The organism is Falsibacillus albus (assembly GCF_003668575.1).
Lineage (GTDB): Bacteria > Bacillota > Bacilli > Bacillales > DSM-25281 > Falsibacillus > Falsibacillus albus.
On sequence record NZ_RCVZ01000009.1, the window covers coordinates 114,727 to 170,886 of the forward strand.

General features: G+C 42.4%; 64 protein-coding genes and 1 other annotated feature (2 of these 65 cut by a window edge). Of the genes, 40 read left to right on the plus strand and 24 right to left on the minus strand.

All coding sequences use genetic code 11. The annotated features are described in order from the left end of the window. A protein-coding gene (locus D9X91_RS13635) for a serine hydrolase domain-containing protein (RefSeq protein WP_233569793.1) crosses the window boundary here: on the plus strand, positions 1-61 show its 3' portion. It extends 971 nt beyond the left edge of the window; only the last 61 of its 1,032 coding nucleotides appear in the window; its start codon lies off the left edge, out of view; it ends in the stop codon at positions 59-61. 127 nt (positions 62-188) lie between these two features. Here the strand turns inward: D9X91_RS13635 and mraY are convergent, their stop codons facing one another. After that, entirely contained in the window at positions 189-1,145 is a 957-nt protein-coding gene (mraY, locus tag D9X91_RS13640) for a phospho-N-acetylmuramoyl-pentapeptide-transferase (protein WP_121681190.1), read from the minus strand. A 271-nt stretch (positions 1,146-1,416) separates the two neighbouring features. Here mraY and D9X91_RS13645 point away from each other — a divergent pair, with 271 nt between their 5' ends. Both D9X91_RS13645 and D9X91_RS13650 read left to right on the plus strand, forming a co-directional pair. Beyond that, a complete protein-coding gene (locus D9X91_RS13645; RefSeq protein ID WP_199738112.1) occupies positions 1,417-2,112 on the plus strand; it encodes a GNAT family N-acetyltransferase in 696 nt (231 codons plus the stop codon). A gap of 28 nt (positions 2,113-2,140) precedes the next feature. After that, on the plus strand, positions 2,141-2,578 hold the full coding sequence (locus tag D9X91_RS13650) for a VOC family protein (protein WP_121681191.1): 438 nt from the start codon (positions 2,141-2,143) through the stop codon (positions 2,576-2,578). 52 nt (positions 2,579-2,630) lie between these two features. Here D9X91_RS13650 and D9X91_RS13655 read toward each other — a convergent pair whose 3' ends face one another. Then, the gene (locus D9X91_RS13655) at positions 2,631-3,884 is read right to left on the minus strand and encodes a dicarboxylate/amino acid:cation symporter (protein ID WP_121681192.1); all 1,254 of its coding nucleotides are present in this window, start codon (positions 3,882-3,884) and stop codon (positions 2,631-2,633) included. 577 nt (positions 3,885-4,461) lie between these two features. On the opposite strand from D9X91_RS13655, the gene aspA reads away from it, so the two are divergent. The 4 genes from aspA to D9X91_RS13680 all read left to right on the plus strand — a co-directional run bounded on the left by aspA (position 4,462) and on the right by D9X91_RS13680 (position 8,200). Beyond that, positions 4,462-5,892: an aspartate ammonia-lyase gene (aspA, locus tag D9X91_RS13665; RefSeq protein WP_121681194.1), complete on the plus strand. Its 1,431-nt coding sequence runs from the start codon at positions 4,462-4,464 to the stop codon at positions 5,890-5,892. A 295-nt stretch (positions 5,893-6,187) separates the two neighbouring features. Then, positions 6,188-6,748, plus strand: a complete 561-nt coding sequence (lepB, locus tag D9X91_RS13670; RefSeq protein ID WP_121681195.1) for a signal peptidase I — start codon at positions 6,188-6,190, stop codon at positions 6,746-6,748. 375 nt (positions 6,749-7,123) lie between these two features. Further along, positions 7,124-7,684: an AAA family ATPase gene (locus tag D9X91_RS13675; protein WP_121681196.1), complete on the plus strand. Its 561-nt coding sequence runs from the start codon at positions 7,124-7,126 to the stop codon at positions 7,682-7,684. Between the two features lie 21 nt (positions 7,685-7,705). Then, on the plus strand, positions 7,706-8,200 hold the full coding sequence (locus D9X91_RS13680) for a phosphoribosylanthranilate isomerase (protein WP_121681197.1): 495 nt from the start codon (positions 7,706-7,708) through the stop codon (positions 8,198-8,200). Between the two features lie 129 nt (positions 8,201-8,329). Here D9X91_RS13680 and D9X91_RS13685 read toward each other — a convergent pair whose 3' ends face one another. The 3 genes from D9X91_RS13685 to D9X91_RS13695 are packed head-to-tail and all read right to left on the minus strand — an operon-like array spanning position 8,330 to position 9,363. Beyond that, positions 8,330-8,599 (minus strand): hypothetical protein, encoded by a 270-nt coding sequence (locus D9X91_RS13685; protein ID WP_121681198.1) that lies wholly within the window; start codon positions 8,597-8,599, stop codon positions 8,330-8,332. Between the two features lie 3 nt (positions 8,600-8,602). Continuing rightward, on the minus strand, positions 8,603-8,992 hold the full coding sequence (locus D9X91_RS13690) for an SHOCT-like domain-containing protein (protein WP_121681199.1): 390 nt from the start codon (positions 8,990-8,992) through the stop codon (positions 8,603-8,605). Continuing rightward, positions 8,992-9,363 (minus strand): DUF2089 domain-containing protein, encoded by a 372-nt coding sequence (locus D9X91_RS13695; RefSeq protein WP_121681200.1) that lies wholly within the window; start codon positions 9,361-9,363, stop codon positions 8,992-8,994. Before D9X91_RS13695 ends, D9X91_RS13690 begins: the two co-directional genes overlap by 1 nt. 199 nt (positions 9,364-9,562) lie before the next feature. After that, positions 9,563-9,809 (plus strand) — a binding site (T-box leader). Between the two features lie 174 nt (positions 9,810-9,983). On the opposite strand from D9X91_RS13695, the gene D9X91_RS13700 reads away from it, so the two are divergent. After that, entirely contained in the window at positions 9,984-11,225 is a 1,242-nt protein-coding gene (locus tag D9X91_RS13700; RefSeq protein WP_121681280.1) for an MFS transporter, read from the plus strand. Positions 11,226-11,511: 286 nt separating this feature from the next. Here the strand turns inward: D9X91_RS13700 and D9X91_RS13705 are convergent, their stop codons facing one another. The 4 genes from D9X91_RS13705 to D9X91_RS13720 all read right to left on the minus strand — a co-directional run bounded on the left by D9X91_RS13705 (position 11,512) and on the right by D9X91_RS13720 (position 13,762). Continuing rightward, positions 11,512-12,033, minus strand: coding sequence for an ECF transporter S component (locus D9X91_RS13705; RefSeq protein WP_121681201.1), 522 nt, complete (start codon positions 12,031-12,033; stop codon positions 11,512-11,514). 308 nt (positions 12,034-12,341) lie between these two features. Then, the gene (locus D9X91_RS13710; protein WP_121681202.1) at positions 12,342-12,764 is read right to left on the minus strand and encodes a VOC family protein; all 423 of its coding nucleotides are present in this window, start codon (positions 12,762-12,764) and stop codon (positions 12,342-12,344) included. A 53-nt stretch (positions 12,765-12,817) separates the two neighbouring features. Then, positions 12,818-13,306 (minus strand): GNAT family N-acetyltransferase, encoded by a 489-nt coding sequence (locus D9X91_RS13715; RefSeq protein WP_233569794.1) that lies wholly within the window; start codon positions 13,304-13,306, stop codon positions 12,818-12,820. Between the two features lie 9 nt (positions 13,307-13,315). After that, on the minus strand, positions 13,316-13,762 hold the full coding sequence (locus D9X91_RS13720) for a DinB family protein (RefSeq protein WP_121681204.1): 447 nt from the start codon (positions 13,760-13,762) through the stop codon (positions 13,316-13,318). Between the two features lie 172 nt (positions 13,763-13,934). Here D9X91_RS13720 and D9X91_RS13725 point away from each other — a divergent pair, with 172 nt between their 5' ends. Beyond that, complete coding sequence (locus tag D9X91_RS13725; RefSeq protein ID WP_121681205.1) at positions 13,935-14,330, plus strand: VOC family protein; 396 nt, start codon at positions 13,935-13,937, stop codon at positions 14,328-14,330. A 184-nt stretch (positions 14,331-14,514) separates the two neighbouring features. Continuing rightward, a complete protein-coding gene (locus D9X91_RS13730; RefSeq protein WP_121681206.1) occupies positions 14,515-15,477 on the plus strand; it encodes an MraY family glycosyltransferase in 963 nt (320 codons plus the stop codon). 81 nt (positions 15,478-15,558) lie between these two features. Here D9X91_RS13730 and D9X91_RS13735 read toward each other — a convergent pair whose 3' ends face one another. Next, a complete protein-coding gene (locus D9X91_RS13735; protein WP_121681207.1) occupies positions 15,559-15,921 on the minus strand; it encodes a helix-turn-helix domain-containing protein in 363 nt (120 codons plus the stop codon). A gap of 209 nt (positions 15,922-16,130) precedes the next feature. On the opposite strand from D9X91_RS13735, the gene D9X91_RS13740 reads away from it, so the two are divergent. Further along, a complete protein-coding gene (locus D9X91_RS13740) occupies positions 16,131-16,736 on the plus strand; it encodes a cupin domain-containing protein (protein WP_121681208.1) in 606 nt (201 codons plus the stop codon). A 159-nt stretch (positions 16,737-16,895) separates the two neighbouring features. Here D9X91_RS13740 and D9X91_RS13745 read toward each other — a convergent pair whose 3' ends face one another. Then, positions 16,896-17,540, minus strand: a complete 645-nt coding sequence (locus D9X91_RS13745; RefSeq protein ID WP_121681209.1) for an alpha/beta family hydrolase — start codon at positions 17,538-17,540, stop codon at positions 16,896-16,898. A 190-nt stretch (positions 17,541-17,730) separates the two neighbouring features. Further along, on the minus strand, positions 17,731-19,155 hold the full coding sequence (locus D9X91_RS13750; RefSeq protein WP_233569795.1) for a YfcC family protein: 1,425 nt from the start codon (positions 19,153-19,155) through the stop codon (positions 17,731-17,733). Between the two features lie 154 nt (positions 19,156-19,309). On the opposite strand from D9X91_RS13750, the gene D9X91_RS13755 reads away from it, so the two are divergent. From D9X91_RS13755 to D9X91_RS13790, 8 genes are all read left to right on the plus strand, one after another. Further along, entirely contained in the window at positions 19,310-20,131 is an 822-nt protein-coding gene (locus D9X91_RS13755; RefSeq protein WP_121681210.1) for a MurR/RpiR family transcriptional regulator, read from the plus strand. A 227-nt stretch (positions 20,132-20,358) separates the two neighbouring features. After that, the gene (locus tag D9X91_RS13760) at positions 20,359-21,501 is read left to right on the plus strand and encodes a M20 peptidase aminoacylase family protein (protein ID WP_121681211.1); all 1,143 of its coding nucleotides are present in this window, start codon (positions 20,359-20,361) and stop codon (positions 21,499-21,501) included. Positions 21,502-21,531: 30 nt separating this feature from the next. Then, complete coding sequence (locus D9X91_RS13765; protein ID WP_121681212.1) at positions 21,532-22,734, plus strand: macrolide family glycosyltransferase; 1,203 nt, start codon at positions 21,532-21,534, stop codon at positions 22,732-22,734. Positions 22,735-22,892: 158 nt separating this feature from the next. Beyond that, positions 22,893-23,459 carry a hypothetical protein gene (locus D9X91_RS13770; RefSeq protein ID WP_121681213.1) on the plus strand — a complete coding sequence of 189 codons (567 nt, stop codon included), beginning with the start codon at positions 22,893-22,895 and terminating at the stop codon, positions 23,457-23,459. Between the two features lie 86 nt (positions 23,460-23,545). Next, positions 23,546-23,809 carry a DUF4190 domain-containing protein gene (locus D9X91_RS13775; RefSeq protein WP_121681214.1) on the plus strand — a complete coding sequence of 88 codons (264 nt, stop codon included), beginning with the start codon at positions 23,546-23,548 and terminating at the stop codon, positions 23,807-23,809. Positions 23,810-23,832: 23 nt separating this feature from the next. Next, positions 23,833-24,003 (plus strand): hypothetical protein, encoded by a 171-nt coding sequence (locus D9X91_RS22525; RefSeq protein WP_158598321.1) that lies wholly within the window; start codon positions 23,833-23,835, stop codon positions 24,001-24,003. A gap of 477 nt (positions 24,004-24,480) precedes the next feature. After that, complete coding sequence (locus tag D9X91_RS13785; protein ID WP_121681216.1) at positions 24,481-25,284, plus strand: N-acyl homoserine lactonase family protein; 804 nt, start codon at positions 24,481-24,483, stop codon at positions 25,282-25,284. A 14-nt stretch (positions 25,285-25,298) separates the two neighbouring features. Continuing rightward, positions 25,299-25,775 carry a MarR family winged helix-turn-helix transcriptional regulator gene (locus tag D9X91_RS13790; protein ID WP_121681217.1) on the plus strand — a complete coding sequence of 159 codons (477 nt, stop codon included), beginning with the start codon at positions 25,299-25,301 and terminating at the stop codon, positions 25,773-25,775. A gap of 104 nt (positions 25,776-25,879) precedes the next feature. Here the strand turns inward: D9X91_RS13790 and D9X91_RS13795 are convergent, their stop codons facing one another. Then, positions 25,880-26,185, minus strand: a complete 306-nt coding sequence (locus D9X91_RS13795; RefSeq protein WP_121681218.1) for a hypothetical protein — start codon at positions 26,183-26,185, stop codon at positions 25,880-25,882. 226 nt (positions 26,186-26,411) lie between these two features. On the opposite strand from D9X91_RS13795, the gene D9X91_RS13800 reads away from it, so the two are divergent. From D9X91_RS13800 to D9X91_RS13810, 3 genes are all read left to right on the plus strand, one after another. Beyond that, positions 26,412-26,828 (plus strand): MerR family transcriptional regulator, encoded by a 417-nt coding sequence (locus tag D9X91_RS13800; RefSeq protein ID WP_233569800.1) that lies wholly within the window; start codon positions 26,412-26,414, stop codon positions 26,826-26,828. Continuing rightward, entirely contained in the window at positions 26,825-27,742 is a 918-nt protein-coding gene (locus D9X91_RS13805; protein ID WP_121681220.1) for a DMT family transporter, read from the plus strand. The genes D9X91_RS13800 and D9X91_RS13805 overlap by 4 nt, the downstream gene beginning before the upstream one ends. Before the next feature lie 204 nt (positions 27,743-27,946). After that, positions 27,947-29,188, plus strand: a complete 1,242-nt coding sequence (locus D9X91_RS13810) for an ATP-binding protein (RefSeq protein WP_121681221.1) — start codon at positions 27,947-27,949, stop codon at positions 29,186-29,188. 338 nt (positions 29,189-29,526) lie between these two features. On the opposite strand, the gene D9X91_RS13815 is transcribed toward D9X91_RS13810, so the two are convergent. Continuing rightward, a complete protein-coding gene (locus D9X91_RS13815; RefSeq protein WP_121681222.1) occupies positions 29,527-29,907 on the minus strand; it encodes a hypothetical protein in 381 nt (126 codons plus the stop codon). Positions 29,908-29,948: 41 nt separating this feature from the next. After that, complete coding sequence (locus D9X91_RS13820) at positions 29,949-30,536, minus strand: histidine phosphatase family protein (protein ID WP_121681223.1); 588 nt, start codon at positions 30,534-30,536, stop codon at positions 29,949-29,951. A 264-nt stretch (positions 30,537-30,800) separates the two neighbouring features. Between D9X91_RS13820 and D9X91_RS13825 the strand changes: the two genes are divergently transcribed. Beyond that, positions 30,801-32,204, plus strand: coding sequence for an amino acid permease (locus tag D9X91_RS13825; RefSeq protein WP_121681224.1), 1,404 nt, complete (start codon positions 30,801-30,803; stop codon positions 32,202-32,204). Between the two features lie 214 nt (positions 32,205-32,418). On the opposite strand, the gene D9X91_RS13830 is transcribed toward D9X91_RS13825, so the two are convergent. After that, positions 32,419-33,132: a dienelactone hydrolase family protein gene (locus D9X91_RS13830; RefSeq protein WP_233569796.1), complete on the minus strand. Its 714-nt coding sequence runs from the start codon at positions 33,130-33,132 to the stop codon at positions 32,419-32,421. 147 nt (positions 33,133-33,279) lie between these two features. On the opposite strand from D9X91_RS13830, the gene D9X91_RS13835 reads away from it, so the two are divergent. Together D9X91_RS13835 and D9X91_RS13840 are read left to right on the plus strand one after the other, a co-directional pair. Beyond that, the gene (locus tag D9X91_RS13835) at positions 33,280-34,413 is read left to right on the plus strand and encodes a YibE/F family protein (RefSeq protein WP_233569797.1); all 1,134 of its coding nucleotides are present in this window, start codon (positions 33,280-33,282) and stop codon (positions 34,411-34,413) included. Then, a complete protein-coding gene (locus tag D9X91_RS13840) occupies positions 34,410-35,171 on the plus strand; it encodes a YibE/F family protein (protein ID WP_121681225.1) in 762 nt (253 codons plus the stop codon). The genes D9X91_RS13835 and D9X91_RS13840 overlap by 4 nt, the downstream gene beginning before the upstream one ends. A gap of 49 nt (positions 35,172-35,220) precedes the next feature. On the opposite strand, the gene D9X91_RS13845 is transcribed toward D9X91_RS13840, so the two are convergent. After that, the gene (locus tag D9X91_RS13845; protein WP_121681226.1) at positions 35,221-35,748 is read right to left on the minus strand and encodes a DinB family protein; all 528 of its coding nucleotides are present in this window, start codon (positions 35,746-35,748) and stop codon (positions 35,221-35,223) included. Positions 35,749-36,315: 567 nt separating this feature from the next. Between D9X91_RS13845 and D9X91_RS13850 the strand changes: the two genes are divergently transcribed. Both D9X91_RS13850 and D9X91_RS13860 read left to right on the plus strand, forming a co-directional pair. Beyond that, positions 36,316-37,080, plus strand: coding sequence for an aminoglycoside phosphotransferase family protein (locus D9X91_RS13850; RefSeq protein WP_121681227.1), 765 nt, complete (start codon positions 36,316-36,318; stop codon positions 37,078-37,080). Between the two features lie 557 nt (positions 37,081-37,637). Continuing rightward, the gene (locus tag D9X91_RS13860) at positions 37,638-38,309 is read left to right on the plus strand and encodes an HAD hydrolase-like protein (protein ID WP_121681229.1); all 672 of its coding nucleotides are present in this window, start codon (positions 37,638-37,640) and stop codon (positions 38,307-38,309) included. Positions 38,310-38,350: 41 nt separating this feature from the next. On the opposite strand, the gene D9X91_RS13865 is transcribed toward D9X91_RS13860, so the two are convergent. Further along, entirely contained in the window at positions 38,351-38,602 is a 252-nt protein-coding gene (locus D9X91_RS13865) for a hypothetical protein (RefSeq protein ID WP_121681230.1), read from the minus strand. Positions 38,603-38,695: 93 nt separating this feature from the next. On the opposite strand from D9X91_RS13865, the gene D9X91_RS13870 reads away from it, so the two are divergent. Both D9X91_RS13870 and D9X91_RS13875 read left to right on the plus strand, forming a co-directional pair. Continuing rightward, entirely contained in the window at positions 38,696-39,235 is a 540-nt protein-coding gene (locus tag D9X91_RS13870) for a GNAT family N-acetyltransferase (RefSeq protein ID WP_121681231.1), read from the plus strand. A gap of 88 nt (positions 39,236-39,323) precedes the next feature. After that, positions 39,324-39,872 carry a hypothetical protein gene (locus D9X91_RS13875; protein WP_121681232.1) on the plus strand — a complete coding sequence of 183 codons (549 nt, stop codon included), beginning with the start codon at positions 39,324-39,326 and terminating at the stop codon, positions 39,870-39,872. A 67-nt stretch (positions 39,873-39,939) separates the two neighbouring features. Here D9X91_RS13875 and D9X91_RS13880 read toward each other — a convergent pair whose 3' ends face one another. Then, positions 39,940-40,656, minus strand: coding sequence for a CPBP family intramembrane glutamic endopeptidase (locus D9X91_RS13880; RefSeq protein ID WP_121681233.1), 717 nt, complete (start codon positions 40,654-40,656; stop codon positions 39,940-39,942). 305 nt (positions 40,657-40,961) lie between these two features. Between D9X91_RS13880 and D9X91_RS13885 the strand changes: the two genes are divergently transcribed. From D9X91_RS13885 to D9X91_RS13895, 3 genes are all read left to right on the plus strand, one after another. Beyond that, a complete protein-coding gene (locus tag D9X91_RS13885) occupies positions 40,962-41,873 on the plus strand; it encodes a hypothetical protein (protein ID WP_121681234.1) in 912 nt (303 codons plus the stop codon). 512 nt (positions 41,874-42,385) lie between these two features. Further along, entirely contained in the window at positions 42,386-42,556 is a 171-nt protein-coding gene (locus tag D9X91_RS22530) for a hypothetical protein (protein ID WP_158598322.1), read from the plus strand. 16 nt (positions 42,557-42,572) lie between these two features. Beyond that, a complete protein-coding gene (locus D9X91_RS13895) occupies positions 42,573-43,064 on the plus strand; it encodes a hypothetical protein (RefSeq protein ID WP_121681236.1) in 492 nt (163 codons plus the stop codon). A gap of 23 nt (positions 43,065-43,087) precedes the next feature. Here D9X91_RS13895 and D9X91_RS13900 read toward each other — a convergent pair whose 3' ends face one another. Continuing rightward, positions 43,088-43,630 (minus strand): GNAT family N-acetyltransferase, encoded by a 543-nt coding sequence (locus D9X91_RS13900; RefSeq protein WP_121681237.1) that lies wholly within the window; start codon positions 43,628-43,630, stop codon positions 43,088-43,090. Between the two features lie 145 nt (positions 43,631-43,775). Here D9X91_RS13900 and D9X91_RS13905 point away from each other — a divergent pair, with 145 nt between their 5' ends. From D9X91_RS13905 to D9X91_RS13915, 3 genes are all read left to right on the plus strand, one after another. Then, positions 43,776-44,237 carry a GyrI-like domain-containing protein gene (locus tag D9X91_RS13905; RefSeq protein WP_121681238.1) on the plus strand — a complete coding sequence of 154 codons (462 nt, stop codon included), beginning with the start codon at positions 43,776-43,778 and terminating at the stop codon, positions 44,235-44,237. Positions 44,238-44,541: 304 nt separating this feature from the next. Then, entirely contained in the window at positions 44,542-45,261 is a 720-nt protein-coding gene (locus D9X91_RS13910; RefSeq protein WP_121681239.1) for a YwaF family protein, read from the plus strand. Between the two features lie 88 nt (positions 45,262-45,349). After that, on the plus strand, positions 45,350-46,129 hold the full coding sequence (locus tag D9X91_RS13915; protein ID WP_158598323.1) for an alpha/beta hydrolase family protein: 780 nt from the start codon (positions 45,350-45,352) through the stop codon (positions 46,127-46,129). Between the two features lie 253 nt (positions 46,130-46,382). Here D9X91_RS13915 and D9X91_RS13920 read toward each other — a convergent pair whose 3' ends face one another. Continuing rightward, positions 46,383-46,484: a YjcZ family sporulation protein gene (locus D9X91_RS13920; protein ID WP_121681241.1), complete on the minus strand. Its 102-nt coding sequence runs from the start codon at positions 46,482-46,484 to the stop codon at positions 46,383-46,385. 169 nt (positions 46,485-46,653) lie between these two features. Beyond that, the gene (locus D9X91_RS13925) at positions 46,654-47,301 is read right to left on the minus strand and encodes a 2OG-Fe(II) oxygenase (RefSeq protein ID WP_121681242.1); all 648 of its coding nucleotides are present in this window, start codon (positions 47,299-47,301) and stop codon (positions 46,654-46,656) included. 276 nt (positions 47,302-47,577) lie between these two features. Here D9X91_RS13925 and D9X91_RS13930 point away from each other — a divergent pair, with 276 nt between their 5' ends. The 3 genes from D9X91_RS13930 (at position 47,578) to D9X91_RS13940 (ending at position 50,935) form a co-directional block, all read left to right on the plus strand. Continuing rightward, a complete protein-coding gene (locus D9X91_RS13930; protein ID WP_121681243.1) occupies positions 47,578-49,767 on the plus strand; it encodes a hypothetical protein in 2,190 nt (729 codons plus the stop codon). A 69-nt stretch (positions 49,768-49,836) separates the two neighbouring features. Then, positions 49,837-50,547 (plus strand): SDR family NAD(P)-dependent oxidoreductase, encoded by a 711-nt coding sequence (locus D9X91_RS13935; protein ID WP_121681244.1) that lies wholly within the window; start codon positions 49,837-49,839, stop codon positions 50,545-50,547. Between the two features lie 22 nt (positions 50,548-50,569). After that, positions 50,570-50,935 (plus strand): MerR family transcriptional regulator, encoded by a 366-nt coding sequence (locus D9X91_RS13940; RefSeq protein ID WP_121681284.1) that lies wholly within the window; start codon positions 50,570-50,572, stop codon positions 50,933-50,935. A 429-nt stretch (positions 50,936-51,364) separates the two neighbouring features. On the opposite strand, the gene D9X91_RS13945 is transcribed toward D9X91_RS13940, so the two are convergent. Beyond that, positions 51,365-52,975 (minus strand): glycoside hydrolase family 43 protein, encoded by a 1,611-nt coding sequence (locus D9X91_RS13945; RefSeq protein ID WP_121681245.1) that lies wholly within the window; start codon positions 52,973-52,975, stop codon positions 51,365-51,367. Between the two features lie 39 nt (positions 52,976-53,014). Further along, positions 53,015-54,202: an ROK family transcriptional regulator gene (locus tag D9X91_RS13950; protein WP_121681246.1), complete on the minus strand. Its 1,188-nt coding sequence runs from the start codon at positions 54,200-54,202 to the stop codon at positions 53,015-53,017. A gap of 156 nt (positions 54,203-54,358) precedes the next feature. On the opposite strand from D9X91_RS13950, the gene D9X91_RS13955 reads away from it, so the two are divergent. Then, complete coding sequence (locus D9X91_RS13955; RefSeq protein ID WP_121681247.1) at positions 54,359-55,660, plus strand: extracellular solute-binding protein; 1,302 nt, start codon at positions 54,359-54,361, stop codon at positions 55,658-55,660. Between the two features lie 79 nt (positions 55,661-55,739). Next, positions 55,740-56,160: the 5' portion of a carbohydrate ABC transporter permease gene (locus D9X91_RS13960; RefSeq protein WP_121681248.1), read on the plus strand. 458 nt of this gene lie beyond the right edge of the window; 421 of the gene's 879 nt are visible here — the first part of the coding sequence; it begins with the start codon at positions 55,740-55,742; its stop codon lies beyond the right edge, outside the window.

A 56,160-nucleotide genomic window follows, 5' to 3' on the forward strand; every position in this document is an offset into this window, starting at 1 on the left:
TTCAGGCGTTCATCAATTGGAAGGAATCATAGGAGAGGTTTATCGCTCCTTTACCTCTTGATACCATTGATTGACTGTTGAAAATGTAAATGAGGAGCATCGATATATGAACCCAAAAGCTGGATTTAATAATGCGTGGGACGGAACAAATCCCTCTGCCCCGCCATAATGCATAGCCTCGTCACTTTTTAAGGAGTAAGAAACAATTTCCAATAAGCCAAACAGATAATAACACAAAACCAAGAAATAAATCCAAACACCGCGACAATTGTAGTTTCGGACCACCCATATTTTAAGCCAAAGTGATAATGGATGGGAGTCATTCTAAAAATACGCTTATGAGTAAGTTTAAATGACGCGACTTGTAAAATAACCGAAAGTTGTTCAGCAAAATAGATAAAGAACAAAATGGGAATTAAAATTTCAACTTTTTCAATGACAGCAAGAAATGAAAGCGATCCCCCGATAGCTAATGAACCAGTATCCCCCATAAAAGCTTTGGCAGGATATATATTATAAATGAGAAATCCGAGTAAACATCCCATCATAATCAAGCAAAAAAGCTGCACCTCTGGTCTGTCTGAAACCACAAAAAAGAAAAAGTATGTAGGGATTGCAACCACGCCTAAAAGACCGTCTAAACCATCCGTGAAATTGATGGCATTTGCAGAACCTACGACAAATAACGTGATGACAATGACATATACCACCATTGGAAGATTCAACGAAATATGTTTATAAATATTAATGCTGGTATCCACGCCGATATTGTTGATCACAAAATAAAGCAAAGTACTGGTAAAAATAAATTGAAATAAAAGTTTGGTTTTCCCCGATACCCCTCCTGGATCTTGACGAGAAGCTTTCCAAAAATCATCCAAAAATCCAACAAAACTAAAAAGAATATAGGTAACAGACAAGAAATACATGATTGGTGTAGGTGAGTAAAGATTAGATACGATAATTCCTACAAAAAGAATAAGTCCAAACATTAACGGAGTGCCTTTTTTTAACTGATGATCGGACGGAAGTTCTTTTCTGATCGGTTGAATGAGCCTAAGTTTTCTCAAAACAGCAATTAAAAGTGGAGATAAAGCCGCAACAACTAGAAAAGCAATGAATGCTGGGATTATTTGATCACGCACTATTCTTTACTCCTTTTCCTCATTATTATCTATAATCAGTTCTAGAAAACTCATTAATTTCCTCTATTCCATTCAGCCTAAGGACTATCATGTATAAAAATAAGATTTGATTTTTCCGGAGGCGCTGTAAATTTTTATCGCGCTTTTTTGCTGAATAAAATTATTAAGTTATTAAAATGATTGGTATTAAGTTAAATGGCAGGATTGTTTAAAAGAGTAGAGAAATAATTAAAAATAGTGAAGTTGTTCTTTTATGTGGGACGGGCGATGCGTGTTCAAAAATCCAAATGAGGAGCATCGATATATGTATAAAAAAGAGGTGTTGAATAATGAAAGCCTGGCTATGCCAACCACAAACGACCGAATTTCAATCGTACCAGCCAACGAAGCTTCGTGGGAGGACTTGGAAGCGGTTCTCGGACCTGCCAGGTGTCATGGGGCAAAATGCTATTGTCAGCGGTTTAAAATCCCGAACTCACAGTGGAAACTAACAGATGATGATGAACGTGCCTTCCAGCTGCGGATCCAGACGGATTGCGAAAATCCGGAATCCAACTTTACCAGCGGACTTGTCGCTTATCTTGATCATGATCCAGTCGGCTGGTGTGCGGTGGAACCGAGAATCGCATTCAAAAAGCTCATGAACAGCCCGGTTGTATGGCCAGGGCGGGATGAAAACAAGAACGACACTAGCGTTTGGTCCATCACGTGCTTCATTGTTCGCAAGGGCTTTCGTCGGCGCGGCATCACCTACGCTTTAACGCGGGCTGCCGTGGAATTTGCCAGGAAAAAAGGTGCCCTAGCCATTGAGGGATATCCAATGATCACGGTACCCGAAAAAGATATTCCATGGGGTGAACTTCATGTCGGTGCTTACAACGCGTTCATTGCAGCGGGTTTCCGTGAAGTTACCAGACCAACAAAAAGAAGAGTCGTCATGCGTATCGAACTTCAGTCGGAAGGCTAGAAAAATAAGAACATAGGAGATGTCGGATATGAAGATCAAAAGGATAGATCATGTGGGAATCATCGTAAAAGATCTTTCGGCAGCTAAAGATTTTTTTCTTGAGCTTGGACTCGAAGTGCTGGGGGAAGCAGAAGTACAAGGGGAGTGGGTGGAGCGGATAATTGGGCTTGATGACGTTAGAGAGACGATTGTCATGTTAGGGATGCCGTGCGGCGAGGCAACTTTGGAACTGGTGAAGTTTCATACTCCGTTAGATGAAAAAGAGATACAGCCAACATTTGCAAATACGCTGGGCAGCCAGCATATAGCATTCACTGTAGAAGACATTGAAGCCGTTGTTGCCAAATTAGAAAAGAAAGGCGCAGAACTTTTTGGAGAGATAATAAACTACAAAAACCTCTATAAATTATGCTACGTGCGCGGACCTGAAGGGGTAATGATTGAGTTGGCGGAGAAGATGGGCTAAATATTGGGGAATAAAAGGGGCATCCAAAACTCTCGGAATGCCCTTTTGTTGGTTATACCAATTTCTCTTCCCTTAACGCTTCTTTTCTTTCCCGATTTTTCTCGGATTGATCGACGACAGCTGCTCCTACAACGTCGCCGATGACATTGGAAGCTGTTCCTGCCATGCCGATGATGGCGTCGACCCCTGCAATGAGCGCGACGATTTCGAGCGGAAGGTTGAACATCGTCAATACGGCAGACAACGTGACGAGTCCTGCTGCCGGAATGCCAGCTGTTCCGATGGATAGGAGCGTCCCGACCAGGATGATCGTCACGAAATCCAATGGTGAAAAGTGGGCACCGGACACATTGGCAGCGAAAACGATGGAGGCTCCCATCCGCAATGCCCCGCCATCCGAGTTGAACACAGCGCCAAGCGGCAGGCTGAAGTTGACGATTTTCTCCGAAATGCCTGCTTTTTTCGCACCATCAATGGCAACCGGAAGCGTCGCAATACTGCTGGACGTAAAGAATGCCGTCGTATACGCTTCTTTCGTATTGGCGAAGAACTTCCTGACCGAGATATTAAACAGCTTAAGGCTACCGCTGTATACAACCACCCAAAGGATCACGATGCCGAGATAAAATACGGATGTAAATTTGAATAAAGATTTAAACGTATCCCATCCCTGCGTTCCGAAAGATGCTGCCGCAATCGCAAAGATCCCAATCGGTGCATACAGCAGGATGCCCTGAAGGATGCGGAAGAACAGTTCGTTGGCCGCATCAAAGAAGTCATGAAGCAAACCACCGTATTTCTGCATCTTTTCTTCCGATGAAAAACGCATACCAGAAATCGTAAATCCGATGACGATTGCCAGAAACAAGATCGCCATTAAATTCCCGGCAGAAAAAGCCGTGACGATATTATCCGGCACAATGCTCAATATAATGTTGGAGAACGATGGACTTTCAGGCTTGCCCACTGCTGCATTCGGCAGCGAAAGCGACTCCCCAGGATTGATCCAGAGTGCAAGGCCAAGCCCGATCAACACCGCGGCAGCCGTCGTCGTCCCGTAATAAAGGATCAGCTTGCCGCCCGTTCTCCCTAGCTGCTTCGGATTCATCTGATTCACCGCCAGCACCACCGTCAAGAACACCACCGGAGTTGCTATTAAATTCAGCAGCTTGATCAACAAGGTCCCAAGAGGCTTCAACACCTCAGCCCCATGCCCAAACATCACCCCAACGGCGATCCCAAGCACGAACCCAATCGTCATCTTCAAGATGAACGAAGAATTCTTGTATTTCTTCCATATAAACACGTAGTTCCCACCTCATTATCATTTGAATAACTATCGTAAAAGTTCCGATTCATTATAGCTTATCGGAGGTGGGGGGACAAATGATTGGGATTGTAACTGATACTCGGGACAAAAACTGTCCCTTTTTCTCCAAAAAGTATCGAATAACCATTGATAATTCCCTCTAGCAGGATTATAGTGTATACGGATGGATTTTCGAACCCATATTCAGACTGTATTTTGAAGTTGATCTACTATAATCTCCATCCGTTTTTTAATAGGTTATTTCAAAAATTTGCTGATTTTAATAGATTTATATTTTTATTGTTGATTGGAGCGGAAGGTGCGAGACTCCAGCGGGAAATAGCGGGACAGGTGAGACCCCGCAGCGCAGCGAGGAAAGGTAAGGCGGATGTTCGATTAACTTCGGCACGTCCTGTGCCAACATCGAACGACCTCACTTCGTGTGAGGCCCCTCGGAAAGCGAGCATCCTTCCGCGGAAATCAACCGTACGCAATACCAGCAAATATTTCACGAAAAAAACCTTCAAAAATGAACAAGCATCAGATTCTTTTTAAATAAAGGAGAATAACAGATATGTTACTTACACCAAACCAATTTCGAGTCGAAAAGGATTTTTTAGGGTCCAAGGAAGTCCCTTCGGATGCCTATTACGGAGTTCAAACCCTTCGTGCGGTTGAAAACTTCCCGATCACTGGATACCGCATAGATTCAGAATTGATCAAAGCTATGGCAATGGTGAAGAAAGCAGCTGCAATGGCGAATATGGAAGTTAAGAGCCTTTACTCCGGAATTGGAGACGCCATTGTCCAGGCGGCGGATGAAATGATAGAAGGAAAATGGCACGACCAAATCATTGTCGATCCGATTCAAGGTGGAGCCGGCACATCGATCAACATGAACGTAAATGAGGTTTTGGCCAATCGTGCACTTGAAATCATGGGCAAGGAAAAAGGACAATATAACTTTGTCAGCCCGAACAGCCACGTAAATATGTCGCAATCGACGAATGATTCTTTCCCGACTGCCATGCATATCGCGGTCATCAATCTATCAGAAAAATTAATCGCGACGATGGAGCACATGCATGAAGTGTTTCAAGAAAAAGCGAACGAATTCAGCCATGTCATTAAAATGGGACGCACCCATTTGCAGGATGCCGTGCCGATCAGGCTTGGGCAGGAATTTGAAGCTTACAGCCGTGTGATTGCTAGGGACATTAAGCGAATCAAGCAATCCAGGCAGCACCTATATGAACTGAACATGGGCGCAACCGCTGTGGGGACGGGATTGAATGCGTATCCTCGTTATATCGAATTAGTCGTTCCATATCTGGCTGAAATCAGCGGGCTTCCTTTTGAAGGTGCGGAACATCTCGTCGATGCCACGCAGAATACGGATGCCTATACGGAAGTCTCCAGCTCATTGAAAATCTGTATGATCAATATGTCCAAGATCGCGAACGACCTGCGGTTAATGGCGTCCGGTCCGAGAGCGGGCTTAGGGGAAATCACCCTGCCAGCCAGACAGCCGGGATCTTCCATCATGCCGGGGAAAGTAAACCCTGTTCTGCCTGAATTGATTAACCAAGTGTCATTCCAAGTCATCGGAAATGACCAGACGATCTCACTCGCATCAGAAGCAGGACAGCTTGAATTGAACGTCATGGAACCTGTCTTGATCTTTAATCTTTTGCAATCCATCAGCATCATGAACAACGCTTTTACGACTTTTACCGAGCATTGTGTAAAAGGAATTAAAGCGAACGAAGACAGGCTGAAGGAATATGTGGAGAAAAGTGTCGGCATCATCACGGCCGTCAATCCTCATATCGGCTATGAAGTAGCTTCCCGAATTGCGAGAGAAGCCATCTTAAGCGGTTCACCGATTCGCGATTTGTGCTTGAAATATGATGTTCTGTCGGAAGAAGAACTGAATTTGATCCTGGATCCATACGAAATGACACATCCAGGCATCGCAGGCGCTGCTTTGCTGGAAAGAAATTAATAGCTAAGTAGTTGAAATAAATTAGAAATCGGGTATGAAATCGTAAAGGTTGCATGCCTGATTTTTTTGTTGCGGAAAAAAAGATTTATAGCTTAGTAGAGCTTCTGTAAATGGGTTATGACAAAAAACTAAGACCCCTTATGATCCAAATGGAGTATCTTTTCATTTTCCATTTATCCCTAAATGCTGCTTATGTTATAGTAATAATAGAAAAAAATGGAATTATTTTTAAGTGCTGCCTTTAATAGATGAAAGCTTACATATATAAAACTAAATAAACAGCGAGGTCATAAAAATGGAACGAAGCAAGTTAAAAGAAGAATTAATCAGTTGGTTGAAAGCCGTTGTGCTAGCCATTCTTGTGGTCTTTATCGCAAAGACATTTCTCGTTGCCAATTACGTCGTCGATGGAAGCTCCATGTACCCGACGTTAAAGAACGAGGACCGATTAATGGTGAATAAAATCGGCTACAAGCTATCCGACATTAAACATGGAGATATCATTGTTTTCCATGCGACTCCAACAGATGATTATATTAAACGGGTCATCGGCCTCCCTGGAGACACCATCGTCTATAAAAACGATGAGCTTTATCGAAATGGAAAGAAAGTAACTGAACCCTATTTAGACCCGGAGAAAAAAGAATTAGAAAGCGGTAATTTAACGTATGATTTCACATTGGAACAAGATACAGGGAAAACAAAAGTCCCCGCAGGAGAATTGTGGGTGATGGGCGACAACAGGAGAAATAGCGTAGACAGCAGACGATTTGGATTCATAAAGCAAAGTGACGTTGTCGGCAAGTTGGATGTCCGCTATTATCCATTCGGCAAGTTTGAGTGGTTCGGGTTATAGAATAATAAGTAATTCAGATTTAGAATCAGCACCGAGTGCGGACGCTCGATTAATGACTAAAGGATGTTTTCTCGAAAATTGTTGTTGTTAATAGTTTTTATGATGAAAATTCATTATAAGGTGTTGATTGAAGCGGAAGGTGCGAGACTCCGGAGGGATCAGCGGGCAGGGTGAGACCCCGCAACGAAGTGAGGAGAAATAGAAGAGGATGTTCGATTAAGTTCGGCACATCGTGTGCCAACATCGAACGACCTCACTTCGTGTGAGGCCCTCGGAAAGCGAGCATCCTGCAGCGGAAATCAAACTTGCGCAATCTTTAATGAATAGCAAATAAGTTCACGGAAAGAGCCTTTCTAAAAGCTAAGGAGAGAGAGTATGAATTTTGTTCTTGTATTCGGACCGCAAGCGGTTGGGAAAATGACTGTAGGACAAGAATTGGCTAAAATGACAGATTTGAAACTTTTCCATAATCATATGACGATTGATTTAGTTAGTCATTTCTTTGATTACGGCACCAAAGAAGGAAAGAGATTAGTCAGGCTGTTCCGTCAGGAGATATTCGAAGAAGTCTCAAAGAGTACTATGTATGGAATGATCTTTACTTACGTCTGGGCATTTAATATGCAAGAAGACTGGGATTATGTGAATCATGTCGTTCAGTTGTTCGAATCACGTGGAGGAACTGTTTACTTAGTCGAGCTTGAGGCAGACATAGAGGAAAGAGTTGAGCGGAATAAAAGTCCTAATCGACTTGAACATAAACCATCCAAAAGGGATATTGAATGGTCTGAAGGTGAATTGAAAAACTCTATGAAGAAATACAGATTGAATTCTTCAGAAGGTGAAATTAACCATTCAAACTATATCAGGATAAACAATGCCGACTTGAGTGCGGAAGAAACGGCAAAGATGATTAAAGATAGATTTCAATTGTAGTATATGTATGGGGGGGACAAAATGAATAATCACAAATTTGCTGAGTTTATTAAAATTGCAAAAAACCTAAATGATATTGGCATGGTTCCCTTGTTAATGGGATCTGTCGGATTAGAAGTCGTTACCGGGAAGAGTTGGAATTCACAAGACTTAGATATTCATGTGCCTGGCGATAAAAGAGGGTGGGAAGTACCTCCGGAAGTGTCTATTCATAATTGGGTAGATATCATCAATGTCATGAATTCGATGGATTACAGCCTGATTGATTTGCATGAACATGAGTTTTATAAAGATGGGCTATCAGTCGAGATTGGAAATGTTGACACTCTGCCGGACTTCGCCGGAATACAATTAGAAGATTTAGAAATACATCAAAATGGGGACGTAAAGTATTATCTGCTAAATCCTGAACAATATTTACGAGTCTACGAGTCTTCCTCTAAGGATAGTTATCGAGCAGATAAAAATAATCATAAAGATCTAGCAAAAATAGAATTTTTAAAGAGCATGCTGTAGGAGGGGATAAGTTGAAAATAGCCATTTCCCTGACGCTCTCAATGGAAGATGAAATTTCAATAATAAAAGCCTGATTTCTCAGTTTAATGCGAAGAAATTAGGCTTTTTCATGTGATTTAGAGGTTTTATTCAAAGCTTCACTACTACCTCGGTTCCATCCTTCAATTTCGTTTCAACTAAGGTAATTCCCCGGTGCTTAGACAATCCATGGAGCAGCGGCTTCAAATCTTTTCTATCAATCTCTGGGAAAGTGAATTTACTGCCGTCCTTCTTCATTGCCTGATTGATCAAGCGATTGATCCTTTTCGATGTAATCATCAAACTGGCCAAATTTAAAACCGCATAAGGAACAGGAATGGAGAATCGTTTATCATTGACCTTCAGTTTCACCCTTAACATAGCCTACTCAATCACCACAAAAACTTTATCACCATTGGCCGAGGTAATGTCCACAATCTGTCCGTCCAATTCGTTTTCGATGGCTTCAATGAGCAGGTCAACATTGATATCTTTTACATACTTTTCTGCTTCAGGTATTTTTTCAGCGATATTGGTCCCTACTTTTAAAACAGCCTTGACCAGATTGATCGGTAAATTCACATTGACGTTATCGCCTTCCTCGGAAATCACCCGAATCTTTAACATCTTCTTTCCATAGGGAACATCTTTTTTGACTGTGACGAGCTCCGGCTGATCCTTATCTTTCAAGATATTGATTAATTCACTTGCTTTTTCCTTATCGATCTTCCCTTCCTCTACCAGCGTTAAGACTCTTGAAATTTCCTCCCGCATCATTCTTCCCCCTCTTTTAATAATTGGATGGCTTTCTCTGCCGTAATTTCGCCTTTTTCCAATAATGATACAATTTTCTTCTTATCCACTTCCAGTTTCTTCTGGGTGGAATAACCGAGAGAAGAGATAATTTCATCTAATTTCCCTCTGACCGTCGGATAGGAAATTCCGAGCTCCTTTTCGACCTCTTTAATATTTCCGCGGCATTTTAGAAAAACCTCAATAAAATGCAGCTGTCCCTGACCGAGAGAGGCCAGTTTGGAAACTTCAAATTCATTTTCTACCGTTGTCTGGCAATGGTTGCACTGCAACTTCGTAATTTTAAGCGAGTTGCTGCAAACAGGACAATTCGTGAGTAAAGGATACGACATGCTGTTCTCCTTTCTTTTATTTACCAATATCATACACCATAAATTTCTATTTTTAAATATAAATTTAAAATAGTTTATAAAAATATATATAAATATTTAATAAATTAATTTCGTTATTAATATTTTGAATAGGAGGCTATAAGTCTAGAATGGAATCTTATTATTTACAAAATAAGTTATTAATGATAAAATTTCGGGAATCAAAGCGATGAAGAGAAGAGTAGATGAACACCTTCTTTACAGAGAGCTCCGGAAGCTGGAAAGGAGTAAGAAGGTTTCGTTGAAGCAAGCCTCTGAGCGGCACATCGGAACAGTTGGGATGATGTGACGGGAGCTCCCGTTATTGAGCTAGGGTATAAGCATGCTGCAATGCCGTACCTGAAGAGGTTCATATGGCGATGTATGAACGAACTGGGGTGGCACCGCGAGAAAATCTCGTCCCTAAGACTAAGTCTTGGGGGTGGGATTTTTTTATTTTGTTTGTTGCTGTAGCAACTAAAATGGATTCTCTATAAAATTATTAACTTTAAAATTGCGTAATAACTGAGAAAAGATTACGAAAACAGCCTTTTGTAGAAAATTTAGCAGGCCGGATAAATTAGGGGGGAATCTCATTGAGTTTGAAAACAATAGCAGAAACTTGGCGGTATCCATCGATTTTACTAATGAGCATCGGGATTTCAAGTGTCGGAAGCTGGGTTTATTTTATCGCATTAAATCTTATCGTTCTTAACCTAACAGGGTCAGCGATTGCTGTCTCTGGATTATATATCATCAGGGCTTTGTCCACCGTCTTTACTAATTTTTGGGCCGGGAGCCTGATCGACCGGATGAATAAGAAACACCTCATGATCGCACTTAATATCTTTCAAACCGTGCTGATTTTGCTGCTTCCATTGCTTTCATCCCTGGCTTTTATATATTGTATGGTCTTTTTCATCACAGCAGCCAGTTCCATGTATCATCCAACCTCCATGACGTACATGACAAAATTAATACCAGAGGGGAAGAGAAAGAGATTTAACTCTTTACGCAGCTTGCTTGATTCGGGAGCTTTCTTGACCGGTCCAGCAATAGCAGGAATGATGTTTACAATCGGGACGCCTGACATGGCTATTTATATTAATGCCATCGCATTATTGTTATCAGCATTCATCACCATCTGGATGCCTAATGTTGAAGGCACTGCACGCCTTGGAACATCTGATGGAAGATTATCGATTATAAAAGATGATTGGAAGCTGGTTATCAGGTTTAGCCGTAAATATTCGTACACGATGATGATCTATTTTCTATTTAGCGCCATGAACGTCATGATGACCTCGACGGATTCTTTGGAAGCAGCATTTGCCACAAAGGTGCTTTCTTTATCTGAAGGCGAATATGGGGTATTAGTCAGTATAGCGGGTGCTGGCGTTTTGACAGGATCATTAATCAATACCATGATTGTCGAAAAAATACCTACTTCTTGGCTTATTGGAATGGGATCATTGATTACTGCAGCAGGATATATGGTGCTGACATCTTCCAACACATACCTTATCGCTTCGATCGGATGCTTTGTTTTGTCCTTTGCTGCGGCTTTTGCCAATACCGGTTTTTATACGTTTTACCAAAATAATATCCCTGTGGATGTCATGGGCAGAATCGGAAGCATCTATGGACTTGTTGAAGCCTCTCTCGTTATCGTGGCCACTGCCATTTTTGGTATCGCTTCTGAGCTCATATCCATTAGATTTGTTGTCGTCTCGGGATCATCTATCATGCTGTTAGTCTCCATTGCGCTGTTTATATTCAATGTTCTACCATCGAAGGCTGGGGTTTATCAACATGCTGCAGCCGAGACTAAAATTGTTAAATGAAGCGAGGTTGGGGCCACTCAATCAATCTAGTTTAAAGGCGAAAATATGAGCCTAAACCGTTTATTTAGAATCAGTTATGACCACGCAGTTGATTGCCGTGCAAGACTTCGCTCACCGCCCGCCCCTCGGAAAGCGAGCGTCCTTCTGCGGAAATCAACCTTGCACAAGCTTTGATAAATAGCAATATTCTTTACGAAAACAACCTTTCAAATAAAAGGATACACAAAAAAACAAGCTCAGAGACTAGCACTCGGAGCTTGTTCCCATGTTGAGCCATTCATGAAAATTATTTAAAATAACGCATCTTTTTCAGCGCTGCGCTAATAGGGATGGCGATGATGATGCCGACCACATTTTGAACGATGTTTCCAGGAATGGAGGCAACAGGTCCGATCCAGCTGCCATAGAGGATTCCTTCACAAATATAGTAGACAGCGAGCATCACTGGGGCAGAAACGATGGCACCAAGCAGGTTGAAAGCGGCGCTATTGCCATTGCGTCCATTGGACCAGGCGATCTTTCCGGCGATGTAGCCCTGCAGCCCACGAGCTACAACAGTGAACGGCGCCCATAATGTCCAGCCCGACACCAGGTCGAATAACCCCATACCAACCGCTCCGGCGATGGCGCCTTTTCGTGGACCGAATAAGAACGAAGCGATAAACGCCATTGCCGTTCCAAGATGGACCAAGCCGCCATTGGCTGCAATCGGTAATCGGATATTCAAAAAGATGGTTGCCACGAACACGAGTGCAATGAGCATGGCAGTCAAAATTAAATCAAAAGTCTTGTTGTGTTTTTTTTTCATATGAATAAACCTCTCAGAGTGTATTAGTTCCTGATTATTTTAGCATAAAAAAGTGGGGGAGGGCATTGGTTTTTGAAGAGCACTGTTCATTGGAGAGGTAAAAAAGGGAGAATAGCGCCAGTTTGTCAGAAGGAGCGTGAGAAACGGGAGTATAAGAGGATGAATAGCGCCCGTTTGGAAAGCACCACTTGTGAATCGGGGTCAAAAGAAGACTAATAGCGCCCATTTCGGAAGAGGCACTTCCAAAACGGTCGCTATTAAAGCTAATGAAGCTCTTCGCCAACCTCAGCGAGTGAGCATCTTGCAATCTATTCTGGCAGGTCCCAATCCGGATTCCAGACCACTTCCCACAAGTGGCCATCCGGGTCCTGAAAGTGTCCGGAATAGCCGCCCCAAAAAGCATCGCTCGCGGGATCGGTGATGACCGCACCCGCTTTTTCAGCTTGCGCCATCACCGTGTCCACTTCTTCTTTGCTTCCCACATTGTGGCCGATTGTGAATTCAGTTGGGTTTGGCGCACTCTGGTTCACCTTGGCTTCATGTGCGATATCCTTCTGTTTCCAGAGGGCGAGTTTCAGCCCCGACTGCAGGTCGAAAAAGGCAACTGCCCCATGCTCGAACTCCTGGCCGATGATGCCTTCGGTTTCCAATCCAAGTCCATTTTGATAAAAGTCCAATGATCTTTCCAAATCAACTACGCCTAACGTTAGTACAGAAATTCGTGGTTTCATGGAATCCTCCTAGAAAAGAATGATAATGTTTGTCCTCGTATCCTGATGCGATATTAGTTAAGTTGATATTGTATAAGCTGACGGTTCATACCTATGTATTCTTCACTGCCAATTCTGCTTATTTCATGAAACCCCAGCTTCTCGAGCATTTTTCTTGAGCGGACATTGGCTTTGTTTGTTTCTGCCATAAATGTTGTAATGCCAAATTTTTTTGTGCCATATTCCATCATACACCGAGCAGCATCACAGCCAATCCCTTTTCCCCACAGGCCGCTCTCACCAATTGCAATGCCTAATTCAGCCGTATGATCATTCATACAGGCTAAGTCTGCATATCCAATCAAGCTCTCATTTAGCGCAATTCCCATTCGGATGAAATCCTTTGCCTTATTATTAACACAACGGAGCCACCATTTATATAATTCTTCGGGATTTCTATTTTTCTCCCATCCATTGGCTGAACAGAAAACGTCATCCTTACTCCAGGTTAAGACCTTTTCAAAATCGTTTATGGTGATGGGTCTAATCTTTATGCGTTCCAATTTAATTCCTCAAATCAAAATTTGATTGCGGATATGGTGCTCCATATGGTCCAGGTAATCACGTATGAGCCATTCAAGTGTCCGCTGTTCGTTATTCCCAATGTCGCAAAGGTTGGATAGCTTTTCTGTTGGGACATTTTCAATGATTGCTGCAATTTGTTTATTTAATGATTGAAAAAGGGTGAAGATTTCCTCGAGCGGCCGATCATGATAATGCTGAATCGCCACCCATTGTTCCTGATCATACGTTTGAATTGCATATACTTGTTCTGCATATTGAATGTTGATGAATCGTGCCATATTGTTTACAGCAGAGTCGCAGAGGTGTCCCACGATTTCTTTTTTAGACCATTTTGTTGGCGAGGGCCTGGTTGAAATTTCTCTTTCAGACATCGTGCTGAACACATCAGGTAAGACGTTGATCCAGTGATTGAGTCTTTCCACAACCTTCTGCATAGTACCACTCCCCCTGATTCTTTATATAAAACTTTATTCGGCTGCCATCATGAAAATCCCTTTTTTCAAAAGAAGGCACTGATGAAATCTATTGAACAAGCAGATCCAGATAGTTTAATATAAAGATGTAAGATGGAAGGAATTAGTAGCGAACGAATAGGGGAGGAAGATCATGGGTAGACTAGTGCATTTCGAAATTCACGTGGACGATATGGATCGTGCCAAGAAGTTTTATGGAGAAGTATTCAACTGGTCATTTCAAGACTGGAGCGAGTACGCGGGAATGCCTTATTTCGGGGCAGTGACAGGCGATGAGAAGGAGCCCGGGATCAACGGTGCGCTCATGCAGCGTCAAAGTCCTCCGCCACAGCCAGGCCAAGCGATGAATGGATATGCTTGTACGATGGGTGTAGAAGACTACGACCTAACAGAAGAAAAGATCCTGCAAAACGGCGGCACAGTGGCTATGCCGAAATATGCTCTGCCAGGAATGGCATGGCAAGGCTATTACATGGACACCGAAGGCAACATCTTCGGCATTCATCAGCCGGATGAGAATGCGAAATAATCATCAGAAATAAGATGGAACGTTTAAAATCCCGAGGCTGAATGGCTTCGGGATTTTTTTACGAAGAAGTATTCGAGCGCTTTCTACAAATCTATTGAATATTTTACATAAAATGGTTGGTTGCGGGTAAACTATCGTTTATAATATATCTGAATTTAGAAAATGAAGGAAAGAGGAACTGCTTGTGATTGAATTATTCATTGGACTCTTAGCATTTTTCGTCACTTGGATGACCGTGCCTTTTCTTAGGAATTTAGCGATTCGTTTCCATTTCGTTGATATGCCCAATCACCGTAAAGTCCATAAAGACCCGCTTCCAATGCTGGGAGGAGCAGCGATCTTCTTCGGATTGATTGTTTCTCTGCTCGTTGTAAAATGGCTTGGCTATCCTTTGGACAAGGTCAATGTGGGAATTGTAGCCGGTGCGATCATGGTCTTTGCGATTGGCTTGATCGACGACTATTTTAAAACACGGAGCAAGGATTTCCCGGCATTCCCCAGATTCATCATCCAAATTGCGGCTGCCTATTTAGTCGTTCACTTTGGTGGGGCGGTAAGGGGAATTGGCATCCCATATCCGGAGTATCACTATATCATTTTTCCACATTCCATTTCCGTTGTGTTGACAGTCATTTGGATTGTCGGGGTCATCAATGTGTTTAATTTTCTGGATGGAATCGATGGCCTTGCAGCTGGCATCGCAGCGATTTCATCGATTACCCTCGTATCTGTCGCTTTGGTTCAAGGCCAAATGAATGCAGCTTTCTGTGCCATTGCCTTGACTGGGTCTTCATTGGGGTTCTTAAAACACAATTTCTTTCCAGCGCGGATCATCATGGGAGATTCAGGTTCTGGTCTGATCGGTTTCCTGTTAGCTTCCATTGCTATAATCGGTACAATGAAGAAAATTACGATTTTATCGATTTTCGTTCCTATACTCGCTTTAGGCGTCCCGATTCTGGATGGGATTCGAGTCGTGATTCAGCGCATGATGAAAGGGAAAGCCCCTTACGCAGCAGATCGGACACACGGCCACCATAAATTGCTGGATGCAGGCTTCACCCAAAAACAAGCGGTTTTCATTCTTTATTTAATAGGAACGTGTTTCTCATTGACATCCGTGATTATTTTATTATTAAATGGATGATTGTCATGTAGGTGAAATGATATTGATGAAATAACAAGACCGGCTAATCCAATTAGCCGGTCTTTATTTATGAGCTGAGCTTTATGGAGCGTCACTTCTGTATTGCAGCCATTTATCAATCTCAGACTTTAAAAAGCGGACGTGATTATCGATTTTTAAGTAGGGAATGAATTGGTATTTATCATAAGCACCTTGACTGCTAATTGCCGCTTTATTGATATCGTCTACTCTGATAATGGTTTCGATGGTTTTCTCACTCACATTCAGATATTTGGAAAGCTGCTTTTCATCCATCAATTCAGGGGCTGCTTTTGATGAGCCGGTCATGCTGTCACTTGCAGCACTGTCTGTTGAATGGGCAAAAGCATCCCTGAAAATAAAAGCAGATATGACGAGCGATAATCCTAAAATAAACGCACTAATGATGTAAGTTAATTGTTTCACCCTTTACCTCCTTCCCCAATGTCATCGATATAGTTAATGTATATTTTAGCATAATATTCCAAACCATTATGGGTTATTTTGCAAATTGCAGATAAGGAGACTGAAAGTCAGACTCCTTTTGTGATTATTTCTTAGACCATCATTCATAAGTACCTTCCCATCACATGTGCATACCATAATTTTATAAACTGTGAAGGGATTGACAAAACATGTACTACGTTCCATATGGATATCCAAGTCCATATATGTATGCACCAATTTATTATGATGACAGGCAGGCGTATTGGCCATATCCTTATCAAATAGAACAAGCAGGCTATTTTCAACCCGCTGATCAACGGGTGGTATTGAGGGATTATGGACCAAATCCTTATGTCGTGAATATCAATGGAGCAACGAAGCAAAACAATACGTATCGCACCGCACTTTGGACAGGCGAGCATTTGCAAGTCACGTTGATGAGCATTGGCGTCGGGGAGGATATTGGTTTGGAAATCCATCCTCATGTCGACCAATTCCTGCGCATCGAACAGGGACAAGGGCTTGTGCAAATGGGGAAGAGCAAAGATTATTTAACGTTTCAACGAAATGTAATGGACGATTCCGCCATCATGATCCCAGCCGGGACATGGCATAACGTGACGAATACAGGGAATGTGCCGCTGAAGCTCTATTCCATCTACGCCCCGCCTAACCATCCATTCGGCACGGTTCATCGGACCAAAGCCGAAGCAGAGGCGGCAGAAGAAGCCAGCGGTCATGGAATGCCGAATAGACTGAAGATGCTGGACTATCAACATGGGTTTTATTTGTAAGGTCAATTAGATGCAGGGAAGAAATAGGAGGGACGCTTAAGGCGCTATCCCTCCTTTTTTGATATGGCAGATTTCTCAAAAAATTCATTAGTTGTTGATTGAAGCGAGCGTCCTTCTGCGGAAATCACCAGTTCACACCCTTTGATCCTGATTACACAACTAATTCAAACGAATGGTTTCTTGGAGTCTTTCCATTAGTTTGGATAAAACTATTATTGAATTGGCTGCATCAAATTCTCCGATATCTAAGGAATGGTCTGCATGTTGGACTACCTCAATCTTTAGATTCGAGTCGCTTAATCGATCGATTTGATCTGGATTGTAATGAAGGTCTTTATCCCCGATCACTATAAGCCCTTGATGTTGACTATGAAGAATAGAGTCAAATAAAGATTTGGATCTCAAGAGCGGGGTAAACAGAATCATTATTGCCTTTGAAAATTCATCTCTCTTCATTAGCCCATTTGCAATCGGAAGTGTTCCAATTGATTTCCCTAGAAAAATCGTATCGTTATATTGCCCATTTCTTAAAACATCCGCTACCACAGGATCAATATCATCGATCATGATCTTGGCTAGTTCTTCATTGCTCTTTTTCAATGTGTGCAAATCATATGAGTAATGGACACGGACAATATCGATGTTGTTTTGAAGCATCACCATTCTCGCATAATAGAACAAAGGGCTATCGTACTTATATCCGGCTCCAGCAAACATAAAACAAATGATTTTCGAACCGACTTCAAAGTGTGAATAACTAATTGTTTTGCCGTTTGTTTGAATCTCCTTTTTAGTTACTTTCAATATGTTCCCCTCCGCTTCCCCTCGGCGATTTTTATAATATATTAGCATGTTTTTCCAATTTATCAAGCGTATGTCCCAAATATGGCCGCTCTCATTTGTACAAATAAAATAAAGGTTCAAATCAAATGCGATTTGAACCTGAAATATCTATCCTAATGGAGTGTTTGTACTCTTAATCCATACCAGACCTTTAAAACGGACCCCATTTCGTCATGACCCCAACGGTGATAAACACGAGCCCGATCACAAACCAGATCAGGGCAAGCGGAGCCATAAACTTGACCCATTTGCCGTAAGGGATGCCGCTTGCTGCGAGCACACCCATCAACACGCCGGAAGTCGGATTGATGCAGTTGACCACACCTTCACCGAGCATGACCGCCTCTACCGCGACTTGGCGCGTGATGTTCATCAAATCGGCCAGCGGGGCGAGGATCGGGATGAAGATGACGGATTCCCCTGACCCCGATGAAATCACAAAGTGAAGCAAGGCGCTCGACACAAACATCCCGAATGCGCCGAGCAGCGGACTGTGTCCTTCGAGCATGCTCGCCAAACCGTTGACGATCGTATCCAACAGTTTCCCATCCGTCAGCACAACGGAAATCGTTCTTGCCATCCCGACGATCAGTGCACCATACACCAAGCGCTGGCACCCGGATAGAAACGTCCTGGCAATATTGTTGCCTTTCATACCGCCAATAAGTCCAGCGACGATGGAGATGAAGACAAAGGTTCCCGCCATCTCCTGGTCTCCCCACTTCAGCCAAAGGGCTCCGGCGAGGAAGCCGACCAAGCACAATCCAGTCAGAGCAAGGATCAGCTTGTGGCGAATCGTGAAAGGAACATCGGTTTTCTCTTCTTCATCAAGCAAGGCTTTGCTTGGAAACCAATCTTCCCCCAAAATGCTTGCATCTGTTTTTCTTAAGCGCCTCACATAAAAGTAAATATAGACAACCGTTGCGATTAGAAAAGCAAGATAAATCGCTGTGCGCAGCCCGATTCCTGAAAAGAGGGGAAGTTCGGCGATTTTTTGCGACAGGCCAAGCGGCGTCGGCGACAGGATCGTGGAGTTGAATCCAGCATAAGTACCTAAATAGATGACCGCGACACCGACGACGGCATCCCATTTCAGCGCCCTGGCCACAATGATGCCGATCGGGATGAAGCCGATGACGGAATTGACGACGATACCGGTCGTTCCAAGGATGGAGAATAAGGCACCGACGACAGCGATAAATAACAATTCGCGTGTCCTGAACTTGTTCACGACATTATGGATGAGTCCGTTGATGGCCCCTGTTTTTTCAAGGATGGCCAATGTTCCGCCTGTGAATAGAATTAAAAAGATGATCGAAGCAGACGCAACCATTCCTTGCTGAAAGGCCGTAAAAAAATGGACGAAGCCAATCGGCGTGTGGGCAACGGTATGGTAGCTTCCTGGTACAGCCTGCGTAATGGTTCCATTGGTGATTCGTTTGAACTCTCCCGCCGGTACGATATAGGTGGCGATGGCACAGATCAAGGCAATGACAAACAGCAGTACATAAGCATCAGGCATTCTGAATCTGGCTTTCCTTTGAGGCTCCAGATTCGTTTCGGTTTGCAAACTCACTTCATTTCCCCCTTTTTTAAAAATTCCCCTTTTGTTCGAATTATATTGAATTTTCTGACCTTTGCGATATATTATAATGAAGTGAATCCTTCAGCGCAATATATTTTAAAGTAAAAACTTTACATTTTTTATTTTTTTAAAGGAGGTGCCATTCATGTCCGATTATATGTCTAAGATCAATGATCATTATGATGAGCTGACAAAAGGGATGAAACTAGTAGCCGATTTCCTCATGAGGGACCCGACAGCGTTTGCAACGCATCCTGCTAAAAAAGTAGGCGAATTTATTGACGTGAGCGAAACGATGGTGCTCCGCTTTTGCACAGCTATTGGATATACAGGATTCAGCCAGCTCCAAACAGAGGTGCGCGAATACATCTTCGATTTGGGAGCGAAAAAGACTATCACAAGTGATGAGCCGCTTCCTCATTACAAGGAAGTCATGCTGTCCGATCTGGCAAACATCCAGGAAACCGCCAATCGATTCACGGAAGAGGATTTTGAGCAAACTATCGAGAAGATTGATGAAGCGGATGAAATCTTGGTCGCCGGATTGCATGCTTCCTTCTCGATGGCTCATTGGCTGTCCTATACGTTGAACCTTGTGCGGGGAGGAGCTTCCTTATATCGACCGGAATCCGACGTCGGGCTCAATCGATTCACGGAAAAAAGCGTCGTGATCGTGTTCTCCTTTTACCGATATGCCATGGATACTATCACCTTGGCCAAAGAGGCAAAAGAAAGGGGGATCCACATCATCGCCTTTACCGATTCACTGACAGCACCAATCACGAAAATCGCCGACCAATTATTTGTCTTGAACCTGCCGGCCAAATCCATCTTGCAGACCGTTCCCGTCGTCTATTCGATTCTAAACGCCATACTGGCAGGTGTAGCACTGAAACAAACCCAACCTGGCGAAACGAGAAAAAACATGTTCATCCAAGAAGACTCAAGGAAATTTTGTGTGAAATGAATGGGTTTGACGAAGATGTTTTAAACATTTTTTAAAATCAACCAGCACGCCCTAATAGCCACAAACTTACGAAAAGCGCCTTTAAAAAAATATTGTTTTTCCAGTCATTCTCATTAAATCATCATATAATGTTGAATATAGTGGAGGCTCACCACCTGTCTCTCGGAGCTCGAACATCCTGCAGCAGAAAAATACGAACAGATTCAAACAAACGGAGGAATACAAAAATGAAACCACTGGACACCACACAAAAAGAAGAACTGATGGAAATCTTCAACCACCTGCACGCCAATCCAGAAATCAGCTGGAAGGAATTTAAGACCACCGCCTATCTCAAAGACATCCTCGAAAAGCACGGCTGCCGAACAAAGACATTTGACGATTGTTCCGGTGTAATTGGGGAAATCGGGGCAGGAAAGCCAGTCGTAGCTTTGCGCGCTGATATGGACGCCCTATGGCAGGAAGTCGACGGCGTATTCAAAGCCAACCATTCTTGCGGACACGATTCCCACATGACGATGGCCATTGGCGCCATGAAGATGTTGACACAAAGTGAAGGACTGCCGAAAGGGACAATCCGCTTTATTTTTCAACCGTCTGAAGAAAAAGGGACCGGCGCATTGAAGATGATCGAAAAAGGGATCGTGGATGATGTCGATTACTTATACGGCGTTCATGTGCGCCCGATTCAGGAAACGAAATACGGACATGCCGCATCTGCCATCCTCCACGGAGCAAGCCAGTCCATCAAAGGTAACATCATCGGGGAAGATGCCCACGCTGCACGCCCCCATCTTGGAACGAATGCCATCGAAGTGGCATCGACACTGTTGAATGAGCTGTCCCATATACATATCGATCCAATGATTCCGCACTCGGTCAAAATGACGAAGCTCCATGCAGGCGGAGAGAGCTCCAATATCATTCCGGGGCAGGCCGAATTCACCCTGGATATGCGCTCCCAGTCCAACGATGTGATGGCCTCATTGGTCGAGCACGTCAAAGCGGCAGCCGAATCCGTCGCCAACTTTTATAAATGCGAAATCAATCTGACCATGCCGTCGAACCTGGCTGCAGCTACAATGAACACAGAAGCCCAAGAGCTGATGGCAGATGCGATCTGCGAAGTGCTCGGAGAAGAAAACCACGACGGAGCCCTTGTCACCACGGGCAGCGAAGACTTCCATTTCTACCCTGTCAAACGGCCGCATTTGAAAGCGACCATGCTCGGACTCGGCTGCGACCTGGAGCCGGGATTGCATCACCCCCATATGACTTTCAAAAAAGATGCGATGTTCTATGGCATGGATATTTTGGCAAAGGTCGTGCTGAAGACATTGGAGAAGGAGTCAGGTGGAGCGAAGGAGTAAATAGCGGACCATAACGAAGGAGTGATAGAAATGGCACGTGTTTTATTTATTAATGCCGGATCAGAAGGACATATCAATCCAACTATTGGAGTTGTTCAAGAGTTGATTTCGCGCGGCGAAGAGGTAGTGTACTTTACAATAGAAGATTTTCGTGAGCGAATTGAGAAGACTGGAGCTGCTGTGCGAACTTGGGACGGTGAAAAATTTATTAAAGCCTTCATCTCGGGTGGAAGAAATTATTTGCCTGAAAGGATTAATGGTCTTTTACTTACGGCAGATATTGTCATACCTAGTGTGCTAAGACAGATTGAAGGCGAACACTTCGACTACATCATTCACGATTCCATGTTTGGCTGCGGACGTTTACTCGCCCAAATCCTTAAGCTGCCGGCAATCAATTCCTGTACTTCCTTTGCTCAGACAAAGCAATCATTCGATCAACTATTGGACCGGCTTTCTAAAAACATCCCTGCAGATGTGATTGAAGAAATAAACGGCGAATACCAAAGGCTAACGGCAATGGTGAAGGAAAAATATGATGTCGAGATCGATTCTCGTTACGAAGTTTTTTGTAATCCTGCGCCACTTACAATCGTTTATACAACAAGGGAGTTTCAACCTTTCGGGGAAACATTCGACGAAACATACAAATTTATCGGCCCATCCATCTCTACTCGATCAACTCAAGATAACTTTGATTTTGAAGCCATCAAGGAAAATCGGCCAATTTATATTTCACTTGGTACGGTTTTTAATCAGGCGGTTGATTTTTATAAACTTTGTTTTGAAGCATTTGAAAATAGCGATCACACGGTGGTCATGTCGATCGGGAAACATACTCCGCTAAGTGATTTAGGAGAGATTCCATACAACTTCATCGTCAAAAATTATGTTCCACAAACAGATGTGTTAAAATACACGAAATTGTTTATCACACATGGCGGGATGAATAGTACCAGTGAAGGACTCTACTACGGGGTGCCGCTGATTGTAATCCCACAAAACGCAGACCAGCCGATAATTGCTCAACAAGTTTCCAATATCGGGGCAGGCATCAAACTGGACATGCAAAACCTGAATCCAAGTCAATTGCGTGAAGCAGCAGATCATGTGTTAAACGAGACATCTTTCCATAAAGCTGTTTCAACTATAAGCCAGTCGATGCAAAAATCAGGTGGATATCAACAAGCGGTTGATGAGATTTTTGAATATAAAAGTAAATTTGATATTTAAAGATAAAAAATCTCTTATCTGCTGGTATTAAGGTAGAAGAAGTAGAGAAGGAACGATTAGTATAAACTAATTAGTAATATTTCCCTTTTTATCTGAGTATTTCTGTATAATAAAGGTAAATGACATATTTACAACCTGAACAGATTAGAGGGGGAAATATGAAACGACTGTTTATGCTTTTAAGCTTCCTATCGCTTATGGCGCTTATATCGGCTTGCTCGTCGCAGCCATCATTGAAACTTGTCGATACAAAAGTTGATATTGTAAAAGATAAAAGTCTTTCTGGTTCGGTTGTTATTTCAGAAGGCGGGAAAAATGGACAGGAGCTTGTTCCAACCGTTTTATACTACCAATTTAAAATTAAGAATAATGGATTCCGAAGGATTGGTGGAGCTGGCGATAAGAAGCTAAAAGTAAAGATTGTCCCCGGTAAAAAGCTAGCTGCTGCCTCTGAAGAATCAGTTGGAATCAATATTTTTACTCCTTCATCTTATAATGGGACCGGTTTAGGATACGGCGTGCAGGTTAATGGTGAAATCCAACCTGGTAAAACCGGAAATATGAGCCTGACATATGATTTAGGTGTAACCGAAGAAAACCCAAAAGTTTCGTTACAAGTCCCTTCAAAAGAGAAATTGGAAAAACTGAAAGCCAACGCGCTAGATGGGTCACTTATTGTGACATCGGATGGAAAAGAAATTGCGGAATTTGACTTGAAGCGATAAAACATAATGGGATTTTATGTTAAAATATAAATAACTTTACAATTTGCGCAGCGCATAAAATTATAAACGGGAATGGGGGACTTTGTATGGAAAACACGGAAACAAACAGCAATTCGGTCACTTCCTTGACAATGGGGATCCTTTCAATCATCATCCCTTTCATTGGATTGGTTCTTGGATTCATCGGAGTCGGATTTTCAAGAAAAGCCTTGAAAGAAATCGGCAAGACCAATGAAGGCGGAAGAGGACTGGCCACTTCAGGCTATGTCTGCAGTGTGATCGGGATCGTCCTTCAACTCTTAGCGGTAGTGGGGTATTTCGCGTTTGCTGCTGTAACGAACGTAGGGTAGGTTAAAAAGACAGGAGGCTCAACATGTGGTTGTTTGTCATCGTGGTTATTGTGGTTTTATTACTGGCATTCCTGATCGATTTACGAAGAAAGAAAAGAAGGAATGACCAACTTACCAAAGGAACCGATCCCAGCAAATTACAAGGGGAAAATGGCGGCGATTGGAATAGTGGGGACGGTCCGGCAGGGTTCTAATTTTTATAAGTGAAAAATGTGGCTGCCCTCAACAGGCGGCTGTTTTTATGACTATACTACTTAGGTGAAATAACGGTAAGGAGAAGTGATTATGAGTATTGTTTTTGCATTAGTTAGTGTCTATTTTTATAGTTTGGTAATCTATCGTTTAATTAAGAAAAAAAGATTCAAAACGAACGAAAATCATATTCTGATTACGTTTAGTGCAACTTTTATGGTAATATCTAATGTTCATTACTCGATAAAAATTATTTCAATTTTATTAACCATTACCTTAATCATTGTTAATAGAAAAAGTAGAAAATATGTTTTATAGCACTCAATAATTGAGAAGCGATACTTGTATAAGGTATCGTTTTTTTAATTGTTTATGAGATCGTTTGATAAAAAGAAATATTTGACAATAAATGATGTATCATCTAATATGATTTACAATAAATGACGCGTCATTTATTTTTAAAGAGGGGTGAGCCATTGATGAAAATTAATGTCTGGCATGCGGGTAACGTTTATATTGACCGTTCATTAGCTTTTAGGGGGAAATCTTTGCACCCGATGTCTTATACAGGTTGGTTTAGAGGTGCTGATAAAAAAATGTGGGTACCTGTTTCTTCATACCTGATTGAGCATCCAAAAGGGCTGATTTTAGTGGATACAGGCTGGCATGAAGACATGAGAAAGAATCAGAAAAATCATTTGGGGAGACTGGCTTATTCTATGTTTAAAGGCGAGTTGCCTGCTGGCTCATCTGTTCGTGAAAAATTAATGGAGTACGGAATAAGCAGTAAAGATCTGGATTTTGTGTTATTAACCCACCTTCACTCCGATCACGTTAGCGGTCTTGAACAAGTGAAAGATGCAAAGAAAATACTAACCAGTGAGTTGGAGTGGGAATACGCGCATAAGAGAGCAGGTTATATAAAATCAATGTGGAAGGGAATTGATATCCATACCTTTCCATTAAAAGAAATACCCTTTGGTCCCTTTAACTTGGGATTGGATTTATTTGATGATGGATCAATTTACTTAGTTCACACACCCGGGCATAGTGATGGAATGTTTTCTATTTTAATCAAAATGCAGAATGGATGGGTTTTGTTAGCAAGTGATGTAGGTTATTCAGAAAAGTCGTGGAATGATATGATATTACCTGGAGTCACAACAAATAGAAAAGATGCGAAAAAATCATTGAATTGGGTTAAAGAATTTTCAGAAAGAGAAGATTGTTTGAGGGTGATGGCAAACCATGATCCTAATATCCAACCTATGGTGATTAAATAAAATGGAGTGTATATATGGAATTTTCTCAAGAAGTTGAACGCTTTAGATTTTTGGTATTGGCTATGCAAAGACAGGGCAATCGAATATATAAAGATCTCTTATCGGATATTGGAATCACTCCATCCCAAGCGGAAGTCATTCAGATACTAAAAAAGTGGGAACAGTTATCATTAAAGGAACTAGGGGCACTATTGATTTGTGAAACAGGCAGCCCATCAAGGCTTATCGATAGAATGGTCAAAGACGGATACATAGAACGTATGCGATCAACAGATGACTCCAGGTTTGTAAAACTCCGATTAACGGAATTGGGGATCGAAAAAAGTGGCGACATTAAAAAGGCAGAAAACGAAATGTATCAAATGATTGAAAAAATTTATAAAATAGATGAACTCAAAAGTCTTAATCATTATTTGAGTAATTTTTTATCGAACTCTTCTATGTCTGAAACGTTAACTAAACGAGGATTTCTTGAAGAAGAAGAGCATTAAGCCGTGATTTGAATTAAGATTCAAGTAATTAAAGCATTTGAAAACACCTTAATGTGAAAATGAAGCTGCCTACTTCAGGCGGCTTTTTATCATTTCAATAGCATCTATCTAACTTCCTTCATCAATACGTTCGTTATCCTCTTTTGATAAACATTCACATATCGATTATTTTTGAATTTTTTTCTATTGAATTTTCCAATTTCAAACCGTACCTTGCTGTTTTCATTTATAAGCTTTTCAAACCTACTGTCTTTTAAATAATCTTGAAACCAGTCATATGTTTTAAAGTATGCGATGTTTTTTTCAATTTCCATTTCAGTCACATCCTTTGAATAAGACAAAACCATTTGACCGAGTCCCATTAAAGCGTCTAAAAGAAATTCAAAAAGAAGTTCTAAAAGTGCCTCCAAGTTATCACCCCCAAGGAATCTATTAATATCTTATCATTACTGCTAAAATATTCCAAAGTACGAATTTATTCGAAAATAGTTAATTTAACTTAATATCCGCCTCTCCTCGGAAAGCAAGCATCCTTCCGTGGAGATCAACCTTAAAAAAACTCTAAATTAGGAAATTTTTTCTTGACTTAAAGTTAACTTTAAGTTGTAAAATTTTTGTAAACCTAACGAGGGGATGATATGGATGTTATCAATCAGTGAAGCGGCAAAATTAACGGGCATTCCATCATATACATTGAGATATTACGAAAGACTTGGTCTACTTCCGCCATCAAAACGAAGCAGCAGTGGAAGGCGATTTTATACGGAGGATGACCTTAAGTTCATGAAGTTTATCAAAAGCTTAAAAGAAACTGGCATGGCGTTGGAGGATATTCATGAATTTGTGAAAGACGGTTGTATTTTAGAAAAAATCAATTCAGATGTGCAATCGACTCCAATTACCCCATCTCTAAATAAACGGATCGAAATTTTAACCCGGCATTTAGAAGGAATGGAAATGAAGAAAAAAGAGCTGGAAGGAGTCATCGATGCGACAAAGGTGAAATTGGATACCTATTATTCCATGTTAAAAGACGGGGTGGAAGAGAAATGAAGAAGCTGAAGATCTACATGATGCTGATTGGCTTTTCTATATTTACCGGAGCTACTTTTAATTTGGCAAAATATACAGTTGGCTACTTCTCACCTTCGTCTGCGGCAGCATGGCGTTTCGGCTTGGCGGCTGCTGTGATGCTAACCATTCTGGTATTTACGGAAGGCATTAAGAAGAATCAATTAAGAAGAAATGCTGTTTCGTATGTAATGCTTGGAATTATTGGGATCTTCGGGTTTAATGCTTTGTTCTTTTTAGGCTTAAAACACACATCGCCTGTCAACGGTGCGCTGATTATGGGGCTGAATCCTTTATTAACGACCATTTTCGCCCGAATCATATTAAAGAATAGCATCACGAAGAAACAGGCGGTCGGTATAATCTTTGCATTTGTCGGGGTATTGCTGGTCATTACCCACGGATCGATTGAAACGATCAGGACCCTATCCATTTCAGCTGGAGACTTGATCGTATTTGCGGGCAACATTTGTTGGGCCCTTTATGGCGTACTTGGACGCCGCTTCATCAAGGACGGAACTCCGCTTTCGACAACTACCTATACCATGGTCGTCGGTGCCGTTAGTTTAGCAGCGGTTTCACTATTCTCCTCCAACCATACTTCTTTACCGGGCATACCGATTGAGGCATGGGGAGCGATTGCTTTTATGGCGTTGTTCACCAGCGTTCTGGGTTACTTATGGTGGAATCAAGGCATTAAAGAAATTGGGGCAAGCAAAACATCCCTGTTTTTCAACCTTGTCCCCGTCGTCACGATGCTCATTTCAATTGCACTGGGAACCCCGGTCACAATCTTTCAAATCATCGGAGTTGTGTTCGTCATATTAGGTGTTTTAATCTCATCGGGAGTAATGCGTGTGGCTAAGTCGAAACCTGAGAAAACAGCAGTGGTGTGAAGTTCGACTACTATTGAAATTTAATCGGATAACGTCGCATCAAGCTGCCCTCATCAGGCAGCTTTTCTTATGGATAAATTCACTTATCGTCCAGGGAGTGGTTTCTCACAAAAATGGCTGGAATTTTATTGATTGGACAAGGATATTCTTAGATTTTGTCGAAAATCAAATGAGTCAGGCAAATAAAGGAAGTAGGGAACGGTAATGTGGGAATCCATCCAAAGCATGTGCTTACACGTTGTATTTATTCTTTTTACAATCTTAATCTATCAAGTCTTTTTTAATGAAAGAGAAGAGAAACGGAAAAGGATCCGTTCCAAATTTTTTCTCTGCATGTTGATCATAATAGTGTTTACGATGAGTCATCCTGTCCTTTATTCAGAAGTCTATAAGTATGATTTTAAAGTAGTCCCCTTCATCCTAGCTTTTTTATACGGTGGCAAAAGAGCCGGATTTGCAGCCTTTTTGGCCCTGCTGATAACGGGTTTCTTCACCGGTCCTAAGCTTTTGATCCTGGTAGGAAATTATACAATCTTTTGTCTATTGATGCTGTCTATAACCCGTTTGTATCACCGTTATCGAATAAAAGGAAAAGTCGTTGTGATCAGCCTGGTTTTTCTGATGATCCCAATCACAAGAGGCATCTTTCTCATGGTAAAAGGAGATTACCCTCAAACCTTATTTGAAGTAAGCTCCTCTCTTATAATTTTAGCAACCCTTATCGCCATCATTTATTTAATTGAAAACATGAATGAGCAAATGGAGATGAGGCAAGAGCTGATCCGAACGGAAAAGATGGATGTCGTCAGCCAGCTGGCGGCTTCGGTTGCCCATGAAGTCCGCAATCCAATGACCTCCGTCCGTGGGTTTATGCAGCTCATGCAGCAGGAACGCTTGACGGATAAACAGGATATGTATATCAGCATCTCCATAGAGGAATTAGACAGGGCGCAGGGAATCATTAGTCAATACTTGGATCTAGCAAAGCCGCAAACCAATCCTTATGAAAGCATTGATTTAACTTCCGTCATCCAGCAATCGATTAATGTCATGCAATCGTACGCCGTCCTGAACAGTATTCAAATTACACAGCAAGTGGAAGCCTCTCTTGAAATCGAAGGAATAAAACTAGAAATCCAGCAAGTGTTAATTAATATCATCAAAAATGCGATTGAAGCGATTCGAAGCGAAGGGAAGATCTGGATATCGGCAGCCAAACAAGCCAATGGCTTTGTATCCATTCAAATTAAAGATAATGGTGCAGGAATGACCGAAGACCAAATAAAAAAACTGGGGAGTCCCTATTACTCTACCAAGGAAAAGGGAACGGGCCTTGGATTGACGGTATGCTATCATATCGTGAAGCAGATGGGTGGTCAAATCCAGATCAAGAGCGAGTTGAAAAAAGGCACATGCTTCACAATAAATCTGCCAGCTAAAAAGTAGGTGAAACTGAAGATATTTCTTATTTTTCGATTTAACTATTACATAGAGAAGTGAGAGCATATTAATCCTATCAAGTTGATTGGAGCGGCAGGTGCGAGACTCCTGAGGGATCAGGGGGCAAGATGGGACCCCGCAGCGGAGCGAGGGATATAAGGAGGATGTTCGAGTTCGATGTGTCGCTGTCGACTACCGACATCGAACGACCTCACTTCGTGTGAACCCCCTCGGATAGCGAGCATCCTGCCGTGGAAATCAGCAGGGAGTCAAAACAGCTCCTATTAATCTTGATATTATTTTGCCTATATAGTGGAGTGTTTTATTTTGCCCCACGCGTTTATTCATTGTACAAGAGCATAACCGATATAATCAAAAGTATTCAGGTCAGCAAAAACAACCGTAAAGTTCGGTTCGGACTTTCCATCAGTAGGCAGCATAATCCGATAAACTTCTTTTCCTTCGTATGATTTGTCCTTAACTCCACTCATCATATTCTTTTCTAAAGTTATTTTTGATACCTTGGCATCTTTCCATGTACCTTTAATACTTTCTTTTTGTTGTGCAGGTAATTGACTCCAAACAACCTCTCTTACATCTTCGTGTTTACTGTCTAGTTCTAGGGTGTTTTGGTCATTATTACTTGCCTGTCCGTTTTGATTAGAGCAAGCACATAGTCCAAACAAAAGAAACATTGAAAAAACCAGTAGTAGAACTTTCTTCACTCGACCATCTCCTTAAAATAACGGAACTGTTTTACGTAAAGTTATTTCACCATTACACTCTCAAAATCCCAAAGACGTTCAAACCGAACCAAATTGAAATCTGAATCAATCATGAGTTTGTAAATATCCGGTTTCGTTGTTTGACTCCAGAAATCATAATCAAATCGTTCATCAAAATAACTCAAGATGCAGGTCATGATATTCCCATGGATCCCTATCGCAATCTTCTTTCCACGATAATTCTCCTCGACTTCCCTTAACCCACTTATCCCGCGATTCTGCACTTCCTGGTTGGATTCACCGCCGGGATATTTGTAGTTTGGATTTTCAAACACAAATTTGATGGCGTCGAGCGGTTTTTCAAAATGATGATCTCTCGCCGCTAAGTCCCTTTCTCGAAAACGGGAATCTAATTTTATTTCCTGGTTGAAATGCTCAGCAAGACCTTCTACCGTTTGCCTAGCTCTTACATATGTACTGGAAATAACATGATCGATATTTTCTTTGATCATGATGTCAGTGATCTTTTGTGCGTCCTTCCAGCCCTTTTCAGAGAGCTCTCTAGTTTCTTCGTTTTCTTTTGAAAAAACAGAATGAGCATGCCGGACAAAATAAACCTCCGTATTCATCGTTCCCCCCCTTTTAACACTGCTAATCTAATTATAGTTTACTTTGATATATATATGGAAATTGGAAGCGGAGAATTATTATTTTCAAAAAATTTAAATAATATAACGTTTTCATGATTATCTGTCATCATTTTACGGTGACTATTCGACTATTAATCATCTTTTGATCAATTTCCAATTGTTTCGTTTTAGAAAATTTACTATTATTTAAATAGTAAATTTTATTTTACAATAATGTAAATACAGTATTTAAGATTGAGATGGATGGGAGGAAAAGGTGTGGAAAACAACAAAGAGTTAAACAGGGGATTGAAAGCCCGCCATATTCAGATGATTGCCCTGGGGGGAACGATCGGCGTAGGGTTGTTCATGGGGTCTGCCAGTACGATTCATTGGACAGGACCGTCTGTCATGCTAGCCTATGCAATTGCGGGAGTCTTTATCTTTTTCATCATGCGCGCCATGGGGGAAATGCTGTACGTGGAGCCAAGCACCGGTTCCTTTGCGACATTCGGCTACAAATATATCCACCCGCTTGCCGGTTACCTGACAGCTTGGAGCAACTGGTTTCAATGGGTCGTTGTCGGGATGTCTGAAATTATTGCTGTAGGCGCTTACATGCAATACTGGTTCCCGGATCTTCCTGCATGGCTTCCCGGGTTGATTGCTCTGATTATGCTCGGTGCAGCGAATCTGATTTCGGTCAAATCATTCGGTGAGGTTGAATTCTGGTTTGCCATGATTAAGATTGTCACGATCATACTTATGATCATTGCGGGATTGGGGCTGGTCCTTTTTGGCATCGGAAACGGAGGCCATGCGATTGGCATCTCCAATCTTTGGACGCACGGCGGATTCTTTGCCGGCGGATGGAAAGGCTTCTTCTTTGCCTTGGCCCTGGTCATCGGCGCCTATCAAGGAGTGGAGCTGATCGGGATCACAGCAGGTGAAGCTGAAAACCCGAAAAAAACGCTGCGAAGTGCCATCCAAAGCATCATTTGGCGCATCCTTGTCTTTTACATAGGGGCAATCTTCATCATCGTCACGGTCTACCCTTGGAATGAGCTGAATTCAGTGGGAAGCCCATTTGTTGCGACATTTGCCAAAATCGGAATCACGGCAGCTGCAGGCTTCATTAACTTTGTCGTCATCACCGCGGCCATGTCCGGCTGTAACAGCGGAATCTACTCTGCTGGTAGAATGCTTTATACGTTAGGTGTGAACGGCCAGGCACCGAAAGTCTTCAAGAAGGTTTCTGCCCATGGGGTGCCATTGGTCGGCACGATCGGGGTACTGCTGGGCCTTGTCGTCGGTGTCATCTTAAGCTATATCGCACCTAAGAATCTATTCGTCTATGTTTATAGTGCCAGCGTCCTTCCGGGAATGATCCCTTGGTTCGTCATCCTGATCAGCCAAATTCGCTTCCGGAAAGCAAAAGGGGAGCAAATGGACAAGCATCCATTCAAAATGCCATTTGCCCCGGTGACCAACTACTTGACGATTGCCTTCCTGATCTTTGTGCTCGTCGGCATGTGGTACAACGAAGACACACGCGTATCGCTCATCGCTGGATTCGTCTTCCTCGGACTCGTTGTCGTCAGCTACTATGCTTTCGGCATCAGCAAGAAGGTGCCGCAGGAGATCCAGGAAAAGGACGAAGTGGCGTAAAAAACAAGAAGCAAGAGCTCAGAGCTCTTGCTTCTTGTTTTATTATTTATCATCATAAGGGGGAGAAGTGTCAGTACAGTGTCCAAGCTGTGGAGGCACTAAGGCGAGAAAAAATCCCAACTGAAATAGCTTCACTTAGGACGTCGTTAAGTCGCATTTTGCTCCTATCTTGGTCTAGTAATGATACAGTCTGCTGAAATTTTTTTGTTAACAACTATGCGAGAAAGTCGAGAACCCGCTTGATCACGAGCTTGGTCGCGTCAGCATCGTAAGCCGGTATACTGCTGTCGGTGAAGAGATGTTCCTTGCCTTCGTATAGAAAAAGTTCAGCGTGATCAGCCGACGCCACAAGTTCACGGGCCGCGTCGATGTCGCCGTCTTCAACGAAAAAAGGATCTGCACTCATGGCGTGAATTTGCACAGGCAAGTCGACCGGCCACTGAGATTCGAACGACGAGGTCGGGAGGCAGGCATGAAAAAACAGTGCACCCCTGGCGCCTTCACGGGTTTGAGCGAGCTGCTGTGCTGCTGGGACACCGAGTGAAAAGCCAGCATAAACGACATCGCGTGAAAGCTCGCCGGCTGCCCGGACGCCGCGCGCGGTCACTTCTCCAAATCCGATTTCCTTAACATATCCCAAGCCTTCTTCCAGTGAGGAAAAGATGCATCCGTCAAATAAATCTGGCACATGCACAGTATGTCCCGCATCTCTCAGTTGATCCGCGATTGCTTCAATCCCCTTCGTTCGGCCTAAAACATGGTGTAACAACAAAACTTCTGCCATCGTTTTTTCCTCCAATTCAATAAATTTCATATCTCTAAGTTTCGACAAAATTGCCTCTTTGACCTGCAAGAACCGTAACTTCAAAATGATCACTTTTAAAGCGATGAACCGCATGTAATCCATTTTGATAACAATATACGTCATACTAAGGATCGGCTAATCAAATAATTAGGCGATTTTTTTATTTCCGTAAGCGATTGCTCGGTTCTTTCATCTTTCTTTAAGGATTCTTTAACCATAATGAGATAAAGTAATAAAGGACAGGCAATTATATTGATTGGAGATTTTTGTTTGAATATTTTCGATAACACCATAAAAAAACTGACCTACAAGCAAATCATATTGTATGCCGTCATAGGGCTTTGTTTTGCCGCCTCCGTTTTGTTTGTGTATCACAACGAAGCCTTCTATAAACGTACGATCGCCGAGGTGGCCAAAACGAGCGTCGACGGTACAAAGAAAGTGACCGATGCTCATGGCAATGTCGATCATTTGTACACCCAGCGCATCACAGCGGAAATCACAAATGGCAAAGAGAAAGGGAAGCGGATTGATCTGACGAATAAGTTCTCATCCTCCGGTGCCTACGATCAAGCATACCGCGTTGGCAATAAGTTATTTGTTTCGGTTGATAAACAGTTAAATGAACATGGGGATTTGACCGGATCGATCATAGACGTAAAGCGTGACAAGTACGTATTGGTGATGGCATGGATTTTTATCATCACGTTGCTTCTCGTGGGGAAAAAGCAAGGAGTTCTCTCGATTATCAGTTTGGCGGTCAATGCTAGTTTGATGTCGTACGCATTGGATGTATATGTCCATCACTCCGACATGAGCTTGTTATGGATATGCGGGATATTGGTGATTTTGTTTACCGTCATTTCCTTGCTACTTATCAGCGGTTTCAATGAAAAGACGTATGCCGCGATCACTGCGACCTTGCTGGGAATCTTTCTATCGCTTGGCATCGCCTATCTCGTGATCGCGTCCACTACTGGTCTGCGTTATGAAGAAATGCAATTTCTGACACGCCCGTATCGACTCGTGTTCATGGCAGGGCTTTTTGTCGGATCCTTAGGTGCCGTCATGGATGTAGCCATTACCATCTCATCTTCCATCTTTGGGTTGTTTGAAAAAAATCGCAGCGTGCCGATGAAAGCACTTAGAACATCCGGAATGGATATTGGAAAAGATGTGATGGGAACCCTGACCAATATTTTGTTTTTTGTGTACGCGAGCGGTTCGATTCCAGTGATCATCTTATATTTGAAGAATGGATCCTCGTTGGACTTTACGCTTTCGATGAACCTCTCATTGGAATTTGCCCGTGCCTTGGCAGGGGGGATTGGCATCGTGCTGACCATTCCGATAAGTGTATACACGTCCATTTTTTTTGTTAAGCGAAAGAGGAACAGCTTATGAATGTATTAGTCGTTTTATCAGTCATATTGTTTATATTGATGGTTTGGGTTGGCGGAAACCAAGGTGCCCGGTCTTTTATTTCGTTGTTTTTTAACTTTGGGGTGCTCCTTATCGCCATATTCTTCATGCTGGATCATCATCTTAATCCGATTCTCATAACCATGATCGCATGTGCCGTGAGCAGCTGCATCAATCTATTTTTCATTAATGAATTTAATCGGAAAACCATCACGGCATTCATTTCTACGCTCATCACGATTGTGATCCTGCTCATATTTATTGATATCGTGGCGAGCATGGCGATGATTCAGGGATTTGGTAAGGAACAATTACAGGAGCTTGCGCCATATTCCCTTTATATTGGCGTGGATTTTGTGAAAATTGGAGTCGCAGTGATTATCATAAGCACCATCGGAGGTATAACGGAAGTCGCAATTTCCATTACATCCTCGATGGAGGAGATGTTGAATCATCATCCATCCATTGGCAGGAAAGAGTTATTCTTATCGGGGCTGCGAGTCGGGAAGGATATTTTGGGAACGGATACGAATACCTTGTTCTTCGCCTTTTTTGGCAGCTATATGGCCTTGCTCATATGGTTTAAAGATTTACACTATTCCATCGGAAAAATCGTGAATTCCAAAATATTCAGTGCGGAAATGATCACTATTTTTTGTGCGGGCATTGGAATCGCACTGATTATTCCGATTGCCTCGGGGATCAACGCCTATTTTTCAGTGAAAACTAAAGAGAGATAAATATTGAGATGGGGCTTATCAAAACACGATAAGCCCCATATTAGATTTTTCATTTCTTCTTCAAAATCCCCAAATACTCCACCCACGGCCCGACATCCGCCCGATATCGCTCCGCCATCACCCGGACAATTTGAGAGATGTGAGTGAGGTCATGTACGACCCAAGTGGACAGCAGCTCCCTTGCTTTGACAGAGCCAAATGCCGGGTGGGAACCGGTCCGTTCATAATCGAGGCTGCACTCGCTGATCGCTCTTAATTTCTTTATGCTTTCCTTCCGAATCGTAATAAATTCATGCAGTTTATACTCGATCGAATGTTTTTGGTCATTATGGAGATGGGAAAAACGACCAAAGGGAGGAAAGGGTTTGCCCTCACCTTCCTGCAGCAAAAATTCCAGCCTGGGGATCCAGTTCGTTTTCTCGCCTTCAATCAAATGGTCAATGACTTCCGCGGCATTCCACGTACCTTCGCCCTCATCGCATTGCACCCATCCGGCAGACAGCCCGGACAAAACATACTCCAGCGTTTTCGGCGTCCGCTCCAACACCTCAATCGCTTCCTCTATATCAAAATTCATGTAAGATGCCCCTTTCTTTAAAGGCTCTTTTCTCAAACTTTGTTGCTTTAGCTTCTAAAATAGGATTGTCTATACAGTTTTTTAACTTTAAAAATTGCTTAAATTAGCGAGAAAAGAGCCGGGATTCTATATTTAACACGCGAATCATCTAGTTTCGCGTTAAAATTGGCAGTAAGATTTTAACAAAAATCTTTACGAAAACAACCTCTCTAAAAGAAGAATGTACCTACCACTATATTTGGCAAAGGGCATTAAGAATCCTTTAAAAAAGTTCATTTCAGATGGTTGTTTTCTAAAAATAACGATGTTTTAGAGGGATTCGAAAAGAGGTTTGAAAGGATATCAGCGAAATCGACCAACATATCTGCGAAATTTCCATTTTATCTACGAAAACGGCGCATTTATCTGCGAAAATCCTAATATATCGATTATTCTACCTTCCTCGACAAATTTCGCGAACACCGTCGCTGCGTAATTCAGGCTGCTAGACGATAAAGTAACAAACATGATAGACCTACAGAAGATACTGGATTAAAATGACAATACAGGTGGAAGAGGAGGTCAACAATGAACGACCAATTAAAGGGGAAAATCGAGAAAGAAATAGGGGAAATCAACAAGATAGAATTACTGGCTGAACAAGGATGGACGTCACAAGTGAGTAAGATCGTTTCAGTCGAAGGTACATATTTGCTTAAGAGTGCTTTCCAAGAAAAATATCGGACATGGCTGAAGGAAGAGGCTGGAATTTTAGAAAAACTGAGTTATGAGAAAGAGGTCCCCGTCCCTTCATATCACGGATTCATTGAAGAAAAGGATGCCAGCCATCTATTCATGTCGTTTGAAAATGGCAGGAGCTTAACGGCTGCGTTGAGAGACGCAGCATCCACCACCGAAAAGCGAGCCCTGGTGAAAAGCTTCGGACGATTTCTTCAACACTATCACGAAATGGAGCCGATCAAACTGCTTGAGAAAGAAGGGGAGTGGCTGGAACGACAGCTGATTCTAGCCCAAAGATATGTGGAAAGCGGACAAGCGGATGGGACAATGGAGTTATTAAACCAGTTAAAGACTCAAAAGCCTTCTTCGGTGAAACAAACCATGATTCACGGAGACTGCACAACGGATAACGTGTTCGTCATCGATCGGGAAGTGCAGCTGTTCATTGATATCGCCGGCATGACAGTGGGGGACCCCCGCTATGACATATCCTTGGCCATCCGGAAATTCACCCCGGAACTGATTCAAGCGTTCTATGAAGGATACACACGCTATCAAGTCACGAAGGAAGAATATCAATTTTTTGATGAAGGACTTTATGAGTTTTTTTGATAGAGTTATAGATTTTTAAGGTTTTACTGATGAAAAGACATTGATTGAAGTGGAAAATGCGAGAATCTTGGGCGATCAGGGATAGTCTGAAAAGAGCAGTGAAGGGATATCAGCGAAATTGTGCAATATATCTACGAAAATTTCGTTTTATCTACGAAATCGGAACATATATCTGCGAAAAACTCGAAATATCAATTATTCTACCTTTCTCGACAAATTTCGCTATCTATATGAAATGCGACAAAAATACAGAACTTGTTCAGTGAAAGGATAAAACATGATTAATTTTCTTTTGCGCCTATTTTCCGCAGGAACCGATCAATCTTTAGATACACATAAAATTGATCAAAATATCGAGCGGCTTCAGCAATATAATTGGTTTCAAGCGCTATATGAAGATCAGAAATATCATCGCCAATTCTTTGTTAATAGAAAAGTAAGGGAGTATTTACAGAGCAAACCTCGAGTAAACAAATTGATCAATAATGAAAAGGCTCGAAAAAAATTCCTAATGCTCTTAGAAGAACAATCACGCTAATCATCCAGGAGGGAACACGATGTTAAAATCACTGATCTTCGATATGGATGGAACACTGTTTCAAACTGATAAAATCTTAGAACTATCACTCGATGACACCTTCAGCCATCTGCGCTCACTAGGCCAATGGGAAAATGAAACACCGATCGAAAAGTATCGTGAAATCATGGGTGTTCCGCTGCCCCGCGTATGGGAAGCGTTAATGCCTGACCATTCAGGACAGCTAAGGGAAGAAATGAACGATTATTTTCTGGAAAGATTAATAGAGAATATTAGCGGGGGAAAAGGCGCCCTCTACCCGAACGTAGAGGAAGTCTTCAGTTTTTTAAAAGAAAATGGCTATTCCATATTCATCGCGAGCAATGGGCTGATCGACTATTTACAAGCCATTGTGAGCCATTATCATTTGGACAAGTGGGTCACGGAAACGTTCAGTATCCAGCAGATCCAATCCCTTGATAAAGGCGAGCTGGTCAACACGATTTTATCCAAATATGACATAAAAGAAGCAGCAGTCGTCGGAGACCGCCTCTCAGATATTAATGCCGCGAAAGATAACGGCTTAATCGCTGTGGGGTGTAATTTCGATTTCGCCAAGGAAGAAGAGCTGGCGCAGGCAGATATCGTCATTGATGATCTGATGGAACTGAAAACCATTTTGCCTAGGTTCAGCATTAAGCATAGGGAGTAGTTTCGAGTATTAAAGCTAACAGATCGATGTCATGCCTTTCGTTATGGTTCCAGTGCGATCATCAACATAATCCGTTCCATGCTCACAGTTTTTTTTTTATTTTCCCATTTCACGATATACGCATTCCACTCGTGGGTGATGGATATGATGTGAACCTCGCCGATGCTGCCAGAGTGTCTTTTTAACACAATCGATTTCGCTTGTTCTTTAGATATGGTGCGTTCAGCAAAGACGCTGCAGCCGCTATTGAGCAAAAGCAGCAAGATAGAAAATATGAAAAGTTTCCGCTTCATCGAATCTCACCTCCATATTTTTAGACGATTATCCAAGTATGTAAGTTCCAATTTATTCAATAACATATGACGACTATAGAAAAGGGGATTACGATGTTTACATTAAAAGTGAATGAAGAACTATCATTAAAATTACTTGAAAAGGAAGACGCCAAGGAATTGTTCGCACTGGTGGATGAGTCCCGGAACTATTTGAGGGAGTGGCTTCCGTGGGTGGATAACATGAAACATGAAAAGGAATATGAACCGGTCATCGAAATGTGGTTGAAACAGTTCGCCGCACATGACGGTTTTCAAGTCGGCATCCTCTATAAAGGATATTTAGCAGGCATGGTTGGATATCATGGCATCAATTGGTCAAATAGGAGAACGAGCATCGGCTATTGGCTTGCCGAAAAATATCAGGGCAACGGAATCATGACAGCCGCTGTAAAGGCTTTGATTGACCTGGCTTTTGAAGAATATCAATTGAATCGCGTTGAAATCCAGTGTGGTGTGGAGAATCACAAAAGCAAAAGCATCCCTGAACGCCTTGGATTTAAGCAGGATGGAATCGTCAGGGATGCTGAATACTTATATGACCATTTCCACGACTGTGTGATGTACAGCATTCTAGCGAAAGAATGGAAGTAAAAATATTCAATCTCCTAGTTCAATCGTACAAGCCTCAACCATCGTTCTACATAAAATAATTAGAACAATGGTTGAAAGGAGAAGGAAGATGAGTAATGAATTTCAATTTAATATAAGAACACAATTCAGCTTCTTGGTTGATGATGAGACGCTTAGTTGTATTCTAGCCGGCATTGCTGCTGAAAATCCTGAGAGTGTCAATCTTACAGGGTTTATGCAAACGAAGCTTTTCAATCCGGATGATTGCTGTGAAAGGAACACTGGCTGTAATATTGTAAGGGTGGTTCCAGGTCAAATTGATTCTGAAACGATTGAGGATATTAATAGAGTAGAGGATGTACTAAACACGCTTGGCGTCGATTATCAAATGAAAGCAGTCATTCAAATCGCGAATATTGTACCGGGTGTTCCAGGCATAGTAAACGCTATATTTGGCGCGTTGTTCTGCCAGGTAACGGTTGAAGCATTTTATCCAGGAGAAAACACTAGATTGATATTGGATGTAAAAACAGAGGATCTGAGCAAAGCGCTTGCGATCTTGGAACAGCCTTCGCCCCTTCCGCAATGCATCAAAACTTGCAGGCCGGGCTCGGGTGAAAACTGCGATCCATGCAATCCGTGCGATGGCGTGTACTAATCGCTTAGCATCAATGGGAAAGCAAAAAGCAAGGGATGCGATGATCATTCCTTGCTTTTTTAACCCTTTACACAGGTATTTGAACCTCTTGAGAAGACGCGGGCTTTTTATTAGACGTAAACACAAATTTCACATCGATCAGAAAATGAATCAGGATGCATATCCAAAGGTTTCCAGTCGCAAGGTAGACGTAAAGCAATGCTCCCCCCATGTAAGCCGTACCAACGACACCTTTCCATCCTTGGTATAAATGAACGATGCCGAATAACAAGCTCATTACGATCATCAGCGGGATAATCGATAATTGAAGATCAATATGATTGAAGTAGTACAGCATCACCCCGCGAAAGACAACCTCCTCGCAAAAGCCGGCGGTCAGAGCGACAAGAGCAAAGAGAAGCCTCTCCCCAAAGGTAGACGGAAGCATGAAGCGGATGCTGTCCATTTGACGTTCAAAATAGGATAGGAGATTTTGCTTAAGTTTTTTTGAAAACAGAAAAATCAATCCGAATATGGCGATGGTGGATAACACACCCCAAAAAACCTGTTTTAAATGGGCTGATTGATCATGAAGAATCGGAGTGCTGACGATAAACAAATCTTTAATGGAGCGTTTGGTGGCGAAAAAATAGATTAAAAACACTCCGGTAAAGATCCATTGCGGAATGATGATCGTCCAATACATTTTATAGTTGTTGGAAAAATCCGCGTGCTTCATATAAAGGTAATCCCAAATCGGGTACCCGATAATGATGCACAATAATAGAACGGCGATGATGAACATGATTTACCCCCTTTAGTCTCTCTACCATCCTACTACAAATTTTCCAAATTTAACAAATTAATTTTCAGACAAGGAGGAACATGGTTTATAAAAATATTTGGTTGAGATTAACAGCTAATTTTGAAATAATTGGTATATAATTAACGATTAGTGTAAGAAAGGAGTATTCGCAATGGGAATAGTAGTGGCATTATTATGCACAGGTTCAATCTTGTTTCTCGCTTGGAAAGCAGGAGATAAGGAAAAGGAGCAGGGAAGATAAAGTTAATTCACCGCAACCATGGAGGCAACGGAGGAGTGAGGAATTGATTATAAAAAAACCGATCATACTTTTAATCATGAGCTTAGTCGTGATCATGTCTGCTTGCAGTCATACATCCAATTCAACAGCGTCAAAGTCTGAACAATCATCACAAAGCAATACGGATTCTTCCAAAAATACACCATCCACCACGAAGACGAACAGCAGCGGGAACAACGAAGATTCTACTGCATCTGCAGACAAGACAAAGAGTCCGACTGATAGCCTCTTTGACCCTGTCATTGCAGACGCAATGGAGTATGTAAAAGACCATACAAAAATCTCATTGATGGCTCCAGCCAAGGCCGATTTCAAACCAAATGTCCAGTATATGAGCGCCAAGGCAACGGCCGATCAGAAAAGCTACTCGGTGAATCTTATCTCAACCGACAAACCAATTCCACTAAACAGCCCGACTCTTTCATCTGTAGAATATGACGATATGAACAAGTTGATAGGAAGGTTCAGCGCAACGGCGTATTCTTCTCCTGAAGATGCAAAAGCGCAGTTACATAAATCGTATGAAGGTGATATTGCCCCCGCCTACCAGCCGCCTCCAGATTCAGAGTCAACCAAGGTGGATCTCGGCCACGGAATCACAGGCACTGCCTATTCTTCATTTCCGATGGTGGAATGGAATGAAGGGAAATGGACCCTGCAGGTTTGGGACGGCACGCTGGAGCAAGATATTCAAGAAGCCCAAAAGATTGTAGCCTTTTTAGACACGAACCTGCTGCCTCCAACCGATGGCGTGTTTGGGGAAAATCTCGCCGGTGATGGACAGCATACCACCGCAGCATGGGCATACGGCAATACCGTGTATTCAACTTTTAGCTATCAAAGTGGCTTGATGGCAGCAGAAATGGCCGCTGCCTCACGCGTGTATCCTGATGGGCAGTCCATGGGGCGAAACTGAAGAAAAAAGTAAATCCATTCACTGTAGACACGGGTATCGAGAGGACATCTCGATACCTTTTGTCATTTTTACTTGTTTATGTTTAAAGGTCTTCTTCAAAAATGCCCTTGGACAAATTAAGGGTTTTAGAATTAGGTCCAAAAAGCTTCGTGATGGAATTAACCGCAAGTATGATGGAATAACTTCCGGAAGTGATGGAGAAAACTCAAATAGTGATGGAATAAATCCTTTTTGTGATGGAAAAAACGCAGATAGTGATGGAATTGATCCAAACTCTGATGGAATCCCCCCACTCCACCATTGAAAAAAATCGAATCACATTTGGAAGCATCGATAATTTCCGCGCAGCATCCATTCAATTTGTCCTTTTTCTGGCTGGTGTGATCCGAAATTTCAATTTTTTGAAAGGAAAAGTGATAGGACTTTATCAATTACACCTTCCTTTTTGAATCGGGTTAATTGGATATTTATGTTAAAATAAAAAAGGTAGATTTATATATTGGAGGTTTACAATGAATAAAAATTTTTTAGGAACACTGTCAATCTTATTTGGCGAAATTTTCCTGGTTTTATACCTATCCCTGAAGGTTCCGACTTCACTAAATACGGTTTTTCTTGTGGTAAGCCTCGTATTGAACATCTCTGGATTTTTGTTGATCTTGAAATCTGTTAAGACATCCTAAGGAGGGGGCTAGTAAATTGAAATGGAATAAAAAATTTGTTATTACCCTCAGCATCATATTTTTGGTTGGAGGAGTATTCATTTTTCAATCGTGGAATCCTTCGACACCAGCTGAGGCTTTAAAAAAGAAGATTCCTTCATTAGGTTCTTCCCTTTACGAGGAAAAGAGTGAAAATCAAGACTTTGCCATCTATACCTCTTCATCGTCGCAGCGACAAGTAGTTACTGCTTTTTTAGAAAAAAATATTTTCAGCGCTTGGAAAATAAGAAACATAACGCGGACGGATATTCAGGAGCGAAATACTGGCAGCTGGTCAACTTATCATGACATGAATCAAAATCAATACACAGCAATCGGGATAATCGATCCGGATGTCAAAAAAGTCATTTTTCCAAACAATAAATCGGCTCAAATCATCAATATACCTGATAGTAAAAGTCGCATTTGGATTTATACATATGATAAGAATGATTTAGATGGCAGTTTCACACCTGAATTTATAAATTAAAAACTCCCTTCACTGAAGGGAGTTTAGTTATGATCAGAGATGATGGCAAAAATCTGATGATCTTCCCATTGCCCGTTAATCTTTACTCCTTTTCGCTCAATCCCTTCTTTATGGAAACCGGCCTTTTCCAAAACCCGCATGGAACCGATATTGCTCAACATCACTCCTGCATCGACACGGTGCAGGTTTAGCTCATTAAACGCAAAGTATACTGCCAGGGAAACTGCTTCTGTGGCATATCCTTTCCCGGTATATTGATGATCCAATGAATAACCGATCAAGCTTCTCTGAAGTGAACCCCGCGAAACACGATAGAGCGATACATCGCCAATCAATGTCTCGTTATCTTTTAAAAAGATGCCAAAAGAGTATTGTTTATCTTCTTCTCTAAGCTTCATGGAATTGTGAATATACTGCCGTTTCGACTCGAGCGTAAAATAACCATCGGCAAAAGTCGGTGAATACTTCTGAATCAGCTCGCCGTTTCTTACATGAAAATCGAGTAAATCTTCGGCATCTCCGTCTTTAAAAAAGCGAATAAAAATATCATTGCCCACAAGACCCATCCCCCTTATATATAATTATCTATATTATCCATGAACTCTTGAACCTTTGCCATTATCCCGGTCAGATAAACACATAAAAAGACAGGAGAAATCCTTCACTATTATTTATCATTGTATTTGAGCGACAGAAATGGAGGTTTTAAAAATGGAATTGAAAGAAGTGATAAAGAAAGCATTTGTGCTGGTCGGCTACAGTGCCGCAGGAAAATGGGGGTGTGATGCCGTCTATCCGATCCCTAGTTTATGGGGAAAATCGATTAAATTTATTTCTGACCACCAAGTAGAAAAAATTGTCGGCGTCTGCCTGCCGCCACGAAGCGACCACTATTTCTATACGTGCGGCATGGAAATGGTGTCAGTTGATTTCGGAAAAATTGAAAAAGGAATGACTGTGCATACTTTTCCAGCACAAAAATACGTGGTGTTCAAGCATCTCGGTCCCGCTAAAAGCATTCCCCATACTTATAGAAAGCTCTGGGACGTATTTGACAAACAGGGTTATGCAATTAAAGAAGGTGTGCCTGAAATTGAAATCGTCAAAACCAATCTGTTCGGGAAAGAAGAAACCGATGAATATGAGATGGAAATATGGGTGCCGGTACATTGACATGCGTCCCGTGATACAGATCGTCTTTTTTCATTAATTATGAACCGGCAATTAAAAGAAATCAGCGAAATCCAGCCAAGTATCTTCGAAAATCCAATTTTATCTACGAAAAAGGACCATATATCTTCGAAAATCCCAATATATCGATTATTCTACTATTCTCGACAAATTTCGCCACCGCTGCATATCAAACCTCATCCCCACAAAACCCTTCCGAAATTTCTCCAATAATGTCTTAATCCCCATCAGGGCCGAATAGACTATTTATAATAACCACTTATTTTCAAAAGGAAGGGGTGGCAATATGTTTTCGGCTACAGAAATGCGCACGTTCGAATTGTTTTCTGTTCCGCATATCACTGTACTTTTGATCTTTGTGGCGATATCATTTCTTCTTATTTTTTTCAAAGGTTACTTGAAGCCCCGGCAGTCGGTCATCAAATGGGTGCTGTTCTGGGCGCTGGTCATATGTGAAGTGTCCGGCCAGATCTGGAACATCGCAACCGATCAATGGGATGTTGGCAGTTTGCCGCTGCAGCTATGCTCCTTCAGTATGTTTCTGATCATCTATTTATGCTTCAAGCCGAATCCTAAAGTGTTTTATGTATTGTTTTTCATTGGTTTCCTCCCGCCCATCCTAAGCATGGTCACACCCGAATTGTTCTACCAATTTCCCCACTACAGCTTCCTAAGATACTTCTTGTTTCATTCCGCCATCGCCTGGTCCGTTTTGTATTTCATCGTCTATGAGGGATATCGCGTCCCGATCAAAGCCATTTGGACCGGCTTCCTAATGATCAATGCCCTCGCCGTCCCTATCTTTTTCATCAACATTCTCCTCGGCACTAATTTCTTATATCTGGCAAGCCCGACCGAATCCGAAACCATTTTATCCTTTTTCGGCACCGGCATCATGTATTACATCAACCTGGAAATCGCAGCGGTAATCGTCTTTTTCATCTCGTACATCCCGATGGCGCTGCTTGTGAAGCGGGAGGGGAGGAAGGTGGAAGGATCCCGATAGAGTTTTTGTTCATGATAGATTACAATATTCATATTCATGAAATTAGAAAATTTTAGCATATCAAAGGGTGGTCAGGATGCAAAAGAGAATGTTAAAACTTTTAAAAATTCCAAGCGGTGAAGATGTGATCATTGGGAGAATATACATTGCAGAAGGGGAAGGGCCGCATCCAACGGCTCTTTTTCTGCATGGGTTTCCGGGAGTCATGATGAATCTGGATACAGCTGCGGAACTTCAGGAGCGGGGAATCAACGTATTGGTCATAAATTACCGAGGCACATGGGGGAGTCAAGGAACATTCTCGTTCACCCATTCATTAGAAGATGTAGGTGCAGCCCTTCACTACATTAAAGAAAAGGAAGCTGCCAGCGAAAATCGAATCGATGCGGAGCGGATTGTACTGGTGGGGCATAGCTTTGGCGGTTTCTTGGCACTAGTTGCAGCCGCATCGGATCCAACAATAAAAGCTGCCGCGTCGCTTTCTGGAGCCAATTTCGGATTGTTTGCACGACTAGTGGAACAGGACCCAGACTTTGAGCCCCAGCTAGCGGAAGTGCTAAGAGAAAGCACCTATTTCCTGAATGGTGCATCGGTCGGGGCGATTATAGAAGAAATCAAAATTAATAAAGAGGAGTGGAATACGTTTCAAATTGCCCCGCGACTCGCAGACAAAAAAATTCTCTTAACTGCTGCAGCATATGACAGTCAGCTGCCAAAATCTCAATTCCATGATCCACTTGCTGCGATGCTTCAAGATGCTGGTGCCCGAAACCTTCAATGCAAAGTTTTTGATACCGATCATAACTACATCGATATGCGAAAAGAACTAGCGTCCACTTTGTATGGGTGGATGATGGACGTGGTGTGAAAGATTTGCAATCCTTTTGGGGTAGTATTCGCGTACTATTTTAATGCTGCAGATATAATCTCCTGCGGGGAAAAACGGAGTCAGGCAGACTGCAGACTCCGTATGCTCCCGACCCGTCCGCAGAGAGCATATGTACACGCCCCTCTTGATGGAAAAATAAAAAAACCTGTAGGATGACCTACAGGAAAAACGAATCTTTCTGATCCGTAATGAAAGGTGGTTTGCGTGGCTAAAGTGGTGGTTATGTCAATTATTAGCATCCATAGCCTCGACCACCAACAAAGGATGCTCCGATAATGATAAGCAAAATAAACAGAACCACAACTAATGCGAATCCTGAACCATATCCAGTCATGTTATTTCCCTCCTTATAAAACACTCTTTTACACAATATGTAGAGGTGGAGAAATTGCCTGTGTATTTCAGTAAAAGGAATAAAGCTGGACTGACTCATTTTTTTAAAAAAGTTAAGAACCTCATGATAGTACAAAAATAGACGGAGCAAATGCCCCGTCCTGATCTATTTATCGCACCATTTTCCTTCTCATCCACTGTGTGGCCGCCCATTTGTCGCCGATGACGACAGGCGCACCGCCGTGGAGGGTTAGGTCGTTCAATGCTTGATCATCATAGAAATATTCAAAATACACGGCCATTCCTTTTTGCGGGGAAACGGCCAATTTCAAACTCGGAAAGTACGTCTCGCCGCCTTGTTCGACATCATTCAAGTACATGACCAGCGTACTGATCCTTGGATTCGCAACCGGCCGGCTCGCCGATGTGAAGAAATCAAAATGGGCCTTGTACTCCTGCCCGATTTGATAATTAAGGATCTGCAGCCCTTCACCATGCTCAACCGGGATATTCATAATTTGCGAGATTCGCTTCTCGACCCTCGCCACCACATCACTTTCTCCTTCAGGCAAAAAAGTGCTGCTGCTCGTCCGCAGCTGGTTCACTTCGCGGACCGAACCGATTTTAGAACGATCCATTCGACTTTGCGACAAACGGATCAGCTCGTCGCATTCCTCATCGCTCAACACATTCCCCAATACCGCAATCAACGGTTCTTCCATTCTGGCAATAATCTGGATTTCCCGATCATCCGTTACGATTTTATTCCCCACATGGCTAAAAATCGTCTGTTCTTTCGTTTCAACTGTCAATTTCATCGACCTCTTTAATATTTTATAAAATTCAGAAAAATAAAAGACTGGAGGCAGAAAGGGATTACTCTACATTTCATTTGTTCTCCATCCTGAAAACCATGAGCAAAAAAATATATATTTTAATTGCCTGCAACTACCTCCACGAAATTGACGGAACCATAGTTGAAACAAGAAGAATCCCAATCAAATAATTTAATATTTTTCTTATAAATATTACACCGTGAAGAGAAGTTTTACTATCTTTATTTGTGGCAAATTTGTGGAAAAAAATAGGTTTGTTTGTTTTGGACAAACAGATGGGGTCTAAATGATCAGCTGCCCGTCACGAGCAAAAATCGAAACGAAGGGAACCAGAATGAGGATCTGGTTCCCGTCATGAGCGAAAATCGAAACGAAGGGAACCAAAATGGGGATCTGGTGCCCGTCATGAGCGAAAATCGAAACGAAGGGAACCAGAATGAGGATCTGGTGCCCGTCACGAGCAAAAATCGAAATAAGGGGAATCAGAAGGATGATCAGCTGCCCGTCACGAGCAAAAATCGAAACGAAGGGAATCAGAAGGATGATCAGCTGCCCGTCACGAGCAAAAATCGAAACGAAGGGAACCAGAATGAGGATCTGGTGCCCGTCATGAGCGAAAATCGAAACGAAGGGAACCAAAATGGGGATCTGGTGCCCGTCATGAGCGAAAATCGAAACGAAGGGAACCAGAATGAGGATCTGGTGCCCGTCACGAGCAAAAATCGAAATAAGGGGAATCAGAAGGATGATCAGCTGCCCGTCACGAGCAAAAATCGAAACGAAGGGAATCAGAAGGATGATCAGCTGCCCGTCACGAGCAAAAATCGAAACGAAGGGAACCAGAATGAGGATCTGGTGCCCGTCACGAGCAAAAATCGAAATAAGGGGAATCAGAAAGAGGATCTGATTCCCGCCACGAGCAAAAATCGAAATAAGGGGAATCAGAAAGAGGATCTGATTCCCGTCGTGAACAAAAATCGAAATGAAGGGAATCAGAATGAGGACCTGATGCCCGTCACAAGTAAAAATCGAAATAAAGGGAATCAGAATGAGGACCTGATGCCCGTCACAAGTAAAAATCGAAATGAAGGGAACCAGAATGATGATCTGATTCCCGTTACAAGCAAAAATCGAAATAAAGGGAATCAGAATGAGGACCTGATGCCCGTCATAAGTAAAAATCGAAATGAAGGGAACCAGAATGAGGACCTGATTCCCGTTACAAGCAAAAATCGAAATAAAGGGAATCAGAATGAGGACCTGATGCCCGTCATAAGTAAAAATCGAAATGAAGGGAACCAGAATGATGATCTGATTCCCGTCACAAGCAAAAATCGAAACGAAGGGAACCAGAATGGGAATCTGATTCCCGTCACGAGAAAAAATCGAAATGAAAGGAATCAGAAGGATGATCTGATACCCGTCACGAGCAAAAATCGAAACGAAGGGAACCAGAATGAGGATCTGGTGCCCGTCATGAGCGAAAATCGAAACGAAGGGAACCAGAATGATGATCTGCTGCCCGTCACGAGCAAAAATCGACATAAAGGGAATCAGAATGAGGACCTGATGCCCGTCATAAGTAAAAATCGAAATGAAGGGAACCAGAACGAGGTTCTGCTGCCCGTCATGAGCAAAAATCGAAACGAAGGGAATCAGAATGATGATCAGCTGCCCGTCACGAGCAAAAATCGAAACGAAGGGAATCAGAAGGATGATCTGATGCCCGTCACGAGCAAAAATCGAAACGAAGGGAACCAGAATGAGGATCTGGTGCCCGTCATGAGCGAAAATCGAAACGAAGGGAACCAGAATGATGATCTGCTGCCCGTCACGAGCAAAAATCGACATAAAGGGAATCAGAATGAGGACCTGATGCCCGTCATAAGTAAAAATCGAAATGAAGGGAACCAGAACGAGGTTCTGCTGCCCGTCATGAGCAAAAATCGAAACGAAGGGAATCAGAATGATGATCAGCTGCCCGTCACGAGCAAAAATCGAAACGAAGGGAATCAGAAGGATGATCTGATGCCCGTCACGAGCAAAAATCGAAACGAAGGGAACCAGAATGAGGATCTGGTGCCCGTCATGAGCGAAAATCGAAACGAAGGGAACCAGAATGATGATCTGATTCCCGTCACAAGTAAAAATCGAAATGAAGGGAACCAGAATGATGATCTGATTCCCGTTACAAGCAAAAATCGAAATAAAGGGAATCAGAATGAGGACCTGATGCCCGTCATAAGTAAAAATCGAAACGAAGGGAATCAGAATGGGGATCTGGTGCCCGTCGTGAGCAAAATTGATAATGCTGGGAATCAGAATGAGAATGCATTCGCCGCACCAAACCAAACCAGTAACCGCAGCGAAGCGAGGAGTGTCGCTGATCCTTCCACGGAAATTGCGCCGATTCCACAGCCCTTATTTTTTCTGATAAAAAAACCTTGACCTAAACTTAGGTTTAGGTTGTATCGTTAAACCTGTAGCGATGAAAAATAACAATTGGAGGAAATATATATGACTAAATATGCACTCGTAACAGGCGCCAACAAAGGGATTGGATTGGAAGTCGTCCGTCAATTGGCAGAAAAAGAGTATCATGTGTTTTTAGGGGCACGGAATGAGGAGCTTGGAGAAAAGGCGGTTCAATCATTGGGGCTTGCAAATGTTTCATTCCTGCACGTGGATGTCACAGACTCCGGATCAATCAAACATGCATATCAAAAAGTGCAAGAAGTGTCGGAAACGTTGGATATCCTGATCAATAACGCCGGGGTTTTTCTCGACCATCACAGCACGCCGAGTCAGACCAACGAGGAAACGCTTCGCCGTGAGTTCGATGTTAATTTCTTTGGCGCGTTCCAAATGATTCAAACGTTCCTGCCGCTAGTGAAGAAAGCAGAAGGCGGAAAAATCGTGAATGTCACAACGGACATGGCTTCCCAAACGATGTTCGACAACGGTCAAACCGCCCCAATCAATGCGTTGGGCTATAACGCTTCAAAGACGGCTATGAATGCGTTGACGTTGGCATTTGGAAAAGAATTCAGCGACAATGGACCGGAAATTTTCGGAGTGACACCAGGCTTTACAACCACAGATCTTAACGGAAATGCACCAGGCGGAAAAACAAAGGCCGAAAGCGCACAAATCATTACGCAATACGCATTGGACAATGCGAACTATCATGGTAAAATACTTGATAAAAATGGAATCATTCCTTGGTAATAATGAAAGGATCGATCATTCGATGACCTATACAATCGGACAAGTTGCAGACATGCTTCAACTAACCATCTCGCAGCTCCGCTATTACGACAAGCAAGGGCTCATGCCTTTTGTCAAAAGAACGGAGAAAGGCGACCGGATCTTTGACGAGGGATCGCTTAAATTTCTTGAAATGATCCTATGTTTAAAAAACACGGGCATGCCGATCAAAGACATCAAACAGTTCATAGATTGGAACATGGCCGGCGGGGATACCCTTCCGAAGCGGTTGGACATGATGAAACAGCAAGAAGAGAACGTTCAAAATCAACTTCGAGAAACACAGGCAAACTTGAAGAGAATTCAAGAGAAAATCGCGCGGTATGAACGGGAAATGAAAGAAGAGTAATAATCGTGGCAGGTTGAGAGAAAAAGCAAGATTACTGCTCCGCGGAAAGCAGGCATCAAGCATCGGAATTTAATAGTGGTATATTTTAAAAAATTAATCTGTAGACAAATTTGAAATTCTTCACGTTTGTCTATTTTTTTATTTTTGAATCTTTTTGGAGCTGGCACGTGGGTGCATCAAAGTCGATAAATAACCATTTAAATCAAATTTTTCATCTTCTATAAAATCAGTAATGATCAAAGATTCCGTCTTAAGCATTGTGGATTCCTCCTGAATATTATTGTTAACTATATCATTCCCGGATTATTAGACTTTTAATCAACTAAAATAGAATGTTTGAAAAAAATAGGGCTTGATGCCTAGAACTTACTGGAATAAAAATAAAGCCTTCCCCCCTATCAGGGGGCGGCTCTATGCTTGAAAAATGGTTTACTTTTCCTCCCGATAAATAAAATAATCAAAGTCTGCATGAAGGTTTTGTCCGGAAGTATCCTGGCATTGCATTCCGACAAACGCACCTGTAAAGAATCCCCCGCCTTGTATGTAGTCATCCGAGAGCTTATAGGAATACAATTTGACGGGAATCTTTGTCCAGTCCTCGCCATTAAAGGAATAGGAGTATTCATAAATGGACGAGCTCACTTTTACGCCCAGATAGACATATTCGACCGTTTCTGGAATGACGATCGGATCATCTTTCAGTGGCTGGTCGAATGAGAAGTTATCACAGGTGGTAAGTTCAAGGATGCGTCCTTTATCTTCATGCCAGGTAATCTGGAGGGCAGTCCAGTTTTGTGTATTATAGTAGTTTACGAGTCCGGCAGCTTGCTGGAATGTTTCCGGGTGAAAGGAAAGCTTCGTTTCAGCTGTGAAGTGAAAGTGCTGCCAGCGTCTGGCGATATGGGCCTGGGTGAACTTCGATGTCAAAGATTCCTTTCCATAAAGGCGCAGGTGGCCTGGATGGTCGGTTAATGAAAGGATTTCTTTCCCCAGTGGTATGCGCAAGGACTGAAAATGAAGGTTCAATTTTTCAGCGTTGAAGTCATCTTTCTCTTCAAAATCTTTTTCCCATTTCATCTCAGGAATATCCGGTCCTTCAATTTCGGGGGAAGGCTGGTTTCCTCCGACGATATATGGCCAATCATCTTTCCATGAGAGGCGCTGAATGGCAGTTTCTCTCCCTAATGGACAATATCCGCGTGGATCGAGCAGCGCTTTGTTTTCATCCGGCAGCGGGCGCCCGGTTAAATGTACGAGAAACCATTCATCCGTATGAGTCTGGACGATGGACGCATGACCGGCTTTTTGCAGTCGGTTCCTCGGATAAGGAAAGGACGTGATCAACGGATTGTCAGGGTGAACTTCATACGGCCCCCATAGGTTCTTCGAACGGGCGAGGGTTGCCTGATGATCGTATTTGGTTCCGCCTTCTGCTGTTAGCAGGTAGTAATATTCGTTTATTTTATAAAGGTGAGGCGCTTCGGTCAGCTTAATATCAGTACCCTTGAAAATGATTTCTTTTTTGCCGATCAGCTTCTGCTCGTTAACGCTAAACTCCTGCATGACGATGCCATAGAAGTTGTGGCGGCCGATTCGGTGATCCCACATCATGTTGACGAGATACTTTTTTCCATCTTCGTGATGGAATAATGATGGATCGAAGCCTGAGCTGTTAAGATGAACCGGTTCAGACCATTCACCGTCAATCGCGTCACAGGTGACGAGGTAATTATGGCAGTCTTTCCATTGTCCATCGACGACTTTGACATCGGTATAGATGAGCCAGAATTTCTCATCACTATAGGACAGGGCAGGGGCCCAAATCCCGCCTGAATCCGGATTACCCATCATATTCAGCTGGCTGATGCGGTTCAGGGGACGCGATGCCAGCCGCCAGTTTTTTAAATCTTTCGAATGGTAGATCCCGACACCCGGGAACCATTCAAAGGTGGATACGGCAATGTAATAATCTTCCCCTGCGAGGCAAATACTTGGATCTGGATTGAAGCCTGTTAGAATAGGGTTTTGAATCATAGTCATCGTCTTTCACCTCTCCTCATATTAAAAAGTCCTCATGTGTCATTGAGCCTCTTGGATATCTATACTCAAGAAATTTTCATTGGCATAAGCTGCCACACCTAATGCGGCGGCATGGGTGGATAGTGTTGAGAAATCAATGCTTAAATCTTTTTGATTCGTTAAAAGAGCCTGATTTAGTTGCTTTCTTACCGGATCCTCCAGCCATTTGGAGGATGCAGCCAATCGATTTCCAATGATGACTTGTTCAGGGTTGAAGATATTAACAATGTTATTGATACCAGTTCCTAAATACGCTCCGATTTCTTCAAAAACGCGGATGACTTCTGCATCTCCGTCTTCAGCGCGTTCGTTCAATGTCTCCAGTGAAAGCGCCTTTCCTTTGTCTGGCTGGATTCCTTTTTGTTCAGCCAGCTGGACAAGGGACTTTTCGGAAGCAAACAATTCCCAACAACCTTTGTTTCCGCATGAGCATGGAGGACCGTCAGCTTCAATGGTCATATGGCCGAGCTCGCCTGAGAAACCATTATTCCCTTTATAAAGTTCTCCGTTCAGGATTAAACCGGTACCGATTCCAATTCCGACACTGACATAGATGATGTTCGAGGAATCTTTGCCTGCCCCGAATTTCTTTTCTCCATAAGCACCGGCATTTGCTTCATTCTCAATCTGAACCGAAACATTATATTTCTCTTCCAGGATGTTTTTCAGATTGATATTTTTCCAATTTAAGTTGGGGGCGAGAAGGATTTCGCCGTCAGTGTTTACGGTACCCGGCACCCCGACTCCGATCCCGACCAAACCATATGTGCTTTGTGGCATTGAAGCAATCAGTTCATCCACGATAATAAATAATTCTTCGCGTATTTCTTCAAAGGTCAGGTCGTTAAATTGGATCTGCTTCTCAGAGCAGATGTTTCCTTGGAGATCGGTTAGGATTCCAAGAATATAGTTGACGCCAATATCGACCCCGATGGAATACCCGGCTTTTTGATTAAACAACAGCATGACTGGTCTTCTTCCGCCGCTTGAAACCCCCGGGCCCGACTCAAGGATCAAGTCTTCCTTTAGGAGTTCACTTACTTGAGAGGAGACGGTTCCTTTATTCAAGCCAGTTTGATTGGCGATGTCAGCCCTGGAAATAGGGGTGAATTCCTGGATGGTTTGAAGGACTAATGACTTGTTGCCCTTTTTGACAACGTGCTGATTGTAGGTCTGGATCATTTTCATTTGGTAGCTCCATTCTTTCACTATTTTTCCTTAGTGTACCATTTTCTAGTTCCATTATAAACTTAGTTTATCCACTAGACAAACATTGTTTTCGGTGATATTCTGAATTTAATGACAAATCCCTTGTCAAAATAATAAATATAGGGGGCATTTTTTTTGAGAAAAACGAAAGCGGTTACAATGACTGTCGCTCTGTTTACTGTACTTCTGTTATTTGCCGGCTGTTCTAATTCTGATGAAAAAGCCAATGGTTCAAGTGGCAAGAAAACGATTGAATTCATGCATCTATGGCCTAAAGGCAGCTCGAAGACGCACTATGAAATTGTCAATAATATCGTCAAGGATTATGAAAAGAAACACCCTGATGTGAAGGTTGACGTCCAAGTCCTCAGTAATGAACAGTATAAAGATAAACTGAAGGTACTATCCACTTCCAATAAATTGCCCGACGTCGGGATGACTTGGGCTGCAGGCTTCATGGAACCCTATGTAAGTGGAAATAAATTTGCACCATTGGATGATGTCATTAATAAAAATTTGAAAGATCAATTCGTACCTGGAACGGCGGAAGCGTTTGCGATTGATGGCAAGACGTACGGAATGCCGCTGGAATTGAATATTGCGACTGTTTTCTACAATAAAGCCATTTTTGATAAATATGGTTTAAAAGCCCCGAAAACCTTTGATGAGTTCCAACATGTCGTGAAAACGTTGAAAGATAATGGTGTGGCTCCGATTGCGCTTGGAAATAAAGATCGCTGGACAGGTTCTTTATGGTATATGTATCTGGCTGATCGAATCGGCGGGGGAGATACCATGACAAATGCGATTAACCGCTCAGGTTCCTTTGAAGATCCTGCGTTGGTTTCGGCTGCAAAAAAGGTGCAGGATTTAGTGGATATGGGCGCATTTGAAAAAGGCTTCAACGGATTGTCAGATGACGAAGCGAAGAGCATGTTCATGAACGGACAGGCCGGCATGTACCTCATCGGGACATGGGATCTTCCAAACTATACGACAAATGAAGATGTACCTAAGGAGTTCAGGGATTCGATCGATTATTTTAACTTCCCTACCGTTGATGGGAAAGGGGATATGAATAGCTTCGTCGGGGGACCTGGTGTCGGGTTATTCGTTGCGCAAAATTCTGATGTGAAGGAAGAAGCGAAAGACTTTGCTGCCTTCTTTGTAAAAGAATGGGGAGAAAAATCAGTAACGGATGCAGGCGTCATTCCGGCAACTAAGATCGATGCTGGATCATTGGATCTTCCGGATATGTATGTCAATGTGTTGAATGACTTAAGCAAAGCAAGCAATATTACTTTATTCGCAGATGTCCAAATGAGCCCGGATGTTGCCCAAGTACATCTGGACATGATCCAAGCACTGTTCGGCAAACAAGTGACACCAGAGAAATTTGCAAAAGAACAGGAACAAGCACTCGCGAAAGAAAAATAGAAGTGTCCACAACTAGCGAAAAGGACATCCCAATATGCTGGCTTGTCCTTTTCTACTTTCAAATATGGGGTTGAATGTAATGAATAAAGTAATGTCGAATAAGTGGATCATCACATTATACGTTCTCCCGGCACTCCTGCTGATCGGTGTCTTCATCTTCGTCCCATTGATCCTGACCGGCTACTATGGATTGATGGATTGGGATGGCATCGGTGCAATGAAGTTCATCGGATTGGAGAATTATATCAATGCCATTCAGGATGATAAGTTTTGGGAGAGTGCCCTTCATTCCTTCTTGCTTGCTGTGTTTTCAACAGCCAGCCTGATTATTTATCTCTTAATCTCGTTGATATTAGCATCCAAGATCAAAGGGGCAGACTTATTAAGGAAAATCTATTTAATTCCGATGCTGTTATCGTCAGTGGCCATTGCCCAGCTGTGGATCAAGGTCTTTAATCCAACAAATGGGATGTTAAACAGCCTATTGACGGCCATCGGCG

What these genes read in the sequence shown, in the direction of transcription:
- D9X91_RS13650 (WP_121681191.1), top strand. Translation starts at nt 2,141, where the DNA reads ATGAAGATCAAAAGGATAGATCATGTGGGAATCATCGTAAAAGATCTT.
- aspA (WP_121681194.1), top strand. Translation starts at nt 4,462, where the DNA reads ATGTTACTTACACCAAACCAATTTCGAGTCGAAAAGGATTTTTTAGGG.
- lepB (WP_121681195.1), top strand. Translation starts at nt 6,188, where the DNA reads ATGGAACGAAGCAAGTTAAAAGAAGAATTAATCAGTTGGTTGAAAGCC.
- D9X91_RS13675 (WP_121681196.1), top strand. Translation starts at nt 7,124, where the DNA reads ATGAATTTTGTTCTTGTATTCGGACCGCAAGCGGTTGGGAAAATGACT.
- D9X91_RS13680 (WP_121681197.1), top strand. Translation starts at nt 7,706, where the DNA reads ATGAATAATCACAAATTTGCTGAGTTTATTAAAATTGCAAAAAACCTA.
- D9X91_RS13685 (WP_121681198.1), bottom strand. Translation starts at nt 8,599, where the DNA reads ATGTTAAGGGTGAAACTGAAGGTCAATGATAAACGATTCTCCATTCCT.
- D9X91_RS13690 (WP_121681199.1), bottom strand. Translation starts at nt 8,992, where the DNA reads ATGCGGGAGGAAATTTCAAGAGTCTTAACGCTGGTAGAGGAAGGGAAG.
- D9X91_RS13695 (WP_121681200.1), bottom strand. Translation starts at nt 9,363, where the DNA reads ATGTCGTATCCTTTACTCACGAATTGTCCTGTTTGCAGCAACTCGCTT.
- D9X91_RS13705 (WP_121681201.1), bottom strand. Translation starts at nt 12,033, where the DNA reads ATGAAAAAAAAACACAACAAGACTTTTGATTTAATTTTGACTGCCATG.
- D9X91_RS13710 (WP_121681202.1), bottom strand. Translation starts at nt 12,764, where the DNA reads ATGAAACCACGAATTTCTGTACTAACGTTAGGCGTAGTTGATTTGGAA.
- D9X91_RS13720 (WP_121681204.1), bottom strand. Translation starts at nt 13,762, where the DNA reads ATGCAGAAGGTTGTGGAAAGACTCAATCACTGGATCAACGTCTTACCT.
- D9X91_RS13725 (WP_121681205.1), top strand. Translation starts at nt 13,935, where the DNA reads ATGGGTAGACTAGTGCATTTCGAAATTCACGTGGACGATATGGATCGT.
- D9X91_RS13740 (WP_121681208.1), top strand. Translation starts at nt 16,131, where the DNA reads ATGTACTACGTTCCATATGGATATCCAAGTCCATATATGTATGCACCA.
- D9X91_RS13755 (WP_121681210.1), top strand. Translation starts at nt 19,310, where the DNA reads ATGTCCGATTATATGTCTAAGATCAATGATCATTATGATGAGCTGACA.
- D9X91_RS13760 (WP_121681211.1), top strand. Translation starts at nt 20,359, where the DNA reads ATGAAACCACTGGACACCACACAAAAAGAAGAACTGATGGAAATCTTC.
- D9X91_RS13765 (WP_121681212.1), top strand. Translation starts at nt 21,532, where the DNA reads ATGGCACGTGTTTTATTTATTAATGCCGGATCAGAAGGACATATCAAT.
- D9X91_RS13770 (WP_121681213.1), top strand. Translation starts at nt 22,893, where the DNA reads ATGAAACGACTGTTTATGCTTTTAAGCTTCCTATCGCTTATGGCGCTT.
- D9X91_RS13775 (WP_121681214.1), top strand. Translation starts at nt 23,546, where the DNA reads ATGGAAAACACGGAAACAAACAGCAATTCGGTCACTTCCTTGACAATG.
- D9X91_RS22525 (WP_158598321.1), top strand. Translation starts at nt 23,833, where the DNA reads ATGTGGTTGTTTGTCATCGTGGTTATTGTGGTTTTATTACTGGCATTC.
- D9X91_RS13785 (WP_121681216.1), top strand. Translation starts at nt 24,481, where the DNA reads ATGAAAATTAATGTCTGGCATGCGGGTAACGTTTATATTGACCGTTCA.
- D9X91_RS13790 (WP_121681217.1), top strand. Translation starts at nt 25,299, where the DNA reads ATGGAATTTTCTCAAGAAGTTGAACGCTTTAGATTTTTGGTATTGGCT.
- D9X91_RS13805 (WP_121681220.1), top strand. Translation starts at nt 26,825, where the DNA reads ATGAAGAAGCTGAAGATCTACATGATGCTGATTGGCTTTTCTATATTT.
- D9X91_RS13810 (WP_121681221.1), top strand. Translation starts at nt 27,947, where the DNA reads ATGTGGGAATCCATCCAAAGCATGTGCTTACACGTTGTATTTATTCTT.
- D9X91_RS13820 (WP_121681223.1), bottom strand. Translation starts at nt 30,536, where the DNA reads ATGAATACGGAGGTTTATTTTGTCCGGCATGCTCATTCTGTTTTTTCA.
- D9X91_RS13825 (WP_121681224.1), top strand. Translation starts at nt 30,801, where the DNA reads ATGGGAGGAAAAGGTGTGGAAAACAACAAAGAGTTAAACAGGGGATTG.
- D9X91_RS13830 (WP_233569796.1), bottom strand. Translation starts at nt 33,132, where the DNA reads ATGACGTATATTGTTATCAAAATGGATTACATGCGGTTCATCGCTTTA.
- D9X91_RS13840 (WP_121681225.1), top strand. Translation starts at nt 34,410, where the DNA reads ATGAATGTATTAGTCGTTTTATCAGTCATATTGTTTATATTGATGGTT.
- D9X91_RS13845 (WP_121681226.1), bottom strand. Translation starts at nt 35,748, where the DNA reads ATGAATTTTGATATAGAGGAAGCGATTGAGGTGTTGGAGCGGACGCCG.
- D9X91_RS13850 (WP_121681227.1), top strand. Translation starts at nt 36,316, where the DNA reads ATGAACGACCAATTAAAGGGGAAAATCGAGAAAGAAATAGGGGAAATC.
- D9X91_RS13860 (WP_121681229.1), top strand. Translation starts at nt 37,638, where the DNA reads ATGTTAAAATCACTGATCTTCGATATGGATGGAACACTGTTTCAAACT.
- D9X91_RS13865 (WP_121681230.1), bottom strand. Translation starts at nt 38,602, where the DNA reads ATGAAGCGGAAACTTTTCATATTTTCTATCTTGCTGCTTTTGCTCAAT.
- D9X91_RS13870 (WP_121681231.1), top strand. Translation starts at nt 38,696, where the DNA reads ATGTTTACATTAAAAGTGAATGAAGAACTATCATTAAAATTACTTGAA.
- D9X91_RS13875 (WP_121681232.1), top strand. Translation starts at nt 39,324, where the DNA reads ATGAGTAATGAATTTCAATTTAATATAAGAACACAATTCAGCTTCTTG.
- D9X91_RS13880 (WP_121681233.1), bottom strand. Translation starts at nt 40,656, where the DNA reads ATGTTCATCATCGCCGTTCTATTATTGTGCATCATTATCGGGTACCCG.
- D9X91_RS22530 (WP_158598322.1), top strand. Translation starts at nt 42,386, where the DNA reads ATGAATAAAAATTTTTTAGGAACACTGTCAATCTTATTTGGCGAAATT.
- D9X91_RS13900 (WP_121681237.1), bottom strand. Translation starts at nt 43,630, where the DNA reads ATGGGTCTTGTGGGCAATGATATTTTTATTCGCTTTTTTAAAGACGGA.
- D9X91_RS13905 (WP_121681238.1), top strand. Translation starts at nt 43,776, where the DNA reads ATGGAATTGAAAGAAGTGATAAAGAAAGCATTTGTGCTGGTCGGCTAC.
- D9X91_RS13910 (WP_121681239.1), top strand. Translation starts at nt 44,542, where the DNA reads ATGTTTTCGGCTACAGAAATGCGCACGTTCGAATTGTTTTCTGTTCCG.
- D9X91_RS13915 (WP_158598323.1), top strand. Translation starts at nt 45,350, where the DNA reads ATGTTAAAACTTTTAAAAATTCCAAGCGGTGAAGATGTGATCATTGGG.
- D9X91_RS13920 (WP_121681241.1), bottom strand. Translation starts at nt 46,484, where the DNA reads ATGACTGGATATGGTTCAGGATTCGCATTAGTTGTGGTTCTGTTTATT.
- D9X91_RS13925 (WP_121681242.1), bottom strand. Translation starts at nt 47,301, where the DNA reads ATGAAATTGACAGTTGAAACGAAAGAACAGACGATTTTTAGCCATGTG.
- D9X91_RS13935 (WP_121681244.1), top strand. Translation starts at nt 49,837, where the DNA reads ATGACTAAATATGCACTCGTAACAGGCGCCAACAAAGGGATTGGATTG.
- D9X91_RS13940 (WP_121681284.1), top strand. Translation starts at nt 50,570, where the DNA reads ATGACCTATACAATCGGACAAGTTGCAGACATGCTTCAACTAACCATC.
- D9X91_RS13945 (WP_121681245.1), bottom strand. Translation starts at nt 52,975, where the DNA reads ATGACTATGATTCAAAACCCTATTCTAACAGGCTTCAATCCAGATCCA.
- D9X91_RS13950 (WP_121681246.1), bottom strand. Translation starts at nt 54,202, where the DNA reads ATGAAAATGATCCAGACCTACAATCAGCACGTTGTCAAAAAGGGCAAC.